This is a genomic window from Pseudanabaena sp. FACHB-2040 (assembly GCF_014696715.1).
Classification (GTDB): Bacteria; Cyanobacteriota; Cyanobacteriia; order Phormidesmidales; family Phormidesmidaceae; genus JACVSF01.
In genome coordinates this window covers 1-57,671 of the sequence record NZ_JACJQO010000021.1, presented here as the reverse complement: position 1 = coordinate 57,671, position 57,671 = coordinate 1, and the positions used below count along the sequence as shown (strand labels likewise).

Annotated in this window: 52 protein-coding genes and 1 pseudogene (1 of these 53 running past the window's edge); 18 read left to right on the top strand and 35 right to left on the bottom strand. The window is 54.7% G+C overall.

What is annotated here, in order from left to right:
• A protein-coding gene (locus H6G13_RS22810) for a response regulator (protein WP_190487186.1) crosses the window boundary here: on the bottom strand, nt 1-49 show its beginning. 2,258 nt of this gene lie to the left of the window's left edge; the window shows 49 of its 2,307 coding nt (coding positions 1-49); the start codon lies at nt 47-49; the stop codon falls past the left edge of the window.
• A 421-nt stretch (nt 50-470) separates the two neighbouring features.
• Here H6G13_RS22810 and H6G13_RS22805 point away from each other — a divergent pair, with 421 nt between their 5' ends.
• On the top strand, nt 471-1,454 hold the full coding sequence (locus H6G13_RS22805; RefSeq protein WP_190487184.1) for a hypothetical protein: 984 nt from the start codon (nt 471-473) through the stop codon (nt 1,452-1,454).
• Here H6G13_RS22805 and H6G13_RS22800 read toward each other — a convergent pair.
• The 10 genes from H6G13_RS22800 to H6G13_RS22755 form a co-directional block, all read right to left on the bottom strand.
• Nucleotides 1,426-3,447, bottom strand: a complete 2,022-nt coding sequence (locus tag H6G13_RS22800) for a cation:proton antiporter (RefSeq protein WP_190487182.1) — start codon at nt 3,445-3,447, stop codon at nt 1,426-1,428. The genes H6G13_RS22805 and H6G13_RS22800 overlap by 29 nt on opposite strands.
• 85 nt (nt 3,448-3,532) lie before the next feature.
• Complete coding sequence (locus tag H6G13_RS22795) at nt 3,533-4,174, bottom strand: MarC family protein (protein WP_190487181.1); 642 nt, start codon at nt 4,172-4,174, stop codon at nt 3,533-3,535.
• A 144-nt stretch (nt 4,175-4,318) separates the two neighbouring features.
• Nucleotides 4,319-5,323 (bottom strand): hormogonium polysaccharide biosynthesis glycosyltransferase HpsE, encoded by a 1,005-nt coding sequence (hpsE, locus tag H6G13_RS22790; protein WP_190487180.1) that lies wholly within the window; start codon nt 5,321-5,323, stop codon nt 4,319-4,321.
• A gap of 77 nt (nt 5,324-5,400) precedes the next feature.
• A complete protein-coding gene (gene uvrB, locus H6G13_RS22785; RefSeq protein WP_190487273.1) occupies nt 5,401-7,404 on the bottom strand; it encodes an excinuclease ABC subunit UvrB in 2,004 nt (667 codons plus the stop codon).
• Between the two features lie 153 nt (nt 7,405-7,557).
• Entirely contained in the window at nt 7,558-8,217 is a 660-nt protein-coding gene (locus H6G13_RS22780) for a hypothetical protein (RefSeq protein ID WP_190487179.1), read from the bottom strand.
• 250 nt (nt 8,218-8,467) lie between these two features.
• Nucleotides 8,468-8,857, bottom strand: coding sequence for an oxalurate catabolism protein HpxZ (hpxZ, locus tag H6G13_RS22775; protein ID WP_190487178.1), 390 nt, complete (start codon nt 8,855-8,857; stop codon nt 8,468-8,470).
• 52 nt (nt 8,858-8,909) lie between these two features.
• Nucleotides 8,910-9,794 carry a rhodanese-related sulfurtransferase gene (locus H6G13_RS22770; RefSeq protein ID WP_190487177.1) on the bottom strand — a complete coding sequence of 295 codons (885 nt, stop codon included), beginning with the start codon at nt 9,792-9,794 and terminating at the stop codon, nt 8,910-8,912.
• A gap of 54 nt (nt 9,795-9,848) precedes the next feature.
• The gene (locus H6G13_RS22765) at nt 9,849-10,769 is read right to left on the bottom strand and encodes a histone deacetylase (RefSeq protein WP_347277518.1); all 921 of its coding nucleotides are present in this window, start codon (nt 10,767-10,769) and stop codon (nt 9,849-9,851) included.
• 6 nt (nt 10,770-10,775) lie between these two features.
• Entirely contained in the window at nt 10,776-11,696 is a 921-nt protein-coding gene (locus H6G13_RS22760) for a hypothetical protein (RefSeq protein WP_190487175.1), read from the bottom strand.
• Nucleotides 11,697-11,832: 136 nt separating this feature from the next.
• Nucleotides 11,833-12,771, bottom strand: coding sequence for a M23 family metallopeptidase (locus H6G13_RS22755; RefSeq protein ID WP_242028484.1), 939 nt, complete (start codon nt 12,769-12,771; stop codon nt 11,833-11,835).
• A 201-nt stretch (nt 12,772-12,972) separates the two neighbouring features.
• Here H6G13_RS22755 and H6G13_RS22750 point away from each other — a divergent pair, with 201 nt between their 5' ends.
• A complete protein-coding gene (locus tag H6G13_RS22750; RefSeq protein ID WP_190487173.1) occupies nt 12,973-14,199 on the top strand; it encodes an HhoA/HhoB/HtrA family serine endopeptidase in 1,227 nt (408 codons plus the stop codon).
• A gap of 133 nt (nt 14,200-14,332) precedes the next feature.
• Here the strand turns inward: H6G13_RS22750 and H6G13_RS22745 are convergent, their stop codons facing one another.
• The 3 genes from H6G13_RS22745 to H6G13_RS22735 all read right to left on the bottom strand — a co-directional run bounded on the left by H6G13_RS22745 (nt 14,333) and on the right by H6G13_RS22735 (nt 16,441).
• On the bottom strand, nt 14,333-14,689 hold the full coding sequence (locus tag H6G13_RS22745; RefSeq protein WP_190487171.1) for a DUF760 domain-containing protein: 357 nt from the start codon (nt 14,687-14,689) through the stop codon (nt 14,333-14,335).
• A gap of 146 nt (nt 14,690-14,835) precedes the next feature.
• Complete coding sequence (scpB, locus tag H6G13_RS22740) at nt 14,836-15,381, bottom strand: SMC-Scp complex subunit ScpB (RefSeq protein ID WP_190487169.1); 546 nt, start codon at nt 15,379-15,381, stop codon at nt 14,836-14,838.
• A gap of 208 nt (nt 15,382-15,589) precedes the next feature.
• A complete protein-coding gene (locus H6G13_RS22735) occupies nt 15,590-16,441 on the bottom strand; it encodes an ABC transporter ATP-binding protein (RefSeq protein ID WP_190487167.1) in 852 nt (283 codons plus the stop codon).
• Between the two features lie 80 nt (nt 16,442-16,521).
• Here H6G13_RS22735 and H6G13_RS22730 point away from each other — a divergent pair, with 80 nt between their 5' ends.
• Nucleotides 16,522-16,866, top strand: coding sequence for a hypothetical protein (locus H6G13_RS22730; RefSeq protein WP_190487166.1), 345 nt, complete (start codon nt 16,522-16,524; stop codon nt 16,864-16,866).
• Nucleotides 16,867-17,078: 212 nt separating this feature from the next.
• Here H6G13_RS22730 and H6G13_RS22725 read toward each other — a convergent pair whose 3' ends face one another.
• Complete coding sequence (locus tag H6G13_RS22725; protein ID WP_190487164.1) at nt 17,079-17,225, bottom strand: chlorophyll a/b-binding protein; 147 nt, start codon at nt 17,223-17,225, stop codon at nt 17,079-17,081.
• Nucleotides 17,226-17,576: 351 nt separating this feature from the next.
• Nucleotides 17,577-18,170 (bottom strand): protoporphyrinogen oxidase HemJ, encoded by a 594-nt coding sequence (gene hemJ, locus H6G13_RS22720; protein ID WP_190487162.1) that lies wholly within the window; start codon nt 18,168-18,170, stop codon nt 17,577-17,579.
• Nucleotides 18,171-18,372: 202 nt separating this feature from the next.
• Between hemJ and menB the strand changes: the two genes are divergently transcribed.
• A complete protein-coding gene (menB, locus tag H6G13_RS22715; protein ID WP_190487160.1) occupies nt 18,373-19,206 on the top strand; it encodes a 1,4-dihydroxy-2-naphthoyl-CoA synthase in 834 nt (277 codons plus the stop codon).
• A 110-nt stretch (nt 19,207-19,316) separates the two neighbouring features.
• Here the strand turns inward: menB and H6G13_RS29255 are convergent, their stop codons facing one another.
• From H6G13_RS29255 to H6G13_RS22675, 9 genes are all read right to left on the bottom strand, one after another.
• Nucleotides 19,317-19,445 (bottom strand): hypothetical protein, encoded by a 129-nt coding sequence (locus H6G13_RS29255; RefSeq protein WP_277882546.1) that lies wholly within the window; start codon nt 19,443-19,445, stop codon nt 19,317-19,319.
• A 546-nt stretch (nt 19,446-19,991) separates the two neighbouring features.
• A complete protein-coding gene (locus H6G13_RS22710) occupies nt 19,992-21,755 on the bottom strand; it encodes a peptide ABC transporter substrate-binding protein (RefSeq protein WP_190487158.1) in 1,764 nt (587 codons plus the stop codon).
• Between the two features lie 513 nt (nt 21,756-22,268).
• Nucleotides 22,269-22,634 carry a hypothetical protein gene (locus tag H6G13_RS22705; RefSeq protein WP_190487156.1) on the bottom strand — a complete coding sequence of 122 codons (366 nt, stop codon included), beginning with the start codon at nt 22,632-22,634 and terminating at the stop codon, nt 22,269-22,271.
• A 44-nt stretch (nt 22,635-22,678) separates the two neighbouring features.
• Nucleotides 22,679-23,989 (bottom strand): FMN-binding glutamate synthase family protein, encoded by a 1,311-nt coding sequence (locus H6G13_RS22700; RefSeq protein WP_190487154.1) that lies wholly within the window; start codon nt 23,987-23,989, stop codon nt 22,679-22,681.
• 18 nt (nt 23,990-24,007) lie between these two features.
• The gene (locus H6G13_RS22695; RefSeq protein ID WP_190487152.1) at nt 24,008-24,724 is read right to left on the bottom strand and encodes a protein glxC; all 717 of its coding nucleotides are present in this window, start codon (nt 24,722-24,724) and stop codon (nt 24,008-24,010) included.
• A gap of 4 nt (nt 24,725-24,728) precedes the next feature.
• The gene (locus H6G13_RS22690) at nt 24,729-25,685 is read right to left on the bottom strand and encodes an amidophosphoribosyltransferase (RefSeq protein ID WP_190487150.1); all 957 of its coding nucleotides are present in this window, start codon (nt 25,683-25,685) and stop codon (nt 24,729-24,731) included.
• Between the two features lie 224 nt (nt 25,686-25,909).
• A complete protein-coding gene (locus tag H6G13_RS22685; protein WP_190487148.1) occupies nt 25,910-26,566 on the bottom strand; it encodes a hypothetical protein in 657 nt (218 codons plus the stop codon).
• 219 nt (nt 26,567-26,785) lie between these two features.
• Nucleotides 26,786-28,177: an asparagine--tRNA ligase gene (gene asnS / locus H6G13_RS22680; RefSeq protein WP_190487269.1), complete on the bottom strand. Its 1,392-nt coding sequence runs from the start codon at nt 28,175-28,177 to the stop codon at nt 26,786-26,788.
• A 79-nt stretch (nt 28,178-28,256) separates the two neighbouring features.
• A complete protein-coding gene (locus tag H6G13_RS22675; RefSeq protein WP_190487146.1) occupies nt 28,257-28,643 on the bottom strand; it encodes a hypothetical protein in 387 nt (128 codons plus the stop codon).
• A gap of 105 nt (nt 28,644-28,748) precedes the next feature.
• Between H6G13_RS22675 and H6G13_RS22670 the strand changes: the two genes are divergently transcribed.
• Nucleotides 28,749-29,042 (top strand): DUF6439 family protein, encoded by a 294-nt coding sequence (locus H6G13_RS22670; RefSeq protein ID WP_190487267.1) that lies wholly within the window; start codon nt 28,749-28,751, stop codon nt 29,040-29,042.
• A gap of 8 nt (nt 29,043-29,050) precedes the next feature.
• On the opposite strand, the gene H6G13_RS22665 is transcribed toward H6G13_RS22670, so the two are convergent.
• From H6G13_RS22665 to H6G13_RS22635, 7 genes are all read right to left on the bottom strand, one after another.
• The gene (locus H6G13_RS22665) at nt 29,051-29,497 is read right to left on the bottom strand and encodes an ATP-binding protein (protein WP_190487144.1); all 447 of its coding nucleotides are present in this window, start codon (nt 29,495-29,497) and stop codon (nt 29,051-29,053) included.
• A gap of 732 nt (nt 29,498-30,229) precedes the next feature.
• Entirely contained in the window at nt 30,230-30,892 is a 663-nt protein-coding gene (gene nblB, locus H6G13_RS22660) for a phycobilisome degradation protein NblB (RefSeq protein ID WP_190487142.1), read from the bottom strand.
• A gap of 142 nt (nt 30,893-31,034) precedes the next feature.
• On the bottom strand, nt 31,035-31,502 hold the full coding sequence (locus H6G13_RS22655) for a CBS domain-containing protein (protein WP_190487139.1): 468 nt from the start codon (nt 31,500-31,502) through the stop codon (nt 31,035-31,037).
• An 89-nt stretch (nt 31,503-31,591) separates the two neighbouring features.
• Nucleotides 31,592-32,632 (bottom strand): M42 family peptidase, encoded by a 1,041-nt coding sequence (locus H6G13_RS22650; protein WP_190487137.1) that lies wholly within the window; start codon nt 32,630-32,632, stop codon nt 31,592-31,594.
• Nucleotides 32,633-32,816: 184 nt separating this feature from the next.
• Entirely contained in the window at nt 32,817-33,131 is a 315-nt protein-coding gene (locus tag H6G13_RS22645) for a thioredoxin family protein (RefSeq protein ID WP_190487136.1), read from the bottom strand.
• A 34-nt stretch (nt 33,132-33,165) separates the two neighbouring features.
• Entirely contained in the window at nt 33,166-35,502 is a 2,337-nt protein-coding gene (locus H6G13_RS22640) for a DEAD/DEAH box helicase (RefSeq protein ID WP_190487265.1), read from the bottom strand.
• Nucleotides 35,503-35,597: 95 nt separating this feature from the next.
• The gene (locus H6G13_RS22635; protein ID WP_242028482.1) at nt 35,598-36,749 is read right to left on the bottom strand and encodes a GDSL-type esterase/lipase family protein; all 1,152 of its coding nucleotides are present in this window, start codon (nt 36,747-36,749) and stop codon (nt 35,598-35,600) included.
• Nucleotides 36,750-36,981: 232 nt separating this feature from the next.
• Here H6G13_RS22635 and rplU point away from each other — a divergent pair, with 232 nt between their 5' ends.
• The 4 genes from rplU (at nt 36,982) to H6G13_RS22615 (ending at nt 40,763) form a co-directional block, all read left to right on the top strand.
• Nucleotides 36,982-37,392, top strand: a complete 411-nt coding sequence (rplU, locus tag H6G13_RS22630) for a 50S ribosomal protein L21 (protein ID WP_190487134.1) — start codon at nt 36,982-36,984, stop codon at nt 37,390-37,392.
• A gap of 53 nt (nt 37,393-37,445) precedes the next feature.
• Complete coding sequence (gene rpmA / locus H6G13_RS22625; RefSeq protein WP_190487133.1) at nt 37,446-37,748, top strand: 50S ribosomal protein L27; 303 nt, start codon at nt 37,446-37,448, stop codon at nt 37,746-37,748.
• A 490-nt stretch (nt 37,749-38,238) separates the two neighbouring features.
• Nucleotides 38,239-40,101, top strand: a complete 1,863-nt coding sequence (locus tag H6G13_RS22620) for a lectin-like protein (protein WP_190487131.1) — start codon at nt 38,239-38,241, stop codon at nt 40,099-40,101.
• A gap of 353 nt (nt 40,102-40,454) precedes the next feature.
• Nucleotides 40,455-40,763 (top strand): hypothetical protein, encoded by a 309-nt coding sequence (locus H6G13_RS22615; protein ID WP_190487129.1) that lies wholly within the window; start codon nt 40,455-40,457, stop codon nt 40,761-40,763.
• Nucleotides 40,764-40,913: 150 nt separating this feature from the next.
• Here H6G13_RS22615 and H6G13_RS22610 read toward each other — a convergent pair whose 3' ends face one another.
• Both H6G13_RS22610 and H6G13_RS22605 read right to left on the bottom strand, forming a co-directional pair.
• Nucleotides 40,914-41,435 carry a DUF3122 domain-containing protein gene (locus H6G13_RS22610; protein ID WP_190487125.1) on the bottom strand — a complete coding sequence of 174 codons (522 nt, stop codon included), beginning with the start codon at nt 41,433-41,435 and terminating at the stop codon, nt 40,914-40,916.
• Nucleotides 41,436-42,872, bottom strand: a complete 1,437-nt coding sequence (locus H6G13_RS22605; protein WP_190487123.1) for a tetratricopeptide repeat protein — start codon at nt 42,870-42,872, stop codon at nt 41,436-41,438.
• Between the two features lie 139 nt (nt 42,873-43,011).
• On the opposite strand from H6G13_RS22605, the gene H6G13_RS22600 reads away from it, so the two are divergent.
• From H6G13_RS22600 to H6G13_RS22560, 9 genes are all read left to right on the top strand, one after another.
• Nucleotides 43,012-43,377: a hypothetical protein gene (locus tag H6G13_RS22600; RefSeq protein ID WP_190487121.1), complete on the top strand. Its 366-nt coding sequence runs from the start codon at nt 43,012-43,014 to the stop codon at nt 43,375-43,377.
• A gap of 238 nt (nt 43,378-43,615) precedes the next feature.
• Complete coding sequence (locus H6G13_RS22595; RefSeq protein ID WP_190487119.1) at nt 43,616-46,768, top strand: EAL domain-containing protein; 3,153 nt, start codon at nt 43,616-43,618, stop codon at nt 46,766-46,768.
• Between the two features lie 146 nt (nt 46,769-46,914).
• Nucleotides 46,915-48,006, top strand: a complete 1,092-nt coding sequence (locus H6G13_RS22590) for a M20/M25/M40 family metallo-hydrolase (RefSeq protein WP_190487117.1) — start codon at nt 46,915-46,917, stop codon at nt 48,004-48,006.
• Nucleotides 48,007-48,154: 148 nt separating this feature from the next.
• Nucleotides 48,155-49,042 carry an EamA family transporter gene (locus H6G13_RS22585; RefSeq protein WP_190487261.1) on the top strand — a complete coding sequence of 296 codons (888 nt, stop codon included), beginning with the start codon at nt 48,155-48,157 and terminating at the stop codon, nt 49,040-49,042.
• Between the two features lie 95 nt (nt 49,043-49,137).
• Complete coding sequence (locus tag H6G13_RS22580; protein ID WP_190487115.1) at nt 49,138-49,731, top strand: DUF4129 domain-containing protein; 594 nt, start codon at nt 49,138-49,140, stop codon at nt 49,729-49,731.
• Nucleotides 49,728-50,876, top strand: a complete 1,149-nt coding sequence (locus tag H6G13_RS22575; RefSeq protein ID WP_190487113.1) for a DUF4350 domain-containing protein — start codon at nt 49,728-49,730, stop codon at nt 50,874-50,876. Before H6G13_RS22580 ends, H6G13_RS22575 begins: the two co-directional genes overlap by 4 nt.
• Nucleotides 50,873-51,823, top strand: coding sequence for a MoxR family ATPase (locus tag H6G13_RS22570; protein ID WP_190487112.1), 951 nt, complete (start codon nt 50,873-50,875; stop codon nt 51,821-51,823). Before H6G13_RS22575 ends, H6G13_RS22570 begins: the two co-directional genes overlap by 4 nt.
• A 5-nt stretch (nt 51,824-51,828) precedes the next feature.
• Nucleotides 51,829-53,148, top strand: coding sequence for a DUF58 domain-containing protein (locus H6G13_RS22565; protein ID WP_190487259.1), 1,320 nt, complete (start codon nt 51,829-51,831; stop codon nt 53,146-53,148).
• A 213-nt stretch (nt 53,149-53,361) separates the two neighbouring features.
• Complete coding sequence (locus tag H6G13_RS22560; protein ID WP_190487110.1) at nt 53,362-57,126, top strand: PAS domain-containing protein; 3,765 nt, start codon at nt 53,362-53,364, stop codon at nt 57,124-57,126.
• A gap of 218 nt (nt 57,127-57,344) precedes the next feature.
• Here H6G13_RS22560 and H6G13_RS28480 read toward each other — a convergent pair.
• Nucleotides 57,345-57,671 (bottom strand): annotated as a pseudogene (locus tag H6G13_RS28480) (hypothetical protein); the annotation flags it as partial.

Below are 57,671 nucleotides of genomic sequence, written 5' to 3'. Positions count from 1 at the left end.
TTAGCCGCTCCGCTAAAATCTCATCGTCTTCAATCAGCAAAATTCTCATGGGCCAAGGGTCCAGCAGAGCGATTAATTGACTTTACCGTGCAGGCTTGGCCACACATCGGGCGGCACTGCAGTTTTCACCCTGTCGTTGCACAGAGAACATCCACTAGCTTTGCCCCAAACCCTGTTAACAAAATCTGCTAGTGGTCTCTATATTTCCTGATAGTTTCCATTTAAAAGGATTTTCCTCAATTCCCGCAAGCTGTTCGGCCAGAAGTGCAGAGTTAGCTTAGAGGATTGCTGAGGGGTTCCCTCCGCCAGGCAGGCAACTTGACAACAGCAGCTAGGACACAAGCTTTCCCAATCTTTTGAGGCTGTTCTCGGTTTCTTCTCGCTCTCTGCTTAAGGTGACAGTTGTCAGCCTACTTCCCCCCTAGGCTGCCAATCACAAGGAGCCCTTCCCCCCATACCGCCTACATCCTATGACGGCAATCATCTTCCCCCAAACCACTACCTACAGCTACCAGCAGGCCCACAAGAGCGCCCTCAAAGTTAACTGGCGAGTTGAAGACATTCTCAATGGCGATAGGAGAATAGACTTTACCAAACGATTCATGCCCGAAACGCTGGCTCGGGTCAACGACATTCCCTTTCTCAGCAGCTACGAAAAGCTGAAGCTCAATCAGATTCGGGGCAATAGCTATCTGCACATCTTTAGTCTGGTCGAAGAATGCATCGTGCCCACGGTGATCGACCACATACACCACCTGGGCAGCAGTGACTGGGTAGCAGTTCAAGCGCTGCTGCACTTTGCTGAGGAGGAAGGCAAGCACATTCGCCTGTTTCGCGGCTTTGCCGAAGAATTTGAGTGCGGCTTTGGTAGCCGGTGCGAAACCATTGGCCCCGTTCAGGAGATTGCCGATCTGGTGCTCCAGCACCATCCCCTGAGCGTAATTTTGATGATTCTCTATGTGGAGTGGATGACCCAGCGCCACTACCTGGAAAGCGTGCGGGACAACTATCTCGAAACGTTGGATGTACAGTTTTGTAGCCTGCTGCGGCACCACTGGCTAGAGGAAGCTCAGCACACCGCCCTAGATACCCTGATGGTGGAAAAGGTGGCGGCCGATTTAGACGCAGCTGGCATTGCTGCCGGAGTAGAAGACTTCTTCAGACTGATTGAATTTCTTAACCAGGGCCTAATGACTCAGGTGCAGCTCGACATTGAGAGCCTAACTCACGCTACCGGCCATGCCTACACTGAGGCTGAGCGGCAGACGATTCAGGCGGTGCAGGAAAGAGCCTATCGCTGGACGTTTATCGGCTCTGGCCTGGTGCACAGCCACTTCGTTAAAACGTTTAGCAAGATTAGCCCGACTAATTGCGATCGCTTGATGGCGATCGCCAGAGCCCACAGCTACGCCGCTAACTGGGGCTCTACAGCAGACGGGGAAAATGGAGAGTGATGATTGAGTTTTTCGGGCAGCGGCGAGCAACTGCTTCAGGGGCCTTGCCTAAAACGGGTTGACCAATGCGGCGGGTGCCTGTCGTCAGCAGCAGCAAATCACCTGGGTCTAAAAACCGAGAGACCTTGCCCGAGAAGTTGCCGTGAACCCGATGCACTGGCAAGGACTCCTCAATCAGGTCAAGGTCCAGCTCAGCCAGACGGCTCCGCTTCGGATCGGCTACGAACTGAATCAGGTGGAGAGGAGCCTTCAGCTCATCTGAGAGGGTCTTAGCTAGGATGATTGCCTGCTCAAATTCGTAGGGGCTCGTTTCCATCTCGGTAGCCGCCAGCACGATGCGCTGAGCATTTTGCAGAGGTTCGGGAAACCGAGTGATCAAAACGGGAACGGTTGCTAGCCGCACAATGTTGTCGAGTACCCCGCCAAAGAAGTTTTCCCGGTAGGTCGAATATCCCTTCCAACCGCAGATAATCAGGCTGGCTCGCTTCTCTGCCGCTGCTCGAATAATGCCTTTGTCAATTGAATCATCGACCCGGCCAATCGTCTCTACTTGAACAACAGCAGCGTGGGCTACGGTTTCAGCCGTTTCCAGGAGCTGCTGCTGCTGAATCAGCGCGGGCTGCCGAATTTGTTCATCCACGCTGGCAATGACGTGGATCGGCAGGACGGTGCCTTCACCGCGCTTGACCAGAATCAGAGCTAGCTGCAGAAGGTTGTTTTCTGTACTGGGGTTAGATACAGGCACCAGGACGCGATCGCCTAGCAGCCCCATAACCTCTCCGGTTGCAGACGTGCCGGACTCAGGCTGCATTTTCTTTCCCCAATGGGTTGTAATCCAGGGCGAAAGAATGCAGCTCACCAGGATCATGGCGATGGTGCCATTGACAGTTAGCTCATCTACCAGTTCGATATCAAAGGCTACAGTGATCGCAGCCAGGGTAGACGCAGCTTGGGCGACCGACATGCCAAACATCACCATGATGTTGGGAAAAGAAAACTTAAACAGCTTGCCTGCCCCAAAGGCAGCCAAAAACTTGCTCGACACCTCTGCCGCAATCATCACCAGCGCCACCATAATCGACTGTGGCTGCCGCACCAGCACCAGCGGATCGACCAGCATGCCCACCGAAATCAGGAAAAAAGGCACGAACAGAGTGTTGCCAATAAACTGCAGCCGGTTCATGAGCGGGCTGAGCTGTGGAATTAGCGGGGTGAGGGCAATGCCCGCCAAAAACGCACCCACGATCGGCTCGATCTGAATCAGATCAGCGACCACCGACACCACGAACAGGGTGGCCAGCACAAACACAAATTCAGCACTTTCGTCGTGGCCGAACTTGCGAAAAAACCAGCGCCCTAGATAAGGCACGCCCAGCAGAGTAGCCGCCGTGTAAATAATCAGCGCCGGAATCAGAAACAGCCAGAAGCTCAGCGTCAGTTCGCCACTGGTAGCCCGCACCACCACCGCCAGCACCAGCAGGGCCAGAATGTTGGTGATCAGGGTTGCGCCCAGGGTGACGGTGACAGATTGCGATCGCATCAGCCCCAATCGGCTCAAAATCGGCAGCGACACCAGAGTATGAGAGGCAAAACAAGAGGCCACCAAAATCGCTGCCAGCGGCGAGTAGCCAATTGCCAGCATCGCCCCAGTACCCAGGGCCATTGGCAATAGAAACGTCGCTAGGCCGAAGGTCGCAGTCTTGCCAGCACTGCCCTTGAGATCGCCCAGGCTTGTCTCCAGCCCACCTAAGAACATCAGGAACAGCAGCCCCACCGTCCCCAGCAGCTCAATAGTGGCGTCGCGCGCCAGAATGTTGAGGCCGTGCGGCCCTACCAGCACTCCGGCCAGAATGAGTCCAATCAAACCGGGCATCTTCAGCCGCTCGAAGATCAGCGGGGCCAGCAGCATGATGGCCACAATGATCAGGAAAACCTGAACCGGATCTTGAATGGGTCCAGCAAACAGGCCACTCGCTTGAGCCAGTAAATTCATGCAAACGCCTTAATCATCTAGACATTAGGGGCCTGCAAGACCCTACCCCGCCCCAGGATAACGCACCATACACCCTGAGATAGAATCAGGTTCCGAAGGCTTGAGCAGGGGGCAGCTGCAGAAGGCTGAGCAGCCCATCCATCATGTACTGTACTGCCAGCGCTGCCAGCAGCACTCCTAACACCCGCGTCACAACATTGATACCGATCTGGCCGAGCCCTTTCGCTAGCGGCCTTGACAGCAGCAGCAGCAGGTAGGCCAGCAGCAGCACCACGCCAGCAGCCCCTAGCACCACAGCCAAGCCCAGGTAGTAGTTGGCCGACTCCCGCGACAGCACCAAAATACTGGCTAGGCTCCCCGGCCCAGCAATCAGAGGAATGGCTAGGGGAAAGACGCTAACATCCTGGCGCACTTCAGCTTCTTTGGCTTCAGCCTCGGTTTCCCGCTCCTGTTGCACAAAGATCATATCCAGCGCAATCTTAAACAGCAGTACCCCAGCCGCAATCTGAAAAGCCTCCAGACTAATGCCCAAAAAGTGCAGCACATAGGCCCCAGTCAAGCCAAACACAACGAGAATTCCGGCGGAGACAACAATGGCGCGAGTGGCGATTTGGGTTTGTTCTTCAGGGGTGCGATCGCTCACCAGCGCTAGGTACAGCGGAGCCAACCCAACCGGGTCAATCACCACAAACAGGGTCAGAAAGGCTTTGACAAAAAGCGGCAGCATGGCAATCACTCGTTCAGTTTTTTTAACTTTAGAGCGGTTTGCCTTTACCTTTCACCGATCGTTGAGGGAAACGAGAGCCCTTTAGACTCCACCACAAGCGGTTATGCTCCTATCTACAGTGGCTCGGTCCGAAGTGCGATCGCATCACCCCTCTGGGTACTTCCGGGCCTCTAGCCGCTGCTGCAGCCCTCGCTGCCAAAAGTAAAAAGGGCTGACTAGGCTATAGCAGTACAGGCTCAGTTCAGAAGCTGCAACGGTATCTGTAAAAGCAGCGCGACCGTATTTGAGCAGCTGGCGGGCAATCTTGCGCAAGTCATTGAGCGCGTATAGCGGCATCACCAGCGGCCCACTCCAGGCCGGAAAACTCAGCATTCGAGTGGGGTAGCGGCTCAGTCCTACCGCCCGCAGCAAGTTGATCAGGTAAGCTCGCTCCAGGCGGTTCTTGGGAATTAGGTGGTCAACCTGCATCGTTGGGTTGTACCAAACCTCCCAGTTCGCCTGCTGAATGTATAGCACCGCCTCTAGATCTTCTCCGGCCACCAAACTTTTGCCCAGTCGACCACTGAGCACCTGGACCGCTGGCACCTGCTCAACCCAAGCCTGGCGACGAACGACCAGACCAGCCCCAGGGGGCAAAATCTTTTGACTGGGTTGGTACAGCAGCGGCTGAGAACCTCGATCGGTCAGGGCCAAGTAGGGGGCAATGCGCTCAAAGTTTGGCGGCGGCTCCACCTCAAAAACGCCCTGCAGACGGCTACCAAAGGCCCCTGCCTGGGGATGGGCTTGGCCAAACTGGTAGGCCTGAGCCACCCAAACTGGCGAGGGCAGATTGTCGTCGTCTAAAAACCCAACCCAGGGACTGCAGGCCAGAACCACCGCCCGGTGACGAGCAAACGCCAACCCTTGCTGCCGCTCAATGGCATATCGTAAGGCGACCGCCTTGGGCCAGCTTTCTCGAAACGACTCAACCACCTGAGCCGTGCTGTCTGTGCTGTTATTGTCGATGACAATCACTTCCCAAGCCAAGTTGTCAGCCTCAACTTGCTGCCGCAAACACTCCAACACCTCGGGCAAGCGCTGTGCCCCGTTGTAGGTGCAGATGGCCACAGAAAAATCTAGGGAAATTGACTCAGGGGAAACACCGCTCATGATTCGTCCCAGTTATAGGCTAGGTATCCCTAATATGCCTATTTTGGGGCCAAAAATTAACCGGGGCAGCGCCCATTTCAGGCTCGCTTACCCAGCAACTTGTCTCGTAGGGTCTTGATGCGATCGCGATATTTGGCGGCCTCTTCAAACTCCATGTTCTTGGCGGCCTCCTTCATCTGCTTTTCTAGCTGGCCGATTAGTTCAGGAATATCATCTAGAGGCAAATCTTCGCGGTGCTCGTAAACCTGGTCTAGTTCCTGGGCATTCAGCCGCCGCGACACCTCCAAGAACGAAAGAATAGAGTTGCCCGTGCGTCGAATAATCGAGTGCGGCGTGATGCCATGCTCCTCGTTGTAGCGCTGCTGAATTTGACGACGGCGCTCAGTTTCATCAATGGCCCGCGCCATGCTGTCAGTCAGGTTGTCGGCATAGAGAATCGCCTGCCCCTGCACATGTCGAGCGGCCCGCCCAATCGTCTGAATCAGAGATCGCTCAGCCCGCAGAAAGCCTTCCTTATCCGCATCGAGAATGGCGACCAGCGACACCTCTGGCAGATCCAAGCCCTCCCGCAGCAGGTTCACCCCCACCAGTACATCAAAGTGGCCGTCTCGCAGATCCTGAATAATTTCAATCCGTTCGATGGAGTGAATCTCTGAGTGCAGGTAGCGCACCCTCACCCCATGCTCATCTAAGTACTCAGTCAGGTCTTCGGCCATGCGCTTGGTCAGCGTCGTCACCAGCACCCGCTCCTGCCGCAGAATGCGATCCTTGATTTCCGCCAGCAGGTCGTCGATCTGCCCTTCCGTAGGCCGCACAAAAATTTCTGGATCAAGTACGCCTGTAGGCCGAATGATCTGCTCCACTACCCGCCCTTCAGAAATTTCTATTTCCCAGTTGCCAGGTGTGGCCGAGACAAAGACGCACTGGTTCACCTTCTGCCAAAATTCCTCAGCCTTTAAAGGCCGGTTGTCTGCTGCGCTGGGCAACCGAAAGCCGTGGTCGATCAGCACCGTTTTGCGGGAGCGATCGCCGTTGTACATGGCATGAATTTGGGGCAGGGTGACATGGGACTCGTCAATCACCAGCAGCCAGTCTTTGGGAAAATAGTCTAGCAAGCACTCAGGAGGCGATCCGGGGTGCCGGCCGGCTAGGTGGCGGGCATAGTTTTCCACCCCGTTGCAGTAGCCCACTTCCCGCAGCATTTCCAGGTCGTAGCGAGTGCGCTGCTCCAGGCGCTGGGCCTCCAGCAGTTTACCGGCCTGCTCTAGCTGCTCCAGGCGCTCTTTTAGCTCGTCGTGAATAGCCTGACAGGCTTGCTCTAGCTGCTCACTAGGGGTAACAAAGTGACGGGCCGGATAGATGTTGAGAGCATCCATACTCTGCAGGGTTGCCCCTGTAATCGGGTCAATGTAGCGAATGGCGTCGATCTCATCGCCAAAGAACTCAACCCGAATTATCCGGTCCTCATAGGCCGGACCAATCTCCAGCACATCTCCCTTCACTCGAAATCGACCCCGGCTCAGGTCTAAGTCGTTGCGCTCATACTGAACGGTCGCCAGATCCCGCAGCACCTGCCGCTGGTTCACCTCCATCCCCACCTTTAGGGGAATCGAGGCCTTGAGATACTCAGAGGGAATGCCCAAGCCGTATATGCAGCTAATAGAGGCCACCACAATCACATCTCGTCGCTCAAACAGAGAGCGAGTAGCAGAGTGGCGCAGCATATCGATCTCATCGTTGATCGAAGCTGTTTTAGCAATGTAAGTATCGGTAACCGGGATATAGGCTTCCGGCTGGTAGTAGTCGTAATAGCTGATGAAGTACTCAACGGCGTTGTCAGGGAAAAACTCTCGCAGTTCGTTGCACAGCTGCGCTGCCAGCGTTTTGTTGTGAGCTAGCACGAGCGCAGGTTTGCCAATTTTGTCGATGACACGGGCCATGGTATGGGTCTTGCCGGTTCCCGTCGCCCCGAGCAGGGTTTGGTAGCGGTGGTTGCCCTGGAGATGGTTAATCAGTTGCTGAATCGCCTTAGGCTGGTCGCCCTTGGGTTCAAACGGGGCCTGAATATTGAAGTCGCTCATGAGTATGCCGTCACCCGAGCAGGACTGGGTCATTCTACTTATGATGACGGATTTCTAGCGGCAGTGGGGCAGGCAGGATACCGCAATGGCCCAACCTGAGGGGCAAGTGCCCTATCAGAATTTTCCAGTCAACCTGATGTTTAGCTGGCCTGATTAGTCGGCAAAGTCTTGAACGTCGTACTGCACCACCCGCTGGGGTCGAGAAGGGGCTGGCAACGCCTGGTACTCATAGCTGGGGTAATGGTTGGGCACGTGCATGGGATACACGACTGCAGTGCGCCGAGACTGGCGTTGCTGTGATTGCAGCAGCCATACGGCAAAAACGGTTAGCACTGCGCCGCCGCCGACTATCAGAAACAGAAACAGCCCCGCAATGCCCCACAGCAAAACCGTCTGAGTGTCGCCGGACTGGGGAATAGACTCAGCTAGGCGGGTCTGCTGGGCCGCCATCGTTTCCATGGAGTGCCGGTAGTCACTCAGCTGATCCAGAATGGCATCGGTGTCGTCTTGCTGCCTGCTGAGCTGCACCCTCAGGTCTTCTGTCAGGGTCTGCTGACGTTCGAGCTGAGACTTGAGCTCCGCCGTCAACTCTTTTTGACGATTGAGCTCTTCTTTTAACTCTGTCTCTGCCCTAGTTTCTACGGGTAGCGTTGGGGGTGGCGGTACAGGCACAGCCTGAACTTCCATCGGACTAGATGAAGGAGACGGCACTGAATTGGAAACTCTACCCGCGCCAGAACGAGTCAGGAGCATCAACAGAACCATTGCTCCAGCCGCAGCACACCCAGCTACAAAAGCTGTCGAATCCTTCATTCACTCCTCAAGGTAGCATCCCTTTCCGAACGCTGAAGACGCTTCTAAGGAACTCTCGACCTAACCGCGAAATGCCTATAAAAAGTGACACTCGTACTCGTTAGTATCGTGGTTAAGTATGGCACATCTTTCGGGATTTAGAGCCGATCAGCGCAGAGAACCTGTCACCGTTGCTAAATCTTTATATCGAACTGTTTCAACAGCCGCATGCCCCCCTCGACAGAGGCTAGATCTGGCCTTGGAAAGAAGATTAGCCTTGGGCAGACTCCGGCAAAAACGAGACGTGAGCACTGACGACACGCCAACCCTCGGGGGTGCGTAGCCAGGTCTGGGTTTGGCGACCGAGTTTGTCGGAGGCTGTTTTTCTAAACTCAGTGTTTGCGGTAGCAAAGTCTTGGCCGTAGGTGGTAATGACGGTTTTAGTCAGGCTCCGCTGCAGGTCTAGAGCAGGGCGGCTGGCGCGGAAGGTTGCGATCGCATCATAGCCATACAAATTCTCTGTGGCTCCGTAGCGCACTGTATGGGGGCTCTGCCAAAACAGCTCATCGAGCACCGCCACCTCGTTATTAATCAACGCCGCCTCATAGCGATCAAAGGCAGCCCGCACCTCGGCTACCACCTCCGGCAAATTCATTTCCATGCTCTGAATCCAGCTCTACTGCTAAAGTCCTTTCTGCCTACGGCCCTTTCTGCTAAAGCCTGCCCTGCTGCTGCCGCCGCTGCCGCTGCCGTTCCTCCTGACGAGCCTGTTTCTCAGGGGTGAGCGTGGCGTAGCAGTAGGGGCAGGCAATCCCTACTCGGTAGTGCGGCGAAGCTTTGTCATCCTGGTGGATGGGATGGCCGCAGGCCAGACACAAATCGTAGCTACCCGGCTCTAGCCCGTGCCTCACCGCCACCCGCTCATCAAAGACAAAACACTCCCCCTGCCAGAGGCTCTCGGCCACCGGCACGGCTTCTAAGTATTTCAGAATGCCGCCCTGGAGGTGATAGACCTGTTCAAACCCCTGGTTGAGCAGGTAAGCAGTCGCCTTTTCACAGCGAATGCCGCCTGTGCAAAACATGGCCACCTTTTTGTGCCGGTAAGGACTCAGGTGAGACTGCACATAGTCTGGGAACTGACGAAAGGCCTCCGTTTGAGGATTGACGGCCCCCTGAAAAGTGCCAATCTGCACTTCATAGTCGTTGCGCGTATCGAGCACCAACACCTCTGGATCGCAGATTATCTGGTTCCAGTCTTGGGGTGACACATAGGTGCCCACCTGCTCTGTAGGATCAGCCGCCACGCCCAAGGTGACAATCTCCTGCTTGAGCTTTACCTTCAGGCGCTCAAAGGGTGGCTGATCGGCAAAAGACAGCTTCATCTCCAGATCGGCTAGCCGCTGATCGGCTCGCAGCTCAGCCAGTACCCGCTCGATGCCGCTCCGCAGACCTGCTAGCGTACCGTTAATACCCTCCTGCGCCAGCAAGATCGTTCCTTTTACCCCAGCAGCCTCGCAAACTTGCAGCAGCGGCTGCCGCATCTCCTGATAATCCGGCAGTTTGGTAAATTTGTAGAAGGTTGCAACAGTCAGCACCATAGATCTGCAGCAATCTGCCCTCAGTCGATTCAGCCTTCCAGTATACCAACCCACCTACAGCCGGTACTGGGCGTAAACGGCTGCTGCCGCCCGATGTAGCAGCGAATGACGGTAGATTAATGCCTCTAAATTATCGGCATAGCCGCCGCCGATGACACAGGCTACCGGATACCCTGCCGCTACGCAGGTACTCAGCACCTGCAGCTCTCGCTGGTAGAGGCCCTCATCAGTCATTGCTAGCTTGCCGAGTCGGTCTTGCTGATGGGTATCGACGCCTGCATCGTAGAGCACCAGATCGGGCTGCACCTGCTCCAGCAGACCCGGCAGGTAATCATTCAGACATCGTAGATAGGCATCATCCTGCATCCCTTCGGGCAGGGGCACATCTAGATCGCTCTCCTGCTTGGTTCCAGGAAAGTTCACCTCACAATGCATGGAAAAGGTAAAAACGCTGGGGTCATTCTGAAAGATCCAGGCAGTGCCATCTCCCTGATGCACATCAAGATCGACGATGAGAACTTTTTGAACCAGCCCCTGCTGTTGCAGGAGACGCGCGGCGACTGCTAAGTCGTTAAAAATGCAAAACCCCGACCCATAGTGGGGAAAGGCGTGATGGGTACCTCCCGCTGTGTTGCAGGCTAGCCCCCGTTTCAACGCCAGCTTGGCAGTCAAAATTGTGCCGCCTACGGCAGTGCAGGTTCGCTGTACCAGCTGCGGGCTCCAGGGTAGGCCAATGCGGCGCTGCGCTTTGGGGTCGAGGGTACCTTGGCAGTAGGCATTGACGTATTCGGCCCGGTGCACCAGCTCAATCCACCCTTGGGGCGGCGGGCCGGGCTGGTAGACATGGTCGGTGGTGGTAATGCGATCGCACAACAGCCGCTCATACAGGCCGCTAAATTTAGCCATGGGAAAACGGTGTCCCGGGGGCAGCGGCGCAACGTAGGCGGGATGGTAAACAATGGGCAGCGAGCTCAAGGGGCTTTACATGAAAGAAGAGAGGGAGCGGCGCTGGCGAATATCCAGGGAGTGGGCCAGGCTGCCTTCAGGCCAGTCTAGCGCCACCGATTCTTGGGGAGAAACAACGGTAACCTCAGGCGAGGCGGGCGCACTCTGCTCCTGCGCCAAGGCGGGTGCAGGGGAGGATTGGCCCATCACCTGAGCGGAAATGGGAGCCAATTTTGGCCCTGCAGATCGGTTAGCAGTTAGCTCTAGAGATGGGGGCAACGGCGAGCGATTGGGCACCACAATCTGGTCACGTCCTGGAGAAAAAGGCGCTAGCCGTTTGGGTTCAGCAGGTTTTTTCGCAGCTTGAACTCTGGCGCGAGATAGCTTGCTGGGTCGCTTAACGGCAGCCGTTTTAAGGCCCCTAGGCAGCGTTTGAGTAGGCTCATTGGCTCGCTTCTTGCGGGGTCGAGCCGGAGCTGTGAACCGCCGCTGCATGAGAAAACAGCCCAGCGCACATAGGCCCACCACGGCCCCCAAAGACCAGGCAGGAAACCCTCCGTTTGTAACTTCGCTCGGCACTGCGGCTACGGCTTCTGCCCCAGCCGTTCCATCCATTTCGGCCGTTCCGTCTGCCCCAGCCGTCTCTACTTGCTCCGTCGCACGAGGCGTAACCGGAGCCACTGAAGACAGCCCAGAGCGAGATTGGCGATCTGAGGAGCGGCTCTGAGTAGCTGCCGGAGGAGCCGAGTCTAAGGCTGAAGGCGGCACTCCCGCAAACATCAGCCGACTGTAGGCCACAGCCGCCACGCAGATCAGCCCCAACCAAAGACTACCCAGCAAAAGAATGGGGCGATAGCGCAGCAGCTGCACCCAAAACTGAGTAGAGACTAGGGCCGGGTCGTCTGCAGCCGTAAACAAGCTCAGATTGTCCCCGGGTTTATAAGCAGGGCGGCTCATGGGGAAATCTCCTAATAAACGCGGGAGATCGGAAGATCGTTATCGGTATTGTAGGTGCTCTTGAAATCAGCCGCCAGTGTCTCTAGAGTCGGGAGTGATACCCACTCAAGGATGAGGGAAAAAGAACCTCGGGGTGCTAACGAATCACCAAGGCCGGAATATAGTCCTGGGGGTCTTGAGCCACCCAACCCAGATCCGAGTTGCGCCGTACCTCAAAGAATAAGAAGGAAGCCTCTGGTGTGTCTTCTGCAATCGTGCCTAGGGAAGTGCCCTGCCGCACTGTCTGCCCTACGGATACGGCTACCGAGGCGAGGTTGGCATAGCGGGTCTGCAGCCCCTGCTGATGGTTAATCACCACCAAATTGCCGTAGACCTGATCCTGCCCAGCAAAGGCTACAGTGCCATCTCCAGCTGCCATCACGGCAGTTCCGGGAATAGCGGCCAGGGTTACCCCTGTATTAAAAACGAGCCTTGCCTCAACCGGATCTGGCTGCCAGCCATAGGCCACTAAAATTCGCGCTTCCTGCGGCAGGGGATAGCCCCGCACTGGACTGCTGGTTGGACTAGGGGTGCCCTCTGCAGCTGCGATCGCAGATCCCCGTGTCAACCAAGTCAAGCCCGGTACAAAGATCCGCTCTGGCACCGCCGCCTGACAGCCATTAGATTCAAACAGCACATCAGCGCGGCTTTGGTACTGGTTGGCCACCTGCTCCCAAGTTTGGCCCCGAGGCACCGTTACCACAATGCCGTTAAAGGGCGGCACCAAAATCTCCTGCCCCTGGGGCAGACCGTTTTGCAAGCTGGGGTTGAGGCGCAGCAACGTGGGCGCTACCAGGTTGTACTGCTCGGCAATAGCTTCTAGAGTTTCTCCTGGCTGAATGCGGTGACGGGTAAATCGAGCCAGCGCTGAGGACGGGCAAATAGCGGTGCGATCTCGCCCACTTGCCCCAGCCTGAGCCACAATTTCATTAGCTTGACCAGCGTCCTGCAACTCATTAGCCAAAGCCAATCCGGGAGCCAGTTGGCAAACCGCCACTCCCAGGAAAGCCGCCATCCATAAAGATTTAATTGCCATAGGAACCGGACCCATCCAAAACCGCTATCGCTCACTTGCCAAGGCACTGAGGATAGAAACTACTGCTTCCATTCTGCTTGATCTTCAACGAACCGCGTGAAGGGACGTTATGAGGTACTAACTTTCCCAGAAGATTCGCTAAAGTAGAGGCAGCAGACCCTGTCTGTCGAAGCGGTTGCTGTCTAACTGAGAGGACATACGATGGGAGCGTTTCCCAAACAAGGCCTTCTGGTGGCTGCTGCACTGGCAGTCGGATGCGGAGCAGGTTGGGCAGGGCATTACTACCATTCTGGGACTACTTCATCCCCTGAAGACAGCAGCGAGGAGGCCCCCCAGACGGTCAACACCTCCCTGCGAAACATCATTGACCAGACAGCTCAAGCTGTTCCGGCTCCCTGGGCCATGGGTCAAAACAACCACAACTTTATTGCGAGTGCGGTTGAGCGGGTTGGCCCTGCCGTCGTTCGGATCGACGCCGAGCGCTCGGTTTCTCAAGCGATGCCCGATGCCTTTCAAAATCCTTTCTTCCGCCGCTTCTTTGGCGAAGAGATGCCCGATGAGTCTCTGCCCAATCGGGTCGAGCAGGGAACCGGGTCAGGCTTTATTCTCAGCCCCGACGGCCGGATTATGACCAATGCCCACGTAGTAGAAGGGGCCAGCACGGTCACAGTTACGCTCAAAGATGGGCGCACATTTGAGGGCAAGGTGGCCGGGGTCGATCCGGTCACTGATGTTGCCGTCATTCAAATCGAGTCTAGCGATCTGCCCTCCGTGACACTAGGCTCCACTGAAGATCTTGCACCTGGGCAGTGGGCCATTGCCATTGGTAACCCATTGGGCCTAGATAACACTGTCACGGCAGGCATTATTAGCGCGATTGACCGCTCTAGCAACCAGGTTGGCATTCCTGATAAGCGAGTGCAGTTTATTCAAACCGATGCCGCTATCAATCCCGGCAACTCAGGCGGACCCCTGCTCAACGATCGCGGTGAGGTGATCGGCATGAACACCGCCATTCGGGCCAACGCTCAAGGGCTAGGCTTTGCTATCCCGATTGAAACCGCCAAGCGGATTGCCGATCAGCTATTTACCACAGGGGAAGTGCAGCATCCTTTCCTAGGCATTCAGATGGTCAGCCTTACCCCCAACATGCGAAACAGCCTCAGTGAAGAACTGGGCATCAAGGTCACCCAGGATACGGGTGTGCTCATCGTACGGGTGATGGAGGAAAGTCCAGCAGCAGTCGCCGGTATGCAGCGCGGCGACATCATCCAGAGCATCAAGGGTAAGCCTGTGCAGTCTCCCGTTGAGGTTCAGGCTCAGGTCGAGAGAAGCCAGATTGGTGAGCCTTTAGAAGTTGTCGTTTTACGAGAAGGCAGAACTGAAACCCTAGAGGTAAGGCCAACTGCCCTGCCAAACAATCCCTAGGACCCTGCACAAAATAAATAGGGGTGAAGCTGGGCATCAAACCCCCAACTTCACCCCTGAATGACAAACCTGTTCGCCAGACTTTACTGAGCCTATTTTTGGCTGCAGTTTCAATGGTGATAGAAAAGCTCGCTTAAAGACTGTCTGAGTCTGAATCGCTGCTAAACAAGGAGCCCGACACCCGGTGCTCTAGCTCCATCCGCTGCTCCATTTGGCGCAGAAAATAGCCCGTCATCATGGCAGAAGCCAACAGCCCAGCCAGGTTTTCCCGGTCGGTGGTGACTTGAACGCTAAAGCCATCAGCGGGAAGTACGCCAATTAAACCCTGAACGTTCTGAGAGATAATTTGCTTGATTTCACCGCTGACGGATTGAGCTACACGAGTCAGCACCTCAGGGGGCTGATGCTGAAGGTACTTCAGGAGCTGATTCGTCTGGTCGCTATCCGTAGACATGCCAATGAAATCAGCATCTTCAGGGTTAAACACCATAGCACTCAGAAACCTATATCTACTACCTTAGACCCTGCAACGGAATTGATTCAGGCAGGGCTTTACCCTAAAACTGTATGCGCCTCCAGGCCGTAGTCTTTCAAACAGTATTTCCCGATGATAGCGTAACGAACTATGAATTGCCTTCAGGAGGCTGCCTCCATGTTCTCTGCTTCATCTTCTGCTTCACCAGGAGGAGCTTCTAGCGCAGGCGTTTTGGGGCGCAGTTTAGGCAGCTGATCAATCTCAAAATGCTGATAAAACTTTTCTGTCACCTGCACTAGAGACGATCGGCTATCTGCCTGACGTCGCTTGCGCACAAATCCTTGGCTCACCAATTCTTGAATGTGCTGGTATGCGCCTGAACCGCGCAAATCTACTAAATCAGTTTGACTAATTGGCCCTTTCAATGCGATCGCAGCCAGCGTTCGCAGAGCCCCCACCCCCAAATCTAATGGAATCAGGCTATCTACTAAATGCCGATAGCGCTCTTTGAGCTGCAGGCTATAGCCATCCTTGGTTTCGACAACTTCTAGAGCCCCTTGCCGGTGGGCGTAGTCGTCCATCAGTTCCATCAGCCCTTCCTCAACTGCCTCGCGATCGCAACCCGCGTACTCAGCGATCTTGCCAATCGGCAGCGGCTGACCCTTGAGGTAGAGAATAGCTTCGATTGTACTGGCCAGACCGAGCATAGGGGAGGTGGGTGGATGGGTAAGGAGTGGGAGGGTGAGGAGAGCGCGAGTAAGGGAAGGTGGGGGAGGATGGGGTGCGGTATAGATGAGTCTTGCAAAGTCTTGGTGTTACTAACCCTATCCCTCAAAACCACACGGCACAAAGTCTTAAGCAAGAAGAGTTCCCCGCGTCTCCCTGTTCCCCCTTCTCCGCGTCTTCCCTTCTGCCTTAGTCCAAATTTCGCCCTGTCAACTCTACAAAAATGTCTTCCAAGTTAGACTCGCGGGTCATTAGTCCGGTCTTGTCGGTCTGCTGGTCTAAGTAGATGTTGGCTTCTTCCAAGGTGGGGAAGAAGGTGTACTCCCAGCGATCGCCGCGCTGCTGCATCAGCAGGCCGTGACCGTGCTTTTGGCGCAGTTCGGCTAAGGTGCCAACTTCGATCAGCTGGCCTTGGTCCATAATACCGATGCGATCGCACAAGTACTCGACCTCTTCCATATAGTGGGTAGTCAGCAGCAGCGTCATGCCCTGCTGGCTCAGTCCCTGAATAATTTCCCACAGGCGGCGGCGGGTTTGCGGATCGAGGCCTACAGTTGGCTCGTCTAAAAAAAGAATACGGGGGTTGTGCAGCAGGGCACGGGCAATCTGTAGGCGGCGTTTCATCCCGCCTGAGAGGGTTTTGACCTTATCATCGCGGCGGTCAGCCAGATCTACATATTCCAGCCACTGGTCAATTTGTCGCTGTCGTCTGGGGTTGGGCAGGTGGTGCATACGCCCATGAAACTCCATGTTTTCCCACACGGTCATATCTCCATCGACACTGATCTGCTGCAGCACCACGCCAATCTGTCGCCGCACGTCTAGCGGCTGGCGATCAATGTCATAGCCCGCCACCACAATACAGCCCTCAGTCGCCCTTGCCAGGGTCGTCAGCATGCGAATAGTAGTAGATTTGCCTGCGCCATTAGGGCCGAGCAGGCCAAATACCTCCCCCGGTTCAATCGTCAACGACAAGTTGTTGACTACAGGCACGTTGTCATAGACCTTGTGAACGTTTTGCAGGGTAACGGCAGCGACCATAATCGAAAAGCAAGAAGAACAAGTTGAGCAAAAAATCTCTATGGATTTAAGGTATCACTCAGTAGAGACAGCAGATTCCTATGCGTAGCCGGATCCACCAGCAAATACTGTACCTTCACCAGGACGATGTACCCCACTACAAGAAGAAAGGTTCTGTGGTGCGCAACAGCTATTTTTGGGCGCTGCGATCTATTACTGAGCAGTCAGGCTTTGGTAAAGATTGGGAGTTTGCCGACGAAGTCTGGCCAGCGCTGCGTCGTATGTTAACGGCCTTCGCCGAGGCAGGCTACCTGTATCACCGGGAAACTATCCTTGAATTTGCCCCAGCAGACGAAATTCCCCCAGTGCTCAAGCCCGTAGCCACTTGGGTGGACTTTGACGATATTGAGAACAAAGGCTTCGAAGACGAGGATAGCGACGACTGAGGGCAGATATTGAAGGGACAGAGGCATAACAAGGTATTGATCCAAGCCTCTGTCCTCAATAAAACCTCAAACAAAAAATCGCAAATAAAAAGGGGTGAGTTTTCTCACCCCAGCCTAAATTCCTCTAACTGTGTAATAAGCGCTGCAAACTGCGACTAAATAAAGCAGTCGATGCAGTCATTCCAGTCAGTCTATGGGTGCTAACCGAGAAATTACATCAGACCGAGCTGAGCCAGAATACCCTTGCCAGTCAGCAGTTCGGTAGCCAGACCAATGGTAAAGCCCAGCATTGCCAAACGGCCATTCCAGTTTTCAGCGAATTGAGTGAAACCGAACTTTGCTTGTTGCTCTTGAGCCATGACTGTAAAACCTCTCTCGTTTCAGATGACAGGGGTTTCATCTACCCTTGTAAACAAATATTAAACAGTTTTCCTCAAACCTGCAACATTTCTTTAATCTTTTTGGCAGCCCAGCACATCCTTGCCAAGCCCTGATTTACAAAGCTTAGAGCCTAAAACCTAGTAAGCCAGGCGAGCTTGTGCGCAGTTTTAATTCTGCAAATCTTGACAAATGCATCTGTAAATGGTCGAGTTCTGGGCTCAGCTTTACCAAAAAAAGGAAACTAAAAAAATAGGTGCAGGAAGCCCTGCACCTACTGACCTTTTAGAAGACTACAAACCTTGAAAAACTACAAACCGTTGATTTAAGAGTTAGGAATTTTGCAGAGCCTGCCCTTCTGGCGAAACCAACTCTGCCTGTGCCCTCTCTTTGTCCAAACGGCGTTTGCGGGCATAGAGTTGAATAGTTGCCGCCATGAAAACGACCAAGCCAGCGACGAGCCAAGTCGTGGCGTCTGCCGGTAGGTTATTCTTAAACACTACCAGTAGGACCACAACTACCAGAAGTAAGGTCGGTGCCTCATTGAGGGCCCGCAGCTGTTGGCCTGACCACTTGCACTCGCCGCGAGCAAGCTGCTTCATAAGGCGCTTACAGTAGTGGTGATAGCCTATCAGCAGAGCCACCAAGCCCAACTTGGCATGCATCCAGCTCTGGTGCAGGTAGTCAGGCATCAACACCAGCAGGCCAATGGCCATTGCCACGGTGAGCAGCATACCGGGTGTAGTGATGATCGAGTAGAGCCGCTTTTCCATCAGCTCGTACTGATTTTTGAGGATGCTCCGGGCCGGTTCGGGTTCAGACTCGGCCTCGACATGATAGATAAACAGCCGCACCAGGTAAAACAGGCCAGCGAACCAAACGACTACACCAACAATGTGAAATGCTTTGAACCAGTAGTAAGCCATAGTGTTGCAGGATGAGCAGGTGACTAGATTGGTCCCGCTTTAATATTTCAGACCGTAAAGCTGTCGAAACCTATTGTGATGGAAGGCTTCCTCCTTGCAAAGGTGGCAGCGATGGTTCTTAACGTTTGAGGCTAAGGGATTGGACAGGGTGTGCGATGCTGAGGGATTGAACTGTTCTTGAGATGCTTTTGCACTTAACCCTATGCATGCTGACTGGCAGGAAGCCAAGCCCTACGAAGACATTCTCTATCACAAAGCTAACGGCGTTGCCAAAATCACCATTAACCGGCCCCACAAGCGCAATGCCTTTCGACCCAAGACCGTTGTAGAACTGTACGACGCTTTTTGGGATGCCCGTGAAGACACCTCCATTGGCGTGGTGCTGTTGACTGGGGCTGGACCTCACACCGACGGCAAATATGCTTTTTGTGCTGGCGGTGACCAGAGCGTGCGCGGCAAGGCGGGCTATGTGGATGACGCTGGTGTTCCCCGGCTGAATGTGCTGGATCTGCAGCGGCTGATCCGCTCGATGCCCAAAGTAGTCATTGCGCTGGTGGCTGGCTACGCCATCGGCGGCGGCCATGTCCTCCATATCCTATGTGATTTGACCATCGCTGCCGACAATGCCATCTTTGGACAGACTGGCCCTAAGGTAGGCAGCTTTGATGGCGGGTTTGGAGCAAGCTATTTAGCCCGTATTGTCGGCCAGAAGAAGGCGCGGGAGATTTGGTTTCTCTGCCGCCAGTACAGCGCCCAGGAAGCTCTAGACATGGGCCTAGTCAACTGCGTGGTGCCGGTGGATGAACTGGAGGCCGAGGGCATTCGCTGGGCTGAGGAAATTTTGCAGAAAAGCCCAATTGCTATTCGCTGTCTCAAAGCGGCTTTTAATGCTGACTGTGATGGGCAAGCGGGTCTACAGGAATTGGCGGGCAATGCCACGATGCTTTACTACATGACTGAGGAGGGGGCAGAAGGCAAGCAAGCCTTCTTAGAAAAGCGATCCCCCAACTTCAAACAGTATCCCTGGCTCCCCTGATCCTCATGGGGGAAAAAGACTCAATAAGCGTCCCTAGAATTTAGGGGCGCTTGTTGGTTTGGGATGAATTGAGCTGCCAAAGCAATTGATCCCCGATCTGTAAGCTAAGTTTACAGGCGGGCCTTTACAGGCTCAGGCTTTTCTACAAACACATCAGGCATGTGAACTTCAATGGGTTGGGGCAGCCTTTCTAAAACGTCTAGCGATGGCAGCGGCGTTCTAAAAACTGGCACTGCCATGGAGCAGGCCTGCCAACGGCCCTTTACGGGCGCACCCAGCAGCCCACACTGGCCGCCTCGTCTACCTTCTGGAGTGTAATGACGGCACAGGCTGCAGAATGAAGCTCTAGACCTAATGGGTTTCATAGAATCCAGGTTTCGAATGAGCGAATAGGTTTATTCTGACGGTTCGTTCTAATCTCTTTTAGAGTAAAAAAACTAATCAGAATGGGCCTCTATCGCGGGTTCTAGAATTTGGATTCAAATAATTGCCTTCACCTTTTCTTTATCTTCACTTCAGATATAGATACAGAAGTAAGAGGAACACTCCTAAAACATATCCAAAGATGGATTTAACACACGGGGATCAAAGTCATCTGATTTAAGATTTATTTTTTAAGACTTTTCTAACTGAGAATTCTCATTCATTAAACAGACAAAAATAGATAAGGCAAAGAAGGATCAGTGAAATTACGGGGATCAGGAAAGAAAAAAAGTTGTTGGAATCCCACTAGCAGGTTTTGCCATTTACAGAAGTTCTTAATTTACTGATCCCCGCTGCAGAATTTAGCTCTCAGGGGCTTCTGATGCCCGCTGCCAATTTTTGATATCCCAGGTGCTGGCATCCCAAGGCGTGGGCTCTAGCCCTGTTAGTGTGTTACTAACGGCATTTGCGATCGCACGGTGCACAATTGGAATCACTGCCACATCCATCGCCAGCAGTTCGTCCATCTGCTTAAATAGCGCTGCCCGTTTCTCGGGGTCTAGTTCTTTGCTGGCAGCTTCCCAGAGCTGGTCATACTCAGGGTTGCAGTAGCGGGCGTTGTTGGGCTCCTGCCATTTGTTGGCCTGGGAGGCAATTTTGCCGCAGGTCCACCAGCTCATGTAGGTGGTGGGGTCGGGGCTTTCGCTGCCCGTCGAGTAGACCTGCATATCAGCAAAAAAGTGGTTCAGACTGTTGGTCTGCTGGGGGTTGGCCGAGAAGAAATCATCTACTCGCACCCGCTCAATCTGCACCTTCATGCCCAACTCTTCCAAGCTCTTTTGAACCATTGCCTGGGTCTGCTGCCGCACCGGGTTGACCGCCGACTGAAACAGCACCTCCATTTCCACACCGCCCTTGTCGCGAATCCCGTTGTCGTTGGTATCGACCCAGCCCGCTGCATCTAGCAGTGATTTGGCTCTTTCCAGGTCGTACTCGTAGGGAATAGTGCTAGTCGCATATTGGGCAGGTTCCACCAGCAGTTGGGCCACAGGTCGCCCGGTGCCGCCATAGAGGGTTTGTGCGATTGCATCGCGGTCGACCGCCAGGTTAATCGCCTCTCGCACCCGAATATCGCTGAAATAGGGATGGGGTACCTCTGAGCTGGAGCGCTCTCCCTTTTCGGTTTTAGCGAAGGGGTGTGAAAAATTGAGCATGATTCGCTCTACGCTCGAGCCAAAGGTCGTGATCAGTCGGCCCTGAGCATCTTTCTCTAGGTCTTTAAGGGCGCTGGCCTCCACCTGAATATTGTTGGCCAAGTCAGCATTGCCCGTTCTCATCACGTCTCGTGCCGCCGCGTAAGGCGCAATGCCTCCCGTTAGCTCAATACTTCTAAATGCCGGGGCTCCCCCCCAGTAGGTGACGTTGGGGCTGTAGATCACCGTTCCTGGGGCAAAAGCTAGAACCGTGTAGGGGCCGGTGCCAATAGGCTGCACATTGACCTGAGCCTCGCGGGCTTTGGGCCCGTTAAATTCCTCAAAGACGTGGCGCGGCAAGATCAGCCCCGTCTGTCCGGTAAATGGAACTGACCAAGCCGCTGTCGGTTCCGTAAAAGTAATTTTGACCGTATTGGAATCAACTGCCTCGACCGATTCTACCCCCTCATAAAACTGAGCAGTTGCAGCCGCAACTTGAGGATTGCGAATAAACTCAAAGGTAAAAACGACATCGTCGGCAGTAAAAGGCTTGCCGTCTGTCCAGGTTACCTCTGGCCGTAGTTTCCAGGTAACGGATTTGCCATCGGCAGCAATTCCGCCATTTTCCTCAGTGGGAATTTCAGCTGCCAAGAAGGGCACCAGTTCACCCTTAGCGCTGTAGCTAGCCAGGGGTTCGTAGACAATCCGAGCGGCCTCAAAATCCTGGTAGCCTGTTGCTAGGTGCGGGTTCAGCGTTACGGCTGCTCGACCGTAGAGTAATTTCAGCACATCAGGGTCGCGCTCTGCCCGCTCCTCCCCAGATGAAACAGGCTCTGGTTGAGCAGTTGGGCTAGGTTGACTGCAGCCATTGAGTGCTCCCGCCCCCAGTAGAGCAGTCACCAGCAAAACAGTTGCACAAATCCCTGATTTCATTGGAGACCTATGGTTAAACAAGACGGGCTAAAAGAAGACCACCCAAAGGTGCTCTACCAGATTAGACAAAAAATAATGGGATCGGGTTGCCGCAGGACTGAGATTTTAGCAAGGTCAGCTACGGCAAACTCGCAAAACGCTCTCTCAAACGTCAGCTTGAACATCACAAGATTTCTGAGCTGTTAGAAAAATTATTCCTGCTCAGCGGCCTGCTCGCTATCTTTCAAAATCAGCGCTTATAGTCCCGGAATGTTTATTTGAGGAGAGCCCAGGAGTTTTTCTGCGACAAACAAGAAATTGATGACCGTTATTGCAAATACAGCAAAACAACTCTGCATCAGTCATTGCCAGCAAAGCAAAGCAATCTTTGTAGATGTTCACTCGCGGCGACTAATGCAGCTAAGACACAAATTTAGCCATGCAGACAATTGCAGATTCCCCAGCCATGTTTGAAGTTTCCAACAGCTGAGGAACGGGTCATCTTGGCTAAATCTGTGGGATTTTGCCCAATACCTAGGCCGAGGCTTCAGGAGCAGGATCTTCTACCGTTGAGGTAGGCTCTGCAGCTGCTTCAGGCGTTTCTGTTTCAGCTGCAGCTTCTTCTACGGGAGCTTCTTCTGCAGAGACTTCCTCGACAGGAGGTTCTTCTACTGGCTTAGCCTTGGTCGGCTTGGGGCCGCGCATGAGGGCAGGAGGCACAGAAGGTTTGCGATCGCGATCATCTCGCTCCCGTCCCCGGCCACCCTGGCCACTTGACCTCTCCCGGCCACCCTGGCTAACCGGCTTCTCCTGGCCACCCTCTTTTTTGTCTTTCACCTTAATGGGGCGGTCAATGACCTTCTTGGGGCGATCGCTTTGGTTCTCTGGACTATCAGCCATGACTCAACAGTTCTTAACACCTTGCCGATCCTACCGTGAAACGGCTAAGACTGCCCCAGGATGAAATCCGTTCCCGCCAGCGGCAGCTTAGCCATTGCCGAAGCCTCCAGCGTTAGAGCCACTAGGTCTTCTCGCTCCAGGTTATGGACACTGGACTTGCCGCAAGAACGGGCCAAGCTTTGGGCCTCCATCACCATCGACTGCAGGTAGTTAGCTACGTGAGTTGAGGCTTCCTCTATGGGCAACCGCGCCATCAGGTCTTCGTCTTGGGTAGTGATACCAACGGGGCAGCGGCCCGTGTGGCAGTGGTGGCAGTGGTAGGGCTCGGTGCCTAGAGCCTGGTAGTCTTCAATATAAACCGGCTTGTTGCAGCCCATTGCAATTAGAGCTGAGGTGCCAATGCTCACCGCATCCGCACCCAGAGCCAGAGCTTTGGCCACGTCGGGGCCAGAGCGAATGCCGCCCGAAATGACTAGCTGCACTTCTCCATAGACGCCGATTTCTTTGAGGGCCTCAACCGCCTGCACTAAGGCGGGCAGGGTGGGAATGCCGGAGTGTTCCTGAAAGATGCTCTGAGTGGCAGCAGTACCGCCCTCCATGCCGTCTAGCACGATCACATCGGCCCCGGCTTTGACAGCCAGCTTCACATCATCTTTGACCCGAGTCGCGCCCATCTTGATGTAGATCGGGATCTCCCAGTCAGTAGCTTCCCGCAGTTCTTCGATTTTGATCCGCAGGTCGTCGGGGCCAATCCAGTCGGGGTGGCGCGAGGGCGATCGCTGATCCACACCCTCTGGCAGCGTCCGCATACCGGCGACCACTGCGTTGACCTTTTGCCCCATCAGCAGACCGCCGCCGCCCGGTTTGGCCCCTTGGCCGATGACGATCTCAATCGCATCAGCTTTTTTAAGATCCTTGGGGTTAAAGCCGTAGCGAGAGGGCAGACACTGATAGACCAGCTTGGCCGACGCATCTCGTTCAGCAGGCAGCATGCCACCGTCGCCGGTGGTGGTGGAGGTACCCAGCCAAGTAGCGGCCTGTCCGAGCGCCACCTTGGCATTTTTGGAGAGCGCCCCAAAGCTCATCCCAGCGACGGTGATCGGAATCTCCAGCTCCATCGGGCGCTTGGCAAAGCGGGTGCCCAAAACCGTGCGGGTGTCGCATTTCTCCCGATACCCTTCTAGGGGCAGCCGGGTCATGGAAGCTGTAAGAAACACCAAGTCATCTAAGCGCGGCACGTTGCGAAAAGCGCCGAAGCCTCGAATCATGTAGCGGCCCAGCTCGGCGCGTTCTTGAATAGCGGCAATCACTTGAGGATTAAACGTGCTGCTGGTATGAAGAATGGGGTCGTCCATAATCGTGGAGGGTGCGAGTTAGTAGGCGTCTTTGAACTTAGAGAAGTCTTGGGCTTTGAAGTGATAGAGCTGCTTGGCGCACACGATCTTTTTAAAGGCATAGTCCTGGGTAGCTAGGCCGTAGGGGCTGAGCTGCTGCTCCAGCAAAGCGTTGTCTTCGTCGGTCATGGGGGCTAGCTGAGCATCTGCGCCCAGGGAGGCAATTTCGCCGCCGACATAGATTGTGCCATCGTACAGAGAGTCGCCCAGACTGTGACCGGCATCGCCGCAGATGATAAAGGTGCCTGCCTGCATCATAAAGGCACTGCTGTGGCCGACGTTGCCCTGCACAATTAGGGTGCCGCCTTTGAGCGAAATGCCGGCCCGGGGTCCGGCACTGCCCAGGATGCAGACGGTGCCGCCGTGGGCTGAGGCAGCGGCACAGGCTGACGCATTGCCCTTGACCAGAATGCGCCCTGCCATCAAATTTTCGCCCACAGACCAGCCGCAGGGCCCATCTACCTCAATGTCTACTCCCTCAGACAAGCCGCCGCAGTAGTAGCCCACAGGGCCCCGAATGCGAACCTTTAAAGGCGCTTCGATCGCAACGGCCAGATTGTGGCGACCCTGGGGGTTCAACAGGTCTACAGTATCGGCCCCGGCAGCCGCCAGCTTTTTCAGCTGCTGGTTGATCTCGCGGGTGGTTAAACCGGTGCAGTCAAGTGTAGGGGGGGACAAAATTAGCGATTCGGTCATCCCATTAACTTCCTATGACAGAGAGTACAGCAGCCGTTTGGGCCGGAGTGGTGACTGGCCAAATGTTGATCTCCCCAGCATCGGGCTCTCGGATCAGCGCATTGGGGTCGAAGTTGCTGAGCTGCAGCAGGGAGCGGTACTCAGATGCGATCGCAACCTTATCTGCCGCCTCATAGATCACTGCTGGCTTGGCGGCAAACTTGTCTCGCACCAGCGCCACCTTATCCGGAGTTGCCACTAGGAAAGTATAGGTGCCGTCGATATCGTGCAGCAGAGCCTCCAGGCTTTCCTCCAGAGACTTGCCCTGCAGCAGCTGGTAGTGAATGTAGTTGACGATAGTCTCCGAGTCGTTGTGCGTTTCAAACACCATACCGGCCCGCTCTAGCTGAAACCGCAGGCGGTAGTAGTTAGAGATCTGGCCGTTGTGGACAATCGCCAGATCGAAGTTAGTGGTGAAGGGATGGCAGTGGTCAATATCCACCACCGATTCGGTTGCCATGCGGGTGTGGGCAATGCCGTGGGTACCTTGAAACGTCGTCAAACCGTATTTCTGGATCAGATTGTCTACAGCTCCGACTTCCTTATAGATCTCCAGGCCCTGCCCCAGGCTCATCACGTGCAGGCTAGGAAAGGCAGTTCGCAGGGCACGGCGAAACTCGTTGACTTGAAAGGGCAAATCCTGAGTCAAGTCTAAAATAAACCGGCGATCGTCAGCAGTAACATGGGTATCGAGTACTGGCACCGCTTGTTCGATCCAGTCTTGCACGGCCCCCCAATCTACCCCAGCTTCTCCCCGCAGCACCAGCTTGACCTGTCCTGCAGCAATGGGGCGAGTGTAGAGCGCAATTCCGCTAGAGTCAGGACCTCGGCTTTCTAAAGGTTGAATCAGCGCCGCAAGATCTGCCCCTAGATGTCCAACAAGAGACTCATCACGGTAAATAATTCCAGCAATGCCGCACAAAGCAACCCTCCTATCGCCTTCAAGCCTGATTCCTGAAAAAATTATCCCTACAGGGCACCCCAGGTATACCCTCAGACCTCGGTTAGGAGATCTAGGCAATCCTCAAATCATGCAGCCCCATAGGGATAAAACTCGTTATAACAAGTTGAGCCACTGAAGGTTTGTGTCTTTTGTAACCCTTCTCAGGGAACTGCCAACTTTTAGGGTCAACAGTTTTGGGGTGACTAGCGGCTGCAGATGCGATCGCGCGTCGTCAGCACATAGCGTCCCAGAATGGGCGAACGAGGATTGGCATTAACCGCAGCGGTAATTGCGTCCGACCAGAGCCCTTGAGTGTTGAAGTAGTCTACAACCGCAACGTTAATTTCTGCTGGAGTTCTGCCCTCCTGATTGAGGCGCGTTACCAGAGCATTCAACGCCGTATCGACGTCAGCCCGCTGCTCTGCCGTCATGATCTGAAACGGAGCCGTTCCCAAAACCCCACCTCCCTGGCTATACAGCGTCCAGCTATAGGCATGGCCCGGCGTCAGAGGCGTGCTGTGGTAGGCGATCTGAGGGACTGGCAGTTCTGGCTGCCCCGACCAGACGACCCGGCCTTCCGTCACATTGGTCAACTCAATGCGGCCAATCGTAGCGCCCTGCCAAACAAAAACGGGGCGGGTTGAGAAAATGGCTTCACCCGCAACTGTTTCTTGGGGGCCAACCAGACAGACCCCCTGCTCCCCTCGCACCCCCATCGGCAAGCTCTGAGGCGGAACCGGCAGGTTTGGAGTCTGAGCCCTGGTTTGGGCAGGCAAGCCTAGCAAACAGGCGACCGCTAACCCCGACAGCAGAGGCAATACTCTGTAGACCCTGTGACTGCAGAAAAAAGGCAGAACCATAGACACCTCACAGAAAACTTGAAGGACCAATCTTATTCTCTTTGCTCCCTGGGGAATTTCCCGCCAAAAGATGCATTTCTAGAGAAGTTTTCGCGAACAGGCAGAAATTTGGATCAGGCAGGGTTCCCAAAACCTTCGCAAGAGCCCGCCTGACTCAGTTGACCTTGGGCCAATTCTGCAAGTTCCAGAGAGCGCGCGAAAGAGACACGTCTCTTCGCGCTAAAACTCAATACTGTCGGGTGTCCTAGGGAAGGGAATGACATCTCGGATGTTGGCCATGCCGGTCATAAACTGCACTAGGCGCTCAAAACCGAGACCAAAGCCTGCGTGAGGCACGGTGCCGAAGCGACGCAGATCGAGATACCACCAGTAATCTTCTACAGGCAAACCAGCCTCCTGAATGCGGCGCTCTAGCACGTCGAGGCGCTCTTCCCGCTGAGATCCGCCGATGATTTCACCCACTTTGGGGGCCAGCACGTCCATAGCCCGCACGGTCTTACCATCGTCGCTCAAGCGCATATAGAAAGCCTTGATCCCAGTGGGGTAATCGGTCACGATCACCGGCTTTTTGAACAATTCCTCGGCGAGGTAACGCTCGTGCTCTGACTGCAGATCGATCCCCCACTCCACCGGGAACTCGAACTGGCGGTCGGCTTTTTCTAACAATCTCACAGCCTCAGTGTAGGTGACGCGCTCAAAAGTGTTGTGGATGATGTTGTCGGCAGTGGCCAGTACTGAGTCGTCAATGCGCTGGTTGAAAAATTCCATGTCTTCTGGGCACTGCTCCAACACTTGCCGAAACACGTATTTCAGGAAGTCTTCGGCCAGATCCATGTTGCCTTCTAGGGCACAGAAGGCCATTTCTGGCTCTACCATCCAAAACTCCGCTAGGTGGCGGGAGGTATTGGAATTTTCGGCCCGGAAGGTGGGGCCAAAGGTGTAGACGTTGGTAAAGGCCATGGCCATAATTTCGGCCTCTAGCTGGCCGCTCACGGTTAAGTAAGCGGGCTTGCCAAAAAAGTCTTGGCTATAGTCCACCTGGTTTTGGTCAGTGGTGGGCACCTGCTTGAGGTTCAAGCCCGTCACCGAAAACATTTCTCCGGCCCCCTCTGCGTCGCTGCCAGTGATGATGGGAGTGTGAACCCAGAGAAAGCCGCGCTCCCGGAAAAACTGGTGAATTGCCTGGGCGCAAGCGTTGCGAACTCGGAAGACTGCGCCCAGGGTGTTGGTGCGCGATCGCAAATGGCCCAATGTCCGTAGATACTCAAACGTGTGCCGCTTCTTTTGCAGCGGGTAGGTTTCGGGATCGGCCTCACCAAACACAGTCACTTCAGCGGCCTGCAGCTCAATTCGCTGACCTTTTCCCGGCGACTCCACCAGCTTGCCTGCAATCTCCACTGAGGCTCCGGTGCTGATCCGTTTCATCGTCTCTGCGTAGCCAGGCACGCTTTCACCCATGACCACCTGCAGCCCATTCATCGATGAACCGTCATTGACGTCGACGAAGGTAAACCCCTTAGACTCTCGCTTCGTACGCACCCATCCTCGAATCAACACAGATTCGTCAGGCTGTCCGGTTTGCAAAATCTCTCGAATACGTTGAGTCATGATTCTTGTCAGGTGGCTTTCCAGTAAACAACCGCATGTTAAAGCTGAATATCTATGGTAGAACTTCCCGCCAACAGCGTCTCTAGCCCCCGGCACAGCCCCGCAGCAGCCAGCCCACCACCAGCCCCAGCCCGCCAAACCTAATAGCCTGCCAAAAAGGCTCCTTGAGCTGCTGCCACGAAAAGACCTGACTGGTTAACGCCATCTCCAGATCTTCTGCCTGCTGCTGTAGTGCTTTAATCTCGTCTGCAGCTAGAGCCAGCTGATCCGACTCGGCCAGGCGGTCTTGAACCTGCTGCAGCTGGACCAAGTTGCGAATTGCAGAGCGCAAATGCCGCAAACGCTCCTCTAGACGGTTTAGAGCCTGGTTGAGGTCTATGATACGCGGATTGGGATCAGGGGCAGGTCCACCCCCTACCGATCCCCCTTGGGAAGGCCGATGAATCCACCGGCGAACTCGCTTCATCATGCAGAATAGAAACAACTACCCAGCATATCTCTCAGCCTAAGCCAAGCCCAAATCTGTAGCCCACCTAAACCCAAATTCAACCCCATGACAGACAAGCCAACCTCAATGCCGCCTGCCCCAGCCAGCACTTCTACACTCTCTCAAAAAACTGCCGATCTCAGCGATCTAGAGCTGGCCCAAGCCTTGGCCGAACGACTTGCCATCAAGCCCCAAGACTGGCATCGGCTCAACCGTAACCGCAAGGTGCGGGCAGGGGAACAGATTGCCTCAGCCCTCGTCTACCTGCTCAAGGATCAGCCAGAAGAAGCCCTCGTTCGCCTGCAGCAAGCCACTGGATGGTTAGACCGTTCGCTACAAGCGCCACCTTGCCCCAGCCACGGACACCGCAAAGACCCCTAGCTTACCCGTTAGCTAATCAGGGGCAATCGGCTCCGTCGTCTCACCTTTTTACAAAGGTGAAGCTCTTGACCATTTCGGGCCCACTGCACCTCGTCAAACACCTGGTAGAGAATGTACAGCCCTCGGCCACACTCTCCTGCATGATAGGTGCAGCCATGCAGGGTTTCTTCGCACTGGTAAGGATGTTTGAAGCCGCTGCCTTGATCAGCAATAATCCACCAGTGATAATCGCCAAAGACAGAGAACTGCACAGAGACTTTTTTGGCTGGATCAAGATTATTGCCGTGCTTTGCGGCGTTAACCAGGGCTTCTTGCAGACCCAAGCGCACTTCTGCCTGCCAAGTCGTAGGCACCTCTACCAGCAGCAAATCAAGGACAGGCCGCAGGTATAGGGTCGAGACGAAGCTCAGCGTTCCCCATTTATGGTTGGCAGGCGGTGGAGAGATGACAACCACTCAAGAAGCCTCCAGAACTAAATTCATATAGGATGAGGAGTCAATCAAGTCTGACAGCTGCTGCAGAGATGACTCGCAATTGCCAGTTATGTGTCCTCAGGACTTTACTATGCTCAAAATCTTGCCGATGCCCCATTAATCAGCACAATCGTTAAACACTTGCGATCGCCCAAACTTTGGGAAAGCACAATGCCCAGTAGACAACTGGCATAAATACTTGCGTGTCAACCCCTGCAGAGAATGCTTTGCGGTGAACGCGCATGCTTTAAATATAGCAAACCTTAAACTTATAAAGTCAACACCTAGAGCCTACAAAAGGCATTGAAGGCACTTCTTTTTAGCCTCAGAAAATTCAGTCTCGCAACTTTTGAATAGGCCAAAATCAACAAAATGGCGCTTTTTCAAAACTATCAATGGATTATCAACGAGCTACTCTGCCTACTTCTGAGACGGAAAGCTCAAGCCTTTGAGCTGGGCGATAGGAAATTTTAATCAATCGCAAAACTTGTTTGCAGATTGCCACCTTCCGTGTTTCTACCAACAACAGAAGACTTGTAAACAGGTAGATTCTTTCAACTGCTTATGTCGTCAGACAAGCTGAAGTAGGCCTAAAAAGCGGTGCCCACAATAATCCCAGACCCTTAGCAGCAAAGACACTCTCGAACCGATACTAGTTGTCCTCAAGGCAGGCTACTAATCAAGGCTCAACTAGCGGTTAAGGCACCCATTGTGTTAGGCATTCAGATGATGGGTAGCTGCCTCCGCCACAATGGGGGATCCATCCTGGGTCAGGGCTTGTAGAGCAGCGCGGGCTTCGGGCTGAGAAAAATGACTGAGGGCATGCACTAGGCGATGACGCACTTGCCAATCAGCACTCTCAGTGTGGGCCAACAGCAGCGGTAGCGCCCGATCATCCTGCAACTCTCCCAGAGCTCCAATAGCTGCTGTTGAAATTAGTTCGTTGCCAGCGTCAAGGGCAGTCTGCAGCAGGTCAAAAGCGCGGGGATCGCCCAGTTCTCCAAGGGCAGCGACAATGCTGAACTGCACCAGCCATTCAGAGGTTTGGTGGTAAAGCGTTTCTAGATCTTCATAAGCTTCGGTCAGCCGCAGGGCTCCAATGGTGTCTGCAGCGGCGGCCTGCACATCCGGATCAGGATCGGTTTTTAGCAGGGTGCGCAGCATGGAGGCGACTTGAGCCGGTTCATTCTGCCCTAAGGTAGCAATCTGACTGACGGCAGCATAGCGAACTCGAGCATTACTATCAACGGCGGCTGACTGCACCATTTCAAAGGCAGTTTCAGGGTCTAGCTCCCGCAGCTGATTCACGGCCCGCAGGCGATCGCCGTAGTCTTCTGACTGTAGAAGTGCCCTAACGCTTTCCGGTGTGTGGGTCATTTCGTAATCTTCAACACAAATCAGCTAATACCACTATCGGCCATTTTGGGGATCAGCGATAGTCTTTAATTTCTGGGAAACTTCTGGGATTAGCTGTCGTGCCCAACACCCCCTGGATGCTAGGCGGCTGTTGATCCAAGCCTCAGGAGTAGTGGCTGGCCATCTCTCGGACGATGTCCCCTCGGGTCAGGATGCCCACTAGATTGCCCGCCGCGATTACCACGGGCAGTCGCCGGATTTGCCGGTCGTGCATTAGTTGAGCCGCTTCTCGCAGCGGCTGGTCGGGCGCAATGGTGACAATTTTTTCAGCCGTCATAACCTCCTGAACCGTTTGCCCCAGCGCTTTGTGCAGTTCCTGGTTATATTTGGCCGGATTTTTCAGGTAGATTACGCTGTCTAGCAGCGTGATGTAAGGAGGAGGCTCCACACCTGTTTCTTGCCACATCAGGTCAGTTTCGGAGAGAACGCCTACTAGCTTTCCCGCCTCATCCACCACGGGTAGGCCGCTAAAGCGCTTTTCCGCCAGGATCTGAATGGCGTCTTTTAGCGGGGTTTCGGGTTTGACCGTGATGGGGTCGGAGGTCATCACGTCTGCGACAGTTTTGGCCATAGCTCTTTCCGGAAAACAGATTGGGAAGCTAGCAACGCCGCCTCCTGCCTACATTCTAGGCAAGTTTCTCAAAAACCCCAGAATCCCGGTCACAGGTCGTTACAGAAACGCTCTAGGATGTCGGTGCAGGCTGCGATCGCACCCAAATGAGCAATCTCAAACCCGTGGGTATTTTGCGTCGGAAAGCTCAAACAGGCAGCCCGAGACACATGGCCAAACTTCATAGCAATCGAGCCATCGCTGCCAAAGCCGCTGATAGTGGCTAGCTGCAAAGGCTGCTGTAAGGCTTCAGCCGCCTGACGAATCTGCCAGTTTAGCCCCTCATCGTACACGCCGTAGCCATCTTGGGACAGCAGCACCGGCACCGGCCCTGCCTGCACCGGATACTCCTCCGACAGGGGACAGATTTCCAGGGCTACCAGCGCCTCTAGCGCTTGACGCTGAGAAAAATAGAGCGCCCCAATCGCCCCGACCTCCTCTTTAGCTGAAGCTACCAGGTACACCGTCACGGGCGGCTGCTTGAGCCGCTCAGCCAGCGCCAGCAAAATCGCAACCGAGGCTTTGTTATCGAGGGTGTAGCTGGCAATGAAGTCGCCCATGCGAAAGGGGCGCTTGCGGTGCTTGCCCACCACCATGCGAGTACCGGGCCGCACCCCAGCCTGCTCCAGTTCACTGGGGGTACGGCAGGTCTCGATCCAGGCGCTTTCCCACGTGACGGCCTTACCCTCCTGCTGCTGCTTTTGGGGAGATTCATGGGAGACATGGCGCGAGCCAAAGCAAAGAACACCGCTGACAGTCTGCTGATCCCCCAACAAATCCACTACCCCTTCTCCATAGACCCAGGGAAAGGCCCCGCCCAACTTGCGCACCGAAATTCGGCCATCGGGCAGCACGGCTTTGACGATAGCCCCGATCTCATCTTTGTGAGCAGTAATGGCAATGGCCCGCCGCTCATCCTTCCCAGGAATCTTGGCAATCAGATTATCCGCATCATCCCGCCAGTGCTCCACTCCCAGCGCCGCAAACGCTTCCAGCAAAAACTCATTAATCTCACATTCCGCGCCGCTAGGAGAGTGGCACAGCACCAGCGACTCAATCTGGCTAAAAAGATTATCCAAGGCAACTGGCATGACAACCCCCGTCTACCCACATTGAGTAAGCCACTGAACAACTGGATCACTGATCTGGCCATCCGGCCCACAGGCAGCCCCTTTCGGGGAGTTTAGGGGAGCCCGGGCCCCCAAAAAGCGGGGTCTGGGGAAAGGCCCCGGGCTAGGTCTTAAAGCGCAGACCCCAACATCGCCTTACTCCATATCAGCTACCCACACCCAGAACTTCCTGCAAACGGCTGCGAAACTCACCTTTCGGATGGCCCCCCTTAACCTCTCCAACAATGGCAAACTCTCCCTCGGGATCATCGCAAATCAGGTAGGTCGGCCAACCCATCTCAGCCTTGTCAGGATACTGAGCCAAAAGAATCTTGCGGTACTTACGGTAGGTAACCGTGTCCTGCATTTTCACATCGACAAACTCCAGGCCCAGTTCCTCAGACACCTTCTGGTCGTAAAACGACATTTTGTGACAGATGCCGCAGTCCTCAGACGAGAACTTAATCACTGCTCGACTCATAAAAACTCCTCCTATGCAGATAGCCGCTTATTGACTATTTTCCTATTTCTTTACCCACCCAGCCGCTACCCTTAGGCAAAAATCGCTGCCGCAGCACCGGAAAGACCGGGCAGGGCTGAGCCTCCTGTACCTTCTCAGGCTTGCTCCAGGTAAATGGGGCCTGCCGCGCCGCCGACATCCAGAGCAGACGTTTGGCGCGGGTCATCGCCACATAGAGGAGGCGGTACTCTTCAGCAGTTTTGAGGTGTTTGGCCTGATCCCAGGCAGACAAAACATCGGGAAGCGTAGCGGCTCCCCTCTCGCCGTGGGCATAGGCCCGAATTTGAGCGCGGGCCACATCAGCCAGGGTAAAGTCGCCCAAAAATTCTCCCTGGGGCGGCACCCAAAGCTCACCGGGGATCGTTCTTTCATGGAGAAACGGCAGAAACACCACATCCCAGTCCAGACCCTTCGCCTTGTGCATTGTGATCAGAGTGAGCTGGCCCGGACGCGAATACTGCGACTCGGTTTCCTCGGTATCAACCCCCTCAAACCGCTCAGAACCCACAATCTCCTGCAAGGCTTCCAGCATGGCAGCCAGCGTGTTGTGCTCTCGAGTCTGCTGACTGAGACGAGCAGCCAGCTTATCGGCAGTCGCTAGCTCACTCTGGCTATAGCCTAGGGTCAGCCCAATGAAAGGAATTAGGTGGTAGGGGGGAAGCTCTAGTCGCGATCGCAACAGCCCCGCACATAGCCGCCGCGCCTGCCGGGCCGCATCAGTGTCGGGCGGCGTATCTAAAGGGCCAGGGTAGAGAAATTGCTCGGGCGCATTCGCCAGCGCATTGAGATCCTGGGTAGGAATGCGGCGACGATCCACCAGCACCCGCAGCGCTCCCTTCAGGGCATCTGGCGAGTGGGGCCGCTCAATAAACCGCATCAGGGCCAGCATTTCCTCAGGCACCTGAGTCTGGCGATCGCGCTCGCCCACGTCATACAGCCGCACCCCCGCCTGGGCCAGATCTACCCCCAGGGCCGCAGGATTGCGCAGCAAGTTGCCGATAAACAGCCCCTGCCGCCCCTCTCGCACCAGCACCGCAAAGCTGTAGTCGGGCTGCTGCTGATGGAGATCCACCACCCGCTGGGCCAGTCGCCGCACCGAATCGGTAATGTCATCGGGCACCTGCAGTTCCAGCCCCAGCCCTTCCGGCAGCGGGTTAGCATCCGCCTGAGGATCATCCCAAGTGACCGGCAAAATCGCCTGATCTCGAAAGGGCGTTTCGCCCCCAGCCAGCCGGGATTGATTGACCCACTTCAGTAGCGCATTGGCCGCATCCATAATGATCTGACTACTGCGCCCAGCCTGATCCATCGTGATCAACCGGCCCTGACGCTGACAATCATCACAAAATCGATTGAAGAAAACTGGGTCTGCCGGGGTAAACGTCGAGTTGATCGCTTGATTGGGATCCCCGACTCTAACCAGGTTGGGCGGCGCGTCCGGATGCTGGGGATCCGCCGCTAGGAGCGTCAGCAGCTCTGTCTGCAGCGGCGATGAATCCTGGGCCTCGTCCTCAAAGACCGCAAACATGCGCCCCTGCCAAAAGCGCCGAGTTTCATCATCCTGCAGCGTTCGCAGAGCAGCCAAAATCATATCGTCGTAGTCGATAAAGCCTCGCTGCTGCAGGAGATCCTGGTAGCGCTCATACAGACCAGCAGCCATCGAAAGTACGCTGTAGTCTTCCACACCCTCCGGCAGAGCCTGCGTCAGGTTCAACGAAATCTGGCCCATTTCTGCGGCAGAAACGCCCGAGCTTTTAGCTTCTCGAATGGCAGTCAGCGCCAGCGCTGGTAAAATCTCTGTCCGCAAAACCGACTGCCGTCTTAGCCGCTCAGTTTCTTCGCCATCAAAGCGCCGGCCCTCAATCAGCTTCTGGTAGAAGTTGGGGTTAGCAACAATCCACTGCTCCACACAGGCCCGAATCAGCCGGTTGCTCTGCCCCGGTGAAACCAGGGTGAGCGATTCCAAACTCAGGTTGGAGAGTTCGGGGTTGCGGGTAGCAATGGTTAAGGCCAGACCGTGCAGGGTATAAACCACAAAGCTGTTTGGGGGCAACGCTAGCTGGCGCAAATGGTGCCGAACTCTGGCCTTGAGGTTAGCGGCTGCCGAGCGGGTAAAGGTGACCAACACTAGCTGGCGATTGACGTGGAGCTGGTGACGTGCGATCGCAATCGCCGCCGCCGCTGCCATTCCAGTAGACTTGCCCGATCCTGGCACCGCCGACACTGCCAGCGGCCCACCCGACCAGTCTGCCAGCGCCTGCTGCCCCGGTCTGAGGCTGCTGCGAATTTGCTGGAGAAGGGCTGCTCTATCTAACTGGCTAACCGCTGTCATACTGAATCCGCTGCCGATTCTCTCCAGCATAGCGATTCAGCCTGGTTCAGAAATAAATTTTGAGGTAGCTAAATCCTGGGGTCTTCCTGGGGCCTTTAAATCGCCAGCATCGTCATCTGCCAAACCCGATAACCCTGAGGGTTTAAATGCAGGCCGTCGGTCGTCAGATCCTGGCTCAAGTTGCCTTGAGTATCCGTAAACTGGGGCTGCAAGTCCAAAAATTCTCCGTCCTGATGCCGCACAGCATAGCCAATCAGCTGGTTTAACAGCCGCACTCGGGCCGAGGAGATATTTGCTAGCCGGGTTGGCAAGATCGAGTGCACCACAATGCGGGCCTCGGGGTGCTGCTGCCGCAAGCGCTGGGTGATCAGCCGCAAGTTATTCACGACCTCTGCATTCGAGGCTCCATTCTTCAAATCGTTAACCCCAGCCATCACATAAATAGTGTCGGGGCGGGTCGAGGCAAAGGCCGGAAGCCGCTGCAAAATCTGAGCAGTCGTCTCTCCAGAAATACTTTGATTGAGCCAGAAGCGATCGCGCGGCAGCGCCTCCGAAGGTAGCCACAGGCTAAGCGAATCCCCCACCACAACGGTAAGCCGGTTACCGCCTTGCCCTGCCGTCACGGCCCGCGCCTCTTGGGCCAGGAGATCCTGCCACTGCTGGTGGGTTGGCTGACTCGTTGCCGCCTCCCACTGCTCCCGGAAGGCCCCAGGTGAAATACGAGTAAATAGCTGTCCAGACCGTAGAGCAGCTCGCCGCTGAGAATAAAGCTGAGTCCCATTCTGGGGCCGAGGCATCCACAGATGGGTTTCGCTGATGGCAACCGCCGGATGAACTGACGTCGGGCGGCTAAATCGGGGCAGCATGGGAATCAAAGGCTGGGGCCGAGCAGCCGTACGGGCCGGAGCCGTTTGGGTGATATCGGCAGTTGCCGCTGTTTCCGCCATCGCCTGCGCAGAAACGAAACCGACGCCAGAGGATGCCGCTACACATCCCCCCTTTCCAACCGGCCCCGCTTCACAGGGAGCTGGCCGAGCAAAAGGAGCCGGGGGTGCTGTCATGGGAGCCGAAGAGGCTGCCACGCTGGCAGGGCGGGGCGGGGCAATGGTAGGCCGCATAGCCACCGCTTCTACAGGTTCACGGTGAATCATGGGTTTCTGCCCAGGATCGCTCATGCAGTCCGCCAGTATCTGAGCTGCCATCAAGCACACATCGGCCATATTTTCTCCTTCCCAAGGAAGACCCATTACCTTCTCTTGACAGCGATCTCCGGCTCAGTCAGGACAGAATTTTATCTGTCTTGAAAACTTGACTCTGACCTAACCACCCGATAGCAAAAGGGTTTCTTGACAGAGCAGGAATTTCTCAGGCATGATGGTTAACTGGCTGTTTATTTTGCTCGGATCAGGTTTCTAAGAGCCGTGCTTGCTCTGGCGAGAGCAGTGATCGGCTACCTGTACGGCATCCATGAGGTGAGAGATGACATACGCAATTATTGAAACCGGCGGCAAGCAAATCCTAGTAGAGCCAGGTCGTTTCTACGACGTTGATCGTCTGGCGATCGGCGAAGATGAGCAGATCACGCTTGATCGAGTTCTGTTTATCAACAACGACGGTGAAGCCCACGTCGGTCAACCCGTTGTTGAGGGCGCAACCATCACTGCAACCGTGATGCGTCATCTACGGGGACGCAAGATCATCGTTTACAAGATGAAGCCCAAAAAGAAAACCCGCAAGAAGCGGGGGCACCGCCAGGAACTAACCCGACTGATGGTAGATGCAATCAACTTGAATGGCACAGCCATTGCTGAAGCAGCTGATGCATCCGCTTCTAGTCAGGCAACAGTAGATACGGCTTCAACTACTACAGGTGCTGCTGAAGAGGAATAAAGTAGGCAACCAGTATCAAGCATTCATATCTTGGATAGTCACAGGGAGGCGATATGGCTCATAAGAAAGGAACAGGCAGCACACGGAACGGTCGCGACTCAAATGCTAAGCGTTTGGGCGTGAAGAAGTACGGTGGCGAAGCTGTAAAGGCAGGCAATATTCTGGTTCGTCAGCGGGGCACTAAACTGCACCCTGGTAACAACGTCGGTCGAGGCAGCGACGATACCCTTTTTGCCCTGGTTGACGGCATTGTTACCTTTGAGCGTAAAGGTAAGAACGGCAAGAAGGTCAGTGTTTACGGTGCAGCTGCAGCTGAAACTGCAAATGAAACGGCAACTGCAACCGCAACGGCCTAATCTAGCTGAAGTCAATTTAAGTTAAATCCAAACAAAGCCGGTTGCCCCTTGAGGTAGTCGGCTTTGTTTTTGAATATGCATGTGACTTGCAGTCAGCGCTATGACTATTGGCGATCTGAATTTAGGCTCAGGACTTGTAATTCAGAATTGAAGTAGCAAATTGGAGTTTATGAAAAGATAAAGCGTGTTTAAGATTTTGATGTTGATTCACAGTTTTAATAAAAGCGAACGGGAGTTTAGCAGCTTCTGAAATCGGTAGCAATACCTAAAAAAGAAATTTAGAGTTCTGGTGCCTTTTATAGACAGTATCTAAGGGTTTGCTGAGTTTGCAACACACTAAGCCATTCGAATTGATTGAATGGACTTGCAAACATAAAGCTCACTGCGCCCGGTTATAGAGCGAGCATGCAAAAGGCTTAACACATTTGGGAAGCCTAAGCTCTTTTATACCTGAGCGTAATAGTTTTGCTGTCTTTTCCCGAAGCTCAATATGACAACCCTTATCAATCAACTAACTAGCGCAATTTCTCTTGAAGAGGGCACTGCCACCAATATTGCACCGAGTCTAGACCTGGCTGATGGAATTGGCGATCTCACAGGTGCCACAGTCAAAATTGCTTCTGCCTCAGGTTCTGCCCAAGGTAATCTCAGTATAAAAGAGCAAGGCAGCCAAACTCAGGGCAACGTTCCTGGAACCTTGATTCAGTGGAGCTACGACGATAGCCAAAAAGTCTTAACGCTTACCGGTAATGCTTCTGAAGCAGATTACGAAGCAGCTCTGCGGCAAGTTGTTTACATCAACACCAGCGGAACCGGCTCAAAATCAGTTGAAATCTCGATCAGCAAAGCAGGCTTAGACCCTTTAAGCGGAGCCTATTACGAATATGTTGTTGGGAGCGGACTTACCTGGGCAGATGCTCGTAATGCCGCTGCTGCGCGCAACTTCGTGGGGACCAGTGGATATCTAGCAACGATTACCTCTCAAAATGAACAGAACTTTGTCCAGGGGCTGATTCAAGGTAACGCCTGGATTGGGGCCAGTGATGTTGACGCAGAAGGACAGTGGCGATGGGTTACCGGCCCTGAATCTGGCACTCTGTTTTGGCAGGGTAATCAAAGTGGCAGCGTAACTGCGTCAGGCTTTTCCAACTGGTTTATCACTGAGCCTAACAACGCAGCGCCTGATCCGGGCGACGATTTCGCTTTGATGGCTGGGCCAGGAATTCCAATTTTGCTGGGCCAATGGTATGACGAGCCCAACAGTGGCGGCGGTGGCCCCTATGCTCAGGCTGGCTACCTCGTTGATTACGGGGCAGGATTCATTAGTACCGGGACACTGACACTGACCATCGCCCCTGATACGCCCCCTGTAACGCCTCCTGACCTCCCCCCTGTGACGCCTCCCGCCACGCTTTTGCCAGTCATCAGGGATGAGATTTTTAACTTTGAACAGTTTGCTAAATTTGGCGGCTTTACTAATCTTGCAATTCCACCCTTTCCATCGGCAACAGGGGGCCTACTAAATACCCAATTCTTCAATGAAGAGCGTTACCTGCTGACTCACCTGGACGTAGCTATCGCTGTGCAAAACGGTCAATTCACCAATGGCTTTGACCATTTCACTCAGTTTGGACGCCAGGAAGGGCGCGACTTTCTGAGTGTTTCTGCTCAAGGTAGCTTGGAAGTTTCGCTCTTTTTTGATGAAGTTCGCTACCTACGCAACAACCAAGACATCGCCAGTGCTGTGCAAACCGGCCAGTTTGCAAATGGGTTTGATCACTTTAGGCAGGTTGGTTGGTTGGAGGGACGAGACTTTACTAGCGTTTTCAACGAGCGCTTTTATCTAGAAACCAACCAGGATGTCGCTTTGGCTGTTGCCAGCAGTGCCTTCAAGAGCGGCTTTCAACACTTTGCCATGCATGGTCATCGGGAGCTACGCAACCCCAGCCAGCTATTCAATCAGCAGGACTACTTAACGCGCTACTCGGATGTGCAGGCTGCTGTCGCTGCGGGTACCTTTAGCAGCGCCTTTGAGCACTGGAGCGAGGTAGGTGTAAATGAGTCGCGCTCGCCCCAGCTCATGCTCTTCCAGGAAAGCTTTTACCTGGCACAATACACTGATGTGCGAAATGCTGTGCAAGCTGGCTTGTTTGGCAGCGGCTATGAGCACTACGTAACCCTAGGAGCTAAGGAAGGCCGCAACCCGAGCGCTGTCTTCGATGAGAGCGGGTATCTTGCACTCAATCCTGATGTAGGGGCACTGGTACAAGCTGGAGGATTAGTCAGTGGTCTATCCCACTATGTCCTCTTCGGCCGTTCTGAAGGTCGTGCGATCGCAGCCGTCGCAGCATAAACACAACCTAAGCGGCCTTGCCTAAAACTGCCCTGCCTCTGCCTCCGTTCAATGAGGCAGAGGCACTACTTTAGGGGTACAGAAGCCAGACTGGTTAGTCCTGTTCCCGTCGGAGTTCTGGTAGTCCTTAGATCTAGAGAAGTTACGTTTTTTGCAGCAGCCGAACGGAACATTAAGAACGCAGGCTATCTATACCTAAGTGATGGGGATCACCTCTTTCAGAAGGCAGGTTCGCTGTAAATTCTGGCGGGTTAGTCTGACTTTAATCGACTGAGCTGAAGCATTTTTCTTTGCTTAACGCTTAAAAGTGTGGCTCGATTAAAGTGAATTTTGTTCAATTTTTAGAGGCTATTATGGCAGACACCGTTGATAACAAAGCTAGTAACTACGATCCTCATATTACTCCTGCTGAAAAAGGAGCCAGAGAAGACCGTGAAGGAGAAAATTTTAAGAAACTACCCGACCACGAAGGAACGCTAGATACTGCTGGCGGCTACACAACAGACCAGGAAGGGTTGGTTAATAACTTTGCTATTGAGCCTGAGATGTACGTTGATGAACCCGGCGACCTGCGGGAAGAGGAAGAGGCTGAGAAGCAGCGCCGCGTTGAAGAGCGTCAGGAAATCAACGAGCCGGGGGGCAAAGGCCCCGGTTTGGTCTAACGGGTAGAAAGCTGAGAAAGTAAAACCTGCAGCGAGATCTGCAGCAGCTTCCCCGTTTATTTCGGCTGAATCGAATTAGGCCCGTTAGTTAAAAGAAACTAATGGGCCAATTTTTATAGCCAAGCTCTAGCGAACAGCTGGGCCAAGACGTTAAGGGGTCTCTGCCTGATCTCTTAGGCTGCGCCATTCTTCAACAACGAAGGGAGCAACCGCTAAATGGGCTTCGCCCCGACGTAGCGGCACGACGAGTTCTAGAGGAATAGCCCCTTTCAGATCGGCCAGAACTGGCTGAAGGTCATATTGACCAACATTATCTGGCAGATTTTGGGTTTGCGGATCTAAGGAGGACGCAGCCTGCCACGCTAGCCCAGTGCCGGTGCTAATCTGCAGCGGCTGCTGGGCAGCAACCTGGGTCATCCCCGGAAAACCCACCAGTCGCAGGTAGATTCCCTGCAGCTCGCCGCCTATAAAACGCTTAAACAGGGTTGCCTGCCAGGCGCGATCAGTGCGATCGCGCAAGCTCTGTTGAGAACGGTAGGTCGTCTGTCCGGGGCGTTCATGGTAGGTATGTGTGGCCGCTGCAGCAGGCGCGGCCCAGACCAGCACCAGGGCCAGCAGCAAGCCAACCAGCCACCGCTGCAAGGGCTTGCCGCCTAACCAAAAATGAGCCATCTATAGCTGTCCGAGCTCCTCAAGTGCCGCTCGATAGCCTGCGGCATCGCCCACTCTCAGATAGAGATCAGCGGCCTGCTGTAGGTCCTGCCTGGCCCCTAAGCTCTCACCTAGGGTGGCTTGAGCCATGCCCCGGTGGAAGTAGACATCAGGGCTGAGGGTGCGGGGGTCGTTCAAGATTACCTGGGTCAGATCGCTGTAGGCAAATTGAGACTGCCCCGTTTGGACATAGGCGCGCCCTCGGGCTGAAAACGCATCTAGATAGTTGGGTCGGATATCGATGGCCTGACTGTAATCTGCGATCGCACCCGGCGTATCGCCAATTGCTAATCGAGCATCGCCCCGAGCTTTGTAGGCTTCAGCATAGTTAGCATCGATAAAAATGGCCTCACTGTAGTCAGAGATCGCCCCCAACTCGTCCCCCGTAGACATCCGGGCATCGCCTCGTTGCTTGTAGGCATCGGCTCGTTCTGGGTTGAGTTCTAGGGTACGGGCAAAGTCTCGCTCAGCTCCAGCAAAATCTCGCTGGTTGGCTCGCACAATGCCCCGGTTCATGTAAGCCTCGGATAGTCTGGGGTTGAGCTCAATCGCTCGGTTCAAATCCTCAAGGGCTCGGCCAAGCCGGTTCTGCTGCACGTAGATGTAGCTGCGATTGAGATAGGCGCTAGCCCCATTAGGATTGAGGCTAATAGCCCGATTCAGATCGTCTAGGGCTGGCTCTAGCAGGCCTAGGTGGTAATAGCCCACACCCCTACCCATGTAAGCAGCAGGGCGGCTGTTGTTGAGTTCGATGGCCCGACTAAAATCGGCTACGGCATCCTCGTGGGCCCCGACTTTCTCGTAGGCAAAACCACGCAAGATATAGGCATCGACCGAGTCTGGGTTGCGGTTTATGGCCTCAGTAAAGTCTTCAATGGCCAGATCCGTATTGCCTGCGTCAGAGTCTGCCAAACCTCGATACAGATAGGTTTCAACCGAGTCTGGATCGAGCTGAACGGCAGTATTAAAATCCGCCGAGGCGGCCTCGCGGTTACCCATGTTGTAGTAGGTAATGCCCCGCATGAAGTAGGCAGTTGCGTAGCTCGGGTTGAGCTGAATCGCTCGGTCTAGGTTGGAAATTGCTGTTGTGTAGTCTTGCTGTCGGGCGTAGACCAGACCCCGATAGACATAAGCTTCAGCGTAGCTGGGGTTGGCAGCGATGGCTTCGTCAAAGCTAACTAGAGCTGCTTCTAGGTTGCCGCTTTGAAACAACTCCACGCCTCGGTTGTAAGCCTCCACCGGATTGGGAGCCACGACTGGCGGCGAAACGGCTGGCTCCTCCGACTGACCCTCAACGGGTTCGGAAGCCGGTTCAGCCTGAGCCAGAGCCCCCGCTGGAGCCAATCCTAACAGCAGCGTCAGGCTCAGCAAGGTTGTTATGGTACGAGTCTTGGTCATAGCTGTCTCCCCCACGCCTATCACGAGATGTCCCGATTGAAAACGGGTATGGGGCCTATCATAGGTCACCCTGCCGGGAATGAAATAGTTAGATTCCCAGATTTTTTACCATAGAGAAGATACGCTCAAGGCAATTCAAATGAAGCAGCCGTTTCGCATTCGGTGGCGGTGGGGGCTGATCGGGCTGACTCTACTGGTATTTTGGGTGCTGGTGGGGCTCATGCCCGCCCCCGCATCGGCCCAGGTGGAATCGCGATTGTCGCAGTTAGAGTTTCAGCTGCGGCAGGTGCGATCGCAAGTCAGCCAAATCGAGGCCCGCCTATCTCAGCCCAGCTTGGCCCGTCCTGCAGCCCCTCGTCCCGCGACTCCGACCGGGGAGATTCCAGCCGATCCTTCACTGGGGGAGCAGTTTGACAACCTGGCAACTCTAACTATTGAGCTGAGGCAGCAGATCCGCACTTTAGAGGAGCGAGTTACGCAGTTAGAGCAGCAGAGAAGCCGTTGAAGAGATGAGGATTACAGCCCTGCTGCAGATGAGCCCGGGAAATCCAAAATCGGGTATCAATAATACTGGGGAGGGTAGGGAACCCTAGGGACGCTCACATCAGGATATTTACTGAATGGCCTCAGAAAGGGCCCTGGAAAAAGCCTCCGAGAAGGCCCCTAAGAAGGCCCTGGAGCAGGTTCTACAGTGGCTGGCCCAAAGTAGGTTCCCAGAGATTTTCCCAGAGAGGTTTCTAGGGATGTCGTCAAATTCAGGGCGGGTCATTCTTAAGGTGCTTTGGGTACTGCTGCTGAGCCTGCAAGGGATCACCCTAGCAGCTGCCTTGAGCTGGCTTTTTCTGCCCCAGAGCCAGGCTGCTTTTGCTGGGGTTGGGCTGGGCCATGCGATCGCAGCTTCTTCAATCTGCCAGGTCATCTTAGGGCAAATTCTTTACCGCAGGTACCTCAATCGCTTAGACCCCACCCACGCCGCTGAGGACACTCCCCAGCACCAGCCGCTGGATTTGACGATACAGACCGCTCACCATCAAATTGCCCAAAATCAAACCCAACTGGCCGATATCCTCAATAACACTCTGGCCTGCATTGCTCAGTACCGACTTTATCCCGATAACCGCTTTACCTATGATTTTTGGTCAGAAGGGGCAGAGTCCGTTTTTGGCTTTTCGGCTCAGGCGTTTAGGGCTAACCCCCGGCTCTGGTTTTCTCGGGTGCTGCCAGAAGACATCGAAGCCGTCGTCAAACCGGTGTGGGATGTCATCAAAGCCGGGAAAACAAGCTACATAGAGTACCGGTTTTGCCATCAAGACGGGTCGCTGCGGTGGATCGCCAGCGCAGCAACCGCCCGATGGGACGAGCAGGCAGGCTGCTGGGTGTGTACCGTAATCGATACTGATATTAGCGATCGCAAAGCCCTAGAGATAGCGGTGCGCCATTCCCAGGCCCAGCTCAGCGCTATCTTGGACGACGCCAGCACCGGCATTGCCAGCTTCCGGCTCTACGCCGACCGCACCTGGGAATATGACTACTCCTCCGCTGGCCATGCCCACGTTTTTGGGTTTAGCCGCCAGGAGCTACATGCAGATAAAACCCTCTGGTATTCCCGAGTGTGGCCAGAGGATCAGGCTATGCTGACTGGCCCCCTGTTTGAGGATCTGTTCCAGGAACGCGCCTGCAACGTCGAATTTCGCTTTCGCCACAAAAACGGCTCTTGGCGCTGGATCTCCGGCAGCTACACCTCTCGGCGAGATCGCGAGGCTGACTGCTGGGTGATTGTCAATGTCAGTCAAGACATTACTGCGCGTAAACAGGCTGAAGAGAGCCTACGCTGCTTTGAGCGGGTTTTTTCGGCCACCACAGATGCCATCGCCCTGGTTGATCGAAACTTTAACTTCCAGTTAGCGAACCAAGCTTACCTAGACCGTTTCCATCTCCAGCCTGAGGAAATCATAGGCCACCCAGCTCAAGAAATTATTGGGGAGGCTGTGTTTAAAAGCACATCTGAGCGGCTTAAGCGCTGTCTAGCGGGGGAAGACCTGCGGTTTGAGCTGTGGTTTGAGCACCCTGCTGTCGGTCGAGAATTTAACAGCGTTACCTACTCGCCCTACCGCGAGCTAGATGGCACAGTTTCAGGAGTGGTCGTCAGCATTCGCAACCTGACTGAACTCAGACTGGCCCAAGAGGCTCTGTGGGAGAGCGAGGCCCGCTTTCGCCTGGTGGCTGAAAACATGAACGATTTGGTGTGTCTGCACGATCGCGAGGGCACCTTTCTCTACGTCAGCCCCTCCTGCCGAATGCTTTTAGGTTACGAGCCTGAGGAACTGGTGGGCACTAGCCCCTATGACTTGATTCATCGAGAGGAGTGCGATCGCGTTCGAGAAACCATTCATCAGCCAGCTCTACAGGACGTTGATTCTTCTATTACCTATCGCGTCCGCCGCAAAACTGGAGAATACATTTGGCTAGAAACCCTGACCAGCTCTATCCTGAACGACACCGGCCAAGTCATTCAGATTCAAACTGCTTCCCGCGACGTCACCGAGAAAATTGAAATTCAGAACCAGCTAAAGTACGAAGCTTTGCACGATGCCCTCACAGGACTGCCCAATCGCAACTTGCTGATGGAGCGGTTAGCGCTGGCCCTAGAGCGTCTGCAGCGCCAGGCCGACTTCAATTTTGCTGTGCTGTTTCTCGATCTAGACCGCTTTAAGGTGATTAACGACAGTTTGGGGCATCAGGTAGGAGATGACCTACTATTGGGAATTGCCCAAAAGCTCTCAGCTCTAGTGCGAACCGTTGATTTGGCAGCTCGCCTTAGTGGCGACGAGTTTGTGGTGTTGCTAGAAGACATTGAAGGCGTTGGCGATGCTGTGCGAATTGCCGAGCGGGTTTTGCACGATCTTCAGCAGCCCTTTACGCTGCAGGGTCGAGAGGTCTTTGTCAGCACCAGTATCGGCATCGTTATCGGTTCGCCCCGTTACCAGCAGGGCGACGAGCTGCTGCGAGACGCCGATATTGCCATGTACCGCGCTAAAGCAAACGGCAAAGCCTGCTACGCCATTTTCGACCCTCAAATGCATCTGCAGGTGCTGCGTGAAATGGATTTAGAAAACGCCCTGCGCTTGGCCCTAGAGCAGCAGCAGTTCATCCTTCACTACCAGCCGGTCGTTTCGCTCAAAACGGGTCGTGTCGAGAGCTTTGAGGCCCTAGTCAGATGGCACCATCCTCAACAGGGCCTGATTTACCCTGGAGAGTTTATTCCCCTAGCTGAAGAAACGGGTCTGATTGTGCCCCTAGGCAACTGGATTCTCCGGGAAGCCTGCCGCCAACTCAGCCTCTGGCAGGCTCAACATCCCCTAGCCAAAGCTCTGACGCTGAGCATTAATCTCTCTCCTCGCCAGCTAAAAGACCCCAATCTGGTCACTGAACTGGAGGCTGTTTTGATGGCTACCGCTATCTCGCCCCAGTGCCTAACTTTAGAGATCACCGAAAACGTTTTAATTGAGGACATTGAGCACACTATCAACGTGCTGGCGGCAATCCGCGCTCATGGGGTCGGCCTGAGCATTGATGATTTTGGCACTGGCTACTCCTCCTTAAGCTACCTGCACCGCTTCCCCTTCACGGCACTCAAGATCGATCAGTCTTTCGTGTCTCAACTGGGCCAACAGCGGGAAAACCCCGGTATTGTCAGAACCATGGTGGCTCTGGCCGACAGCCTGGGGCTTAATGCGATCGCAGAAGGCATCGAAACCGATCACCAGCTCACCTTTCTCCAGGATCTTCACTGTGAATGCGGTCAGGGCTACCTGTTCAGCCGCCCGCTCACCACTCCTCAAGTTGAAGCGCTGCTGGCCGCAGAACTTCACTTGCCGCCTAAACCTGCTGGTTGAGGCTGGTTGAAGCGATCGCTACTTAAAATTAAACCGTCTCCTGCGTCACAACCCCTCCAGGGGGGATGTGAAAAAATAACCAGCGGTTTATCAGTCAGTAAGACTACTGATGAGCCGTCATGCTTTTAATGCAACCTGGAGAGCAAATGCCGTTTTTCCCTCGTCAAGGTCTTTTGTGGGGCGTGTGTGCGATCGCAGCACCGATCATGGGAGCAATCCCGGCCCAAGCCGCTACTTTGGGTATCGGTGCCACCGCCGCTCAAGAAACTTACTACCTATCCGAATTTTTAGCTGGCCGCAGCATCGGCACCGCCAAGGAAGCCGAAACTGTTGATTACCTCAGTGAGCGACTCAGCTCCTTTGGCTACACGCCAGAACTGCAGCCCTTTACCTACACCTTTCGAGGTCAGCAGTTCACCTCCTACAACGTCATTGCCGAGCGGCAGGGCACCTCATCCAAGCAAATCATCCTAGGAGCCCACTACGATACAGCTCCCAGCAGCGCTACGCTTGATCGCTCTGGTCTAGAGGGCACCAACGACAATGCCTCTGGAGTCGGTGTGCTGCTAGAGCTAGCCGAGCGGCTGCAGCAAGACACCAATCTCACCGTTAAGTTTGTCTTCTTTGGGGCCGAAGAAATTGGCCTGATCGGCTCTGAGTACTATGCCAACAGCCTCAGTCCCGAGGAAATCCGTAACACTGCAGTAATGGTCAACCTCGACAGCTTGGTTCTAGGCGACAAACTGTATCTCCATGCCGGTCGTGGGGCAGCCGAAAACCCCGACTGGTTTAGATTCCGCGATTTGACCCTAGAGATTGCTGAGGAGTACGGCATTGCCGCTGAAACCAACCCCGGCCTCAATCCCAATTACCCCGCCGGAACGGGCTGCTGCAGCGACCTAGAGTCATTTGACTTGCTCATGCCGGTCGTCGCAGCAGAGGCGACAAACTGGGATATCGGCGATCTAGACGGCTACACCCAGACCAGCAACCCCGCCATTCCAAATGGAGCAACCTGGCACATCCCAGCGCTCGACAACCGAGAGGTGATCACCACGGTCTTTCCAGGGCTAATCGAGCAGCGCACCCGCGACTACACCCTGATTTTCGATACGTTTATTGATCGAGTTGATGCCGATCGCACAATCGTGCCCGAACCTACTAGCTTCATTGGTCTAGTGGTGGGGGCCGGGTCAGGCTATCTGATGTTGCGACGGCGACGGAGTGCCGTGAAGTAGGCGTTAGAAGAGGACGCGGGGAGGGAGATGGGAAAGTTTTGAATTCATCTGATTCGTGAACTCAAAACTCAAAACCCACTCTCCTATCCCCACCCATCCACTCACCCACCTCCCTTACGATGGAGAAACCTCTGCACTCTGCCCCGTAGTGAAGATTCTCCATTTCCTCAAAGGGCTGCTGCCCGTTCTGACTAGCCTGCTGTTTGCGGGCAGTTTCGTTGCTGGTAAATATACGACTCTAGACTTGGGGCCGCTGACGACGTCTCTACTGCGCTATCTGATTGCGGCCCTGACTTTGGGCCTGCTGGTTAGGTACTCAGCCAGTCCTGCTGACCTGAAGATTGAGCGACGGGACTGGCTGCCGATGGGCTTGCTGGGCAGCTTTGGCGTGGTAGGCTATCACTATTTCTTTTTTGCCAGCTTGAGCCACACTGCTGTTGCCAATACGGCGATCATTAACGCGTTTAACCCAGTAGTCACAGGGCTACTGGCCGCAGCGTTTATTGGAGAGCGGCTGCGGCTGCGCCAGTATGGCGGGGGTGCGATCGCACTGCTTGGCGTACTCACCCTACTCACCCAAGGCCATCTGCTGCGCTTGCTAGAGCTACGGCTCAATCGGGGCGACCTGCTGATGCTGGGTGCCGTTTTTTGTTGGGCAATTTATGCCCTACTAATTAAGCAGCTGAGTCAGCGCCACAGCGGCCTGATCATTACCTTCTATGCTGCGCTAAGCGGGGTGGTGCAATTGCTGGTTTTGGCGGGGCTAGAGTACTGGTGGCAGCAGCTCGCCACTCTCTCTCTAGCCTCGTTTCTATCTTTGCTCTATATGGGGACGGCGGCTTCGGGCTTGGGCTATCTGCTGTTTAATCTCAGCATTCAGCGCATCGGCCCAACGCGCACCGCCAGCGTGGTCTACAGCAGTGTGCCGGTGTTTGTCGCAGGGCTGGCCTGGCTCTTTTTCCGCGAACCGGTCACCCCTGTCATGCTGTCTAGCATGGGGCTAATTTTGGTCGGCATGAATTTTGTGCTGCGGTGAAGAAACCCGCAGTTTCACTCGCCTCCCGACCCAAATCCCCGCCTATAATACGGCAGACGATCCCAACCCAACCAACCTAAGTCGCCCAAAACTGCATGGTCGCAGGCTCCTACAACATTAATACTCCTGGCTGGCAGATCCGAAAAACGGTTCGGCAGTTTCAGGAATGGTTTGAGTACCAGTTCTCTAAAGTTGATCTAGAAGGGCCAGACTTGCCCCAGTGGAGCTGGCCTGCAGGCTTGGCCAGAGGACTGTTTTGGGTTTTGGTTGTAGGTCTAGGTCTGTGGCTGAGCTGGCTGCTGTACCGGGCAATCTTGGCCTCCTGGCAAAAGCGGCAGGCGCGCCAAGCTGCTCAGCCAGCTACCCGATCAGTGCCCACCCCCGAGGTTCGATCTGCCCAGGCGTGGTGGCGCGAAGCCAATGCCCTAGCCCAAGCCGGACAATACCGGGCGGCCTGCCGCGCCCTCTATCTAGCCGCCCTACAAAAGCTGCATGAGCAGCAGCAAATTGTTTACGACCCTAGCCGCACCGATGGCGAATACCTTCAGACCCTAGCCCAGGCACCCAGAGGCCGCCCCTACGAGCTGCTGATCCGCACCCATGAGCGCAGCGAGTTTGGCAATGCCACCGTCTCAGCTGAAACCTATCAGCGCTGCCGCCAGGCATATCAGGAGATTGATCGACCATGACCGCACCGCTGCGGCTGTCTAACCGTTATCTGTGGATTGGCCTGATCTTTCTGGTACTGCTGGCGTTTTTGTCTTTTTTAGCGGCTCCTGCCAGCAACCGACTGACCAGCGGCTCTAGCTGGAACCAAGGCCCCGATGGCTACAGTGCCTGGTATGACTACATGGCTCAGCAGGGAACGCCATTGCAGCGGTGGCAGCGCCCAGTCGAAGACCTGATCAAGCAGCTGGCAGAAACCTCAGCGCCCGACGCCCCGGCAACTTTGGTACAGGTAAATTCTGGGTTTATCCAGCCTGGAGCGCTGTACCCGCTGCGGCCCTGGCTCTCGGACTGGGCCGAGGCGGGTCACCATGTGATAATTTTGGGCCAACAGGAACCGGCTACAGCCGCTCCGTTTGCCACCCAGCAGGCCAGCCCAGCGGGGTTAATTACAGTTGAGACGCGGCGACGGGCTAGCCTATCTGAGGCCCGGCAGCCGCTACTGGCCGATGACTATGGTGCGATCGCATGGCAGCGCCCCGAGGGCAACGGCCTAGTCACCGTCATTGTCACCCCCCATCTAGCCGCAAATGCTTACCAGGCTGACCCTGGCAATTTCCCTTTTTTAGCCGACGTCGTGACTCAGGCGGGCGGCCCTATTTGGGTAGACGAGTATCTGCACGGCTACAAAGAGGCCGATGTGGTAGTTGAAGAAGCCGGCGACAGCTGGATCAGCTACCTGGCTCAGACCCCTCTGGTCGTGATTGTTACCCAGCTGGTACTGGTGGGGTTAGTGGCGCTGGTGGCGCAAAACCGTCGGTTTGGCGTTAAGCAGCGGCTTAAAAGACCCGTTGTAGACAACAGCGAGGCCTATATTGCGGCCCTAGCCGGAGCGCTTCACAAAGCAGGTAGCCACGATTTTGTCACCACAACCCTGAGTAAAGCTGAGCGGCTGACCCTACAGAAAACGCTGGGGCTAGGAGAAGGGCCTGTACCCGATGCCGCCTTACAAACAGCCTGGACTCAGTCAACTGGAGAGGCCGCCCAGGAACTGACTAGCCTGGTCGAACCTCCCACCCGCCTACAGCGCGACCAAGAGCTAGCTGCCTGGCTGCAGCGCCTGCAAACCCTACACCAATCCATCCTCAAGAGGAATCCCGCTCCATGAATGAGCCCCAAGCCGCCATTAACCGCATCGGTCAAACCCTGAGCCAGGTGGTAGTGGGTCAAACGGCGCTGGTAGAGCAGCTGCTGGTTGCCCTGTTGGCAGGTGGCCACGTAATTTTAGAAGGCGTTCCCGGTACCGGCAAAACCTTGCTGGTCAAGGTCATTTCTCAGCTAATTCAGGCCGATTTTTGCCGAGTTCAACTCACCCCTGATATCTTGCCCTCCGACATTTTGGGCACCAACATTTTTGACCTCACCAGCCGCAGTTTCAACCTCAAGCAGGGGCCTGTGTTTACCCAGGTACTGCTGGCCGATGAGGTTAACCGCACCCCGCCCAAAACCCAGGCGGCCTTGCTAGAAGCGATGGAAGAGCAGCAGGTAACGTTAGACGGCAAGAGCTACCCCTTGCCCGATCTGTTTTGGGTGGTCGCAACCCAAAACCCCCTGGAGTTTGAGGGCACCTACCCTCTACCAGAGGCTCAGCTCGATCGCTTTTTGTTTAAGCTAATGGTGCCCTACCCTGACCCTGCGGCCGAAAAACAAATGCTGCTCAACGCCCAAGCCGGATTTGAGGCCAAGCGCTTAGACTTAGCCAAGCTAAAGCCGATCACGACGGCTGCTGAGATCGTGGCCGCCCGTCAGGCAATTAAGGCCGTCACTGTGCAGGAGAGCATTTTGGACTACCTGCTAGCGCTGGTGCAAAAGACCCGTCAGCACGCGGATCTGGATCTGGGCACCTCACCTCGGGCAGCAGTACTGTGGCTGCAAAGCAGCAAAGCCCATGCCTGGCTGCAGGGCAGAGACTACATCACGCCAGACGACGTCAAGGCCGTAGCGCCTCCCCTGCTGCGACATCGGTTGATCCTAGGCGCAGAAGCACAGCTCGATGGACTCACCGTCGAAAAGGTAATTCGGGGCCTGCTTGATGGCATTCCGGTACCCCGGTGATGGCAATGGTTCCTACAACCCGCACCTACGGACTGCTACTGGCGTTGGGTGTGATCGCAACCCTACAGTCCACCTTTTCTGATGGCCCCAGTCGGTTAGGGCTAGCTATTTTCACCCTGCTGGTGTTAGACGGAGCCGTGCTATTGGCAATGGTTTGGGATGGCTGGCAAGTGCGCTCCCAGCGGGCACAGATTACCCGCTCCCCCCTACACCGGCTCTCCATTGGGCGAGACAATCCCCTGACGCTGACCCTGCAGCCAGGTTCCAGAGCAGCTGAGCTAAGAATCTATGACCACTACCCGGCCGAATTTGAGGGCACGCCCATGCCCCTAGTAGCGAGCATCCCAGTGGGGCAGCCAGCAGAGCTAACCTATACCGTCAACCCCAAACATCGGGGAGAGTATGCCTGGGGCGATCTGCAGGTACAGCAGCGGGGGCCGTTGGGCCTGGCCTGGGCCGACTGGAGGCTGCCGCTAGCGGGCACAGTTGCTGTCTACCCCGACCTAATTGGCCTGCGCCAGCTCTCTATTCGGCTGGCGCTACAGTCGACCGGCACCCTGCGGCAGCAGCGTCAGCTCGGTGTTGGCACCGAATTTGCTGAGCTGCGGGAGTACGGCACCGGCGACGACCCCCGCTTTATCGACTGGAAAGCCACCGCCCGCCACAGCGCTCCCCTAGTCCGGGTTCTGGAACCAGAGCGAGAGCAAACCCTGATCGTGCTGCTAGATCGAGGTCGCCTGATGACCGCGCAAGTCCAGGGCCTGTCCCGCTTTGACTGGGGCCTCAATGCTGCCCTAGCCCTAGCTCTGGCAGGCATTCATCGGGGCGATCGCGTCGGCATAGGCGTGTTTGATCGCACGCTTCACAGTTGGCTGCCGCCCAAAGGAGGCCAGCCCTATCTGCAGCAAATGATCGAGCGGCTAACGCCGCTTCAGCCAGTGCTGCTGGAGTCCGACTACCTAGGGGCAGTTACCCAAATCGTAAAACAGCAGCACCGCCGCGCCCTAGTAGTAGTGCTCACCGATGTTGTAGACCAAACTGCCTCAGCAGAGCTGCTGTCAGCGCTGGTGAGGCTGCGACCCCGTTATCTACCCTTCTGCGTCACCCTGCGCGATCCCGAAGTAGACCGGCGGGCCCAAACTTTTCAGACTCAGGTAGGTGAGGCTTACTCGCGAGCAGTGGCCTTAGATCTACTGGCCCAGCGGCAGGCCGTCTTTACCCGCCTGCAGCAGCGGGGCGTCTTAGTGCTAGATGCGCCCGCTAACCGGATCACCGATCCTCTGGTCGAGGCTTACCTTCGCATCAAAAACCGCAGCCGATTGTAAAGCAGCACTGTTCGCAAAAATCGATACAATTCAAGGGTGTGTGACGGCATTCCTGTAGACCCGTGTGATGAATTTCCCAGATTGTTGAAAACAGCAGCTCGGTAGAGAAAGTCCACGAGATTCCTTCAGATAAGAGCCGAATTAAAGAATTTTGCATAGAAGCCGAGCCAAGAAAACCATTCTCGGCGCACAACACAGCGATCAGGATTCAACATGGTTGTCGGGAATCCTTTTAAGAAATACGCAGCTATCCGTATCGTTTTGGTTTATGCCTTTACTAGCGCGTGTTGGATACTAGTTTCTGATTATTTTCTCGAAAAAATCGTCTCCAATGAGTTACTACTGACCCAACTGCAAACTTTGAAGGGTTGGTTCTTTGTCCTAGCCACTAGCGGCATTCTGTACGGACTGTTGCAGACCAACCAGCGTTCTCAGCATAAAAGCTATACCTTGCTGCAAAAAGTCGTGGAGGGCACCACCGACGCGATTTTTGTCAAAGACCGCCGAGGTCGCTACATTATGGTGAATTCGGTAACAGCCTCGATTCTAGGTCAGCCTGTAGACGCCATTTTGAATCGGGAGGATACAGCCCTTATGCCTGCAGAAATGGCTCAGCAGATCCAAAAAGCCGATCAGGAGATCATGGCTAGGGGTGAGCCGGTCAGTTTAGAAGAGCAGGTTTTACAGGGCTCCCAGATCAGGACTTTTTGGTCAACCAAGTATGTCTGGCGCAATTCTCAGGGGCATGTACAGGGCCTGATCGGCATTGCTCGCGATTTGACTGAATACAAGCAGTTGCAGGAAGAGCGGCAGCAGCTCATCGCCAATCTGCAGGCGCAGGCTGAAGATCTGCAGGCGCTGCATCTGATTACTGCCAACGCCGTCAGCACCCTCAATTTAGAAGAACTGCTCAGTGTCCTGCTAGATCGGCTGATGTCAGTCACTCAGGCAGACGCGGCGATGATTCTACTTAGCCAAAATCACAGTCTCTACGTTCGCGCTAGTCGGGGGTTGTCTGAGTCCGAAATCACGCTTTACAACAGCATTGTGGGAGAGGGATTTGCCGGAACTGTCTTTCAGACCGGTAAACCGCTCTATGTAGAAGATGCTAGCCAGGATTTGCGCTTTAGAGCCGCTAGCCCGATGCCGCGCTTAACCCACACTTTGCTGGGCGTGCCTTTGCAAAGAGGTACCCAGCGCATTGGGGTGCTACAGCTTGAGTGGCAAAACATCCAGCCCTATCAGGAGCGGATTTTGCACTTGCTGGAAATTATTGGTGAGCGGTGTACGCTGGCAATTCTCAATGCACAGCTGTTTGAGCAAACGCAGGCTTTGAAGGAACGGCTGCAGCTACAGATCGACCGGATGCCGGTGGGCTGCATTATTCACGATCAGGAATTCCGCTTTGTCGACTGGAACCAAGCAGCTGAGTCTATTTTTGGTTACACCAAAGCAGAAGTCTTGGGTCAGCACCCCTTCAGCCGAATTGTGCCGCCTTCAGCCCAATCTCAGGTCAGTCAGATCTTTCAGCGAGTTGTCCAGGGGGACATGACGGCCCACTGTTTTAATGAAAACCAGACCTGCACCGGTCGGCTAATTTTGTGCAGCTGGCACAACACCCCCTTGCTAGACGCAGAAGGCAACTTTGTCGGGCTGCTATCGATGGTGCAGGATGTGACGGAGCAGAAGCAGGCAGAGGAACAGCTTAAGCGGCTGGCCTACTTTGACCCGCTGACTAGCTTGCCCCGCCGCAGTCTTTTTCTGCAGCGGCTAGAGGAGCTAATCGAGGCGCAGCGCAACGATAGCCGCCGTTCCCTGGCTGTGCTGTATCTGGATATAGAGCGGTTTAAGTTTATTAAATACAGTTTGGGGCACCACATTGCTGAGGCGCTGCTGATTGCGATCGCAATCGAGCGCCTAGTCAATGCCGGAGCCAAAGTTGTTGCTTTCGATGTTCTTTTCACTACTAACAGCGCTTATGGACCCAGCGACGACCAGCAGTTCGCCCAAATCTTAAACCAGTACGGCGATCGCGTTGTCCTTGGCTCAACCTTCAGCAGCACAGACCTAAACCAGGGCGACCTATCCCGGCCCAACCTACCCATTCCGATTCTCCTCAACACGCCCGCAACAACCGGACTCGTCCAATTCCCCATTGAAATCGATGGGCGCATTCACAGACAGGGTAGCCAGTACATTAGCGACTTAGCCAAATCCAACGCAGACATCGACAGCACCAGCACTATCGACAGCGAAATTGACTCCGTCAAAAGTTTTGCCGAGAGTGTCTTAGCTGTAGCCGAGATCGATTATCCTGCCCCACCTGGTCCCTACATCAACTACTCCGGCCCCCACCGCACCTTTGAGCACATCCCGTTCTGGTACGTGCTCGATTCCGATCCCTGGACTAACTACCTCCAGTCCGGCACAGTTTTTAAAGACAAGATCGTCATCATTGGTGCTACAGCAGGCAGCCTGCAAGACTTCTGGGCTGCCCCCTTCTCCCAAACCTTCTTCTACCCCAAGCCCCTCTCAGGCGTCGAAATCCTAGCCAACGACATCGCTACTCTACAAGCCGGTACTGCCCTCCGAGAAGGATTGCCCCAACCCTGGATGCGAGGGCTTTTAATCCTGGCAACAGGCTGCGGGTACGGCCTCTTGTTACGTCAGCTCAAGCGCCCAACGGCTCGTTTAGCGCTAACAGTTTCCAGCGCTGGCCTGTGGTTGGGGCTAGGCTTTGTAGTCTTCTCTCAGGCTGGAGTCGTGCTGCCTACAGCCACCCCTATCATTGCTTTTTTGACCATGGGTGGAGCCTACCTCATCACAAATGTAGTGACCGAGCAAATCAGCAAACAGCGGCTGCGCAAGACCCTAGCCTTCTATGCAACTTCACCTATTGTTCAGGAGATCATTAGTCAGCAGGAAGACTTTCACGACCTGCTCAAGGCCCGCGAAGAAGAAGTCATCGGTCTGCTGCTGCAAGATCGCTACCAAGTTATCAAACTACTGGGATCAGGCGGATTTGGGGAAACCTACGTCGCCCAAGACACCCAGCGTCCCGGTTCGCCAACCTGCGTAGTCAAGCAGCTCAAAATCATCAGCGATGACCCCAAAGCCCACATCCTGGCCCGCAGACTCTTCACCGCAGAAGCCGAGACCTTAGAACAGTTGGGCCACCACGATCAAATTCCTCGACTGCTAGCCTCTTTTGAAGCTCACTACTCCTTCTATCTGGTAGAAGAAATGATTGAAGGGCGTCTGCTTCGAGATGAGCTAGCCTCCCGTACGCCCAAATCCCAGCTCTATGTCCTCAGCTTGCTCAAAGACATCCTGCCAGTTGTGACCTTTGTTCACAGCCAGAATGTTATTCACAGAGACATCAAACCTTCTAACCTAATCCGTCGCAAATCCGATAAGCGCCTAGTGCTAATTGACTTTGGTGCAGTCAAACAAATCTCCAACAAGCTCACTGATACCTATGCTCAAGTAACCTCCACCATTGGTATTGGCACGCAAGGGTACATGCCCAGCGAACAGTCTGCCGGAATGCCTAAATTAAACAGTGACCTCTATGCTATTGGCATTACCGCTATCGAAGCCCTAACTGGACTCCCTCCCTATGCCTTACAGCGAGATAAATTTGGTGAGGTGATTTGGAAGCACGCTGTCTCCACGCTTAATTCAGAATTCGCCAACATCCTGACCCAACTTGTGCGCTACGACTTCACAGAAAGGTACCAAAGCAGTGAGGAGGTGCTGGCAGATCTACTTGCCGTTGAGCAGCAGCTTCAAAACGAAGCCTCAGCAGAAGAGCTCGAAGCCTTCAACAACCCTTCTGAAGATATTGCAGACCTATATACAAAACCTGAAGAAAGCGAAATCGAGGAAAGCGAAATCATAGACAGCAGCACCTGCGTCTTACCCGATGGCTGGAACGTGGAAGAAGAGGTGGATGAAACCGTTAAGCTAGAGAGTTAAATCAAGCAGAACTCGCTTCATCTAAAACCAGCCGCGCCCAGGCCGAAACAAACCAGTCTGCCGTTACCTCACAGGTTGATGGATGGCGTTAGCAGCACAAATAGGCAAGCCACTTTTTTATTGGCTTGCCTATTTGCATATTGACGGATGCGCTCCATTATTTATTTCAACAGTCAACCTGCTAGGGCTGGGCCACATCAGCAGACTGACTTCTACGTTTAAGGCGTATTGGTATTACCCTGCCCAGGAGGCAAAACATCACTACGACCTGGATTTACAATTTCTTGCCCAGGAGGCGTGCCATTTACTAGCCCTGGAGGAGGTGCCCCATCGCGCCCAGGCGTCTCAATCGATAGCCCTGGAGCTTGACTAGTTGGAGCTACCTTGTCAGGAAATTCAGGTCCTGGATTGTTGGGTCCTGGATTGTTGGGCCCTGGATTGTTAGGTCCTGGATTGTTAGGTCCTGGATTGTTAGGTCCTGGATTGTTAGGTCCTGGATTGTTGGGTCCTGGATTGTTGGGTCCTGGATTGTTAGGTCCTGGATT

Coding starts and splice junctions, on each gene's coding strand:
- H6G13_RS22805 (WP_190487184.1), top strand. CDS start 471: ATGACGGCAATCATCTTCCCCCAAACCACTACCTACAGCTACCAGCAG.
- H6G13_RS22800 (WP_190487182.1), bottom strand. CDS start 3,447: ATGAATTTACTGGCTCAAGCGAGTGGCCTGTTTGCTGGACCCATTCAA.
- H6G13_RS22795 (WP_190487181.1), bottom strand. CDS start 4,174: ATGCTGCCGCTTTTTGTCAAAGCCTTTCTGACCCTGTTTGTGGTGATT.
- hpsE (WP_190487180.1), bottom strand. CDS start 5,323: ATGAGCGGTGTTTCCCCTGAGTCAATTTCCCTAGATTTTTCTGTGGCC.
- uvrB (WP_190487273.1), bottom strand. CDS start 7,404: ATGAGCGACTTCAATATTCAGGCCCCGTTTGAACCCAAGGGCGACCAG.
- H6G13_RS22780 (WP_190487179.1), bottom strand. CDS start 8,217: ATGAAGGATTCGACAGCTTTTGTAGCTGGGTGTGCTGCGGCTGGAGCA.
- hpxZ (WP_190487178.1), bottom strand. CDS start 8,857: ATGGAAATGAATTTGCCGGAGGTGGTAGCCGAGGTGCGGGCTGCCTTT.
- H6G13_RS22770 (WP_190487177.1), bottom strand. CDS start 9,794: ATGGTGCTGACTGTTGCAACCTTCTACAAATTTACCAAACTGCCGGAT.
- H6G13_RS22760 (WP_190487175.1), bottom strand. CDS start 11,696: ATGAGCCGCCCTGCTTATAAACCCGGGGACAATCTGAGCTTGTTTACG.
- H6G13_RS22755 (WP_242028484.1), bottom strand. CDS start 12,771: ATGGCAATTAAATCTTTATGGATGGCGGCTTTCCTGGGAGTGGCGGTT.
- H6G13_RS22750 (WP_190487173.1), top strand. CDS start 12,973: ATGGGAGCGTTTCCCAAACAAGGCCTTCTGGTGGCTGCTGCACTGGCA.
- H6G13_RS22745 (WP_190487171.1), bottom strand. CDS start 14,689: ATGGTGTTTAACCCTGAAGATGCTGATTTCATTGGCATGTCTACGGAT.
- scpB (WP_190487169.1), bottom strand. CDS start 15,381: ATGCTCGGTCTGGCCAGTACAATCGAAGCTATTCTCTACCTCAAGGGT.
- H6G13_RS22735 (WP_190487167.1), bottom strand. CDS start 16,441: ATGGTCGCTGCCGTTACCCTGCAAAACGTTCACAAGGTCTATGACAAC.
- H6G13_RS22730 (WP_190487166.1), top strand. CDS start 16,522: ATGCGTAGCCGGATCCACCAGCAAATACTGTACCTTCACCAGGACGAT.
- H6G13_RS22725 (WP_190487164.1), bottom strand. CDS start 17,225: ATGGCTCAAGAGCAACAAGCAAAGTTCGGTTTCACTCAATTCGCTGAA.
- hemJ (WP_190487162.1), bottom strand. CDS start 18,170: ATGGCTTACTACTGGTTCAAAGCATTTCACATTGTTGGTGTAGTCGTT.
- menB (WP_190487160.1), top strand. CDS start 18,373: ATGCATGCTGACTGGCAGGAAGCCAAGCCCTACGAAGACATTCTCTAT.
- H6G13_RS29255 (WP_277882546.1), bottom strand. CDS start 19,445: ATGGCAGTGCCAGTTTTTAGAACGCCGCTGCCATCGCTAGACGTTTTA.
- H6G13_RS22710 (WP_190487158.1), bottom strand. CDS start 21,755: ATGAAATCAGGGATTTGTGCAACTGTTTTGCTGGTGACTGCTCTACTG.
- H6G13_RS22705 (WP_190487156.1), bottom strand. CDS start 22,634: ATGGCTGATAGTCCAGAGAACCAAAGCGATCGCCCCAAGAAGGTCATT.
- H6G13_RS22700 (WP_190487154.1), bottom strand. CDS start 23,989: ATGGACGACCCCATTCTTCATACCAGCAGCACGTTTAATCCTCAAGTG.
- H6G13_RS22695 (WP_190487152.1), bottom strand. CDS start 24,724: ATGACCGAATCGCTAATTTTGTCCCCCCCTACACTTGACTGCACCGGT.
- H6G13_RS22685 (WP_190487148.1), bottom strand. CDS start 26,566: ATGGTTCTGCCTTTTTTCTGCAGTCACAGGGTCTACAGAGTATTGCCT.
- H6G13_RS22675 (WP_190487146.1), bottom strand. CDS start 28,643: ATGATGAAGCGAGTTCGCCGGTGGATTCATCGGCCTTCCCAAGGGGGA.
- H6G13_RS22670 (WP_190487267.1), top strand. CDS start 28,749: ATGCCGCCTGCCCCAGCCAGCACTTCTACACTCTCTCAAAAAACTGCC.
- nblB (WP_190487142.1), bottom strand. CDS start 30,892: ATGACCCACACACCGGAAAGCGTTAGGGCACTTCTACAGTCAGAAGAC.
- H6G13_RS22655 (WP_190487139.1), bottom strand. CDS start 31,502: ATGGCCAAAACTGTCGCAGACGTGATGACCTCCGACCCCATCACGGTC.
- H6G13_RS22650 (WP_190487137.1), bottom strand. CDS start 32,632: ATGCCAGTTGCCTTGGATAATCTTTTTAGCCAGATTGAGTCGCTGGTG.
- H6G13_RS22645 (WP_190487136.1), bottom strand. CDS start 33,131: ATGAGTCGAGCAGTGATTAAGTTCTCGTCTGAGGACTGCGGCATCTGT.
- H6G13_RS22640 (WP_190487265.1), bottom strand. CDS start 35,502: ATGACAGCGGTTAGCCAGTTAGATAGAGCAGCCCTTCTCCAGCAAATT.
- H6G13_RS22635 (WP_242028482.1), bottom strand. CDS start 36,749: ATGGGTCTTCCTTGGGAAGGAGAAAATATGGCCGATGTGTGCTTGATG.
- rplU (WP_190487134.1), top strand. CDS start 36,982: ATGACATACGCAATTATTGAAACCGGCGGCAAGCAAATCCTAGTAGAG.
- rpmA (WP_190487133.1), top strand. CDS start 37,446: ATGGCTCATAAGAAAGGAACAGGCAGCACACGGAACGGTCGCGACTCA.
- H6G13_RS22620 (WP_190487131.1), top strand. CDS start 38,239: ATGACAACCCTTATCAATCAACTAACTAGCGCAATTTCTCTTGAAGAG.
- H6G13_RS22615 (WP_190487129.1), top strand. CDS start 40,455: ATGGCAGACACCGTTGATAACAAAGCTAGTAACTACGATCCTCATATT.
- H6G13_RS22610 (WP_190487125.1), bottom strand. CDS start 41,435: ATGGCTCATTTTTGGTTAGGCGGCAAGCCCTTGCAGCGGTGGCTGGTT.
- H6G13_RS22605 (WP_190487123.1), bottom strand. CDS start 42,872: ATGACCAAGACTCGTACCATAACAACCTTGCTGAGCCTGACGCTGCTG.
- H6G13_RS22600 (WP_190487121.1), top strand. CDS start 43,012: ATGAAGCAGCCGTTTCGCATTCGGTGGCGGTGGGGGCTGATCGGGCTG.
- H6G13_RS22595 (WP_190487119.1), top strand. CDS start 43,616: ATGTCGTCAAATTCAGGGCGGGTCATTCTTAAGGTGCTTTGGGTACTG.
- H6G13_RS22590 (WP_190487117.1), top strand. CDS start 46,915: ATGCCGTTTTTCCCTCGTCAAGGTCTTTTGTGGGGCGTGTGTGCGATC.
- H6G13_RS22580 (WP_190487115.1), top strand. CDS start 49,138: ATGGTCGCAGGCTCCTACAACATTAATACTCCTGGCTGGCAGATCCGA.
- H6G13_RS22575 (WP_190487113.1), top strand. CDS start 49,728: ATGACCGCACCGCTGCGGCTGTCTAACCGTTATCTGTGGATTGGCCTG.
- H6G13_RS22570 (WP_190487112.1), top strand. CDS start 50,873: ATGAATGAGCCCCAAGCCGCCATTAACCGCATCGGTCAAACCCTGAGC.
- H6G13_RS22565 (WP_190487259.1), top strand. CDS start 51,829: ATGGTTCCTACAACCCGCACCTACGGACTGCTACTGGCGTTGGGTGTG.
- H6G13_RS22560 (WP_190487110.1), top strand. CDS start 53,362: ATGGTTGTCGGGAATCCTTTTAAGAAATACGCAGCTATCCGTATCGTT.